The 57,671-nt window shown below is 53.6% G+C and carries 55 protein-coding genes (2 of these 55 cut by a window edge); 21 read left to right on the forward strand and 34 right to left on the reverse strand.

Annotated elements, in window-relative coordinates; genetic code table 11:
• Both tamB and tamA read right to left on the reverse strand, forming a co-directional pair.
• A protein-coding gene (gene tamB, locus KU854_RS13380) for an autotransporter assembly complex protein TamB (RefSeq protein ID WP_218359007.1) crosses the window boundary here: on the reverse strand, positions 1-349 show its beginning. 3,371 nt of this gene lie to the left of the window's left edge; 349 of the gene's 3,720 nt are visible here — the first part of the coding sequence; its start codon is at positions 347-349; the stop codon falls past the left edge of the window.
• Positions 349-2,073, reverse strand: a complete 1,725-nt coding sequence (tamA, locus tag KU854_RS13385) for an autotransporter assembly complex protein TamA (RefSeq protein ID WP_218359008.1) — start codon at positions 2,071-2,073, stop codon at positions 349-351. Before tamA ends, tamB begins: the two co-directional genes overlap by 1 nt.
• Positions 2,074-2,369: 296 nt before the next feature.
• Here tamA and msrA point away from each other — a divergent pair, with 296 nt between their 5' ends.
• Positions 2,370-3,008 carry a peptide-methionine (S)-S-oxide reductase MsrA gene (gene msrA / locus KU854_RS13390; protein ID WP_218359095.1) on the forward strand — a complete coding sequence of 213 codons (639 nt, stop codon included), beginning with the start codon at positions 2,370-2,372 and terminating at the stop codon, positions 3,006-3,008.
• Between the two features lie 62 nt (positions 3,009-3,070).
• Here the strand turns inward: msrA and KU854_RS13395 are convergent, their stop codons facing one another.
• Complete coding sequence (locus tag KU854_RS13395; RefSeq protein WP_218359009.1) at positions 3,071-3,277, reverse strand: DUF1107 domain-containing protein; 207 nt, start codon at positions 3,275-3,277, stop codon at positions 3,071-3,073.
• A gap of 395 nt (positions 3,278-3,672) precedes the next feature.
• On the opposite strand from KU854_RS13395, the gene KU854_RS13400 reads away from it, so the two are divergent.
• Positions 3,673-4,227, forward strand: a complete 555-nt coding sequence (locus KU854_RS13400; RefSeq protein WP_218359010.1) for a YtfJ family protein — start codon at positions 3,673-3,675, stop codon at positions 4,225-4,227.
• 292 nt (positions 4,228-4,519) lie between these two features.
• Positions 4,520-5,437 carry a TIGR03899 family protein gene (locus KU854_RS13405; protein ID WP_218359011.1) on the forward strand — a complete coding sequence of 306 codons (918 nt, stop codon included), beginning with the start codon at positions 4,520-4,522 and terminating at the stop codon, positions 5,435-5,437.
• Between the two features lie 54 nt (positions 5,438-5,491).
• On the opposite strand, the gene cysC is transcribed toward KU854_RS13405, so the two are convergent.
• From cysC to cysG, 5 genes are read right to left on the reverse strand one after another with little or no spacing between them, the layout of a single operon-like run.
• Entirely contained in the window at positions 5,492-6,112 is a 621-nt protein-coding gene (cysC, locus tag KU854_RS13410; protein ID WP_218359012.1) for an adenylyl-sulfate kinase, read from the reverse strand.
• Positions 6,113-6,155: 43 nt separating this feature from the next.
• Positions 6,156-7,883 carry an SLC13 family permease gene (locus tag KU854_RS13415; protein WP_218359013.1) on the reverse strand — a complete coding sequence of 576 codons (1,728 nt, stop codon included), beginning with the start codon at positions 7,881-7,883 and terminating at the stop codon, positions 6,156-6,158.
• 5 nt (positions 7,884-7,888) lie between these two features.
• Positions 7,889-9,322: a sulfate adenylyltransferase subunit CysN gene (gene cysN / locus KU854_RS13420; RefSeq protein ID WP_218359014.1), complete on the reverse strand. Its 1,434-nt coding sequence runs from the start codon at positions 9,320-9,322 to the stop codon at positions 7,889-7,891.
• Between the two features lie 10 nt (positions 9,323-9,332).
• Positions 9,333-10,241 (reverse strand): sulfate adenylyltransferase subunit CysD, encoded by a 909-nt coding sequence (gene cysD / locus KU854_RS13425; protein WP_218359015.1) that lies wholly within the window; start codon positions 10,239-10,241, stop codon positions 9,333-9,335.
• A gap of 13 nt (positions 10,242-10,254) precedes the next feature.
• Positions 10,255-11,676, reverse strand: coding sequence for a siroheme synthase CysG (cysG, locus tag KU854_RS13430; RefSeq protein WP_218359016.1), 1,422 nt, complete (start codon positions 11,674-11,676; stop codon positions 10,255-10,257).
• Positions 11,677-11,937: 261 nt separating this feature from the next.
• Here cysG and cpdB point away from each other — a divergent pair, with 261 nt between their 5' ends.
• Both cpdB and KU854_RS13440 read left to right on the forward strand, forming a co-directional pair.
• A complete protein-coding gene (gene cpdB / locus KU854_RS13435; protein ID WP_218359017.1) occupies positions 11,938-13,890 on the forward strand; it encodes a 2',3'-cyclic-nucleotide 2'-phosphodiesterase in 1,953 nt (650 codons plus the stop codon).
• 158 nt (positions 13,891-14,048) lie between these two features.
• A complete protein-coding gene (locus tag KU854_RS13440) occupies positions 14,049-14,501 on the forward strand; it encodes a GNAT family N-acetyltransferase (protein WP_218359018.1) in 453 nt (150 codons plus the stop codon).
• Between the two features lie 35 nt (positions 14,502-14,536).
• Here the strand turns inward: KU854_RS13440 and KU854_RS13445 are convergent, their stop codons facing one another.
• Positions 14,537-15,133, reverse strand: coding sequence for a LysM-like peptidoglycan-binding domain-containing protein (locus KU854_RS13445; RefSeq protein ID WP_218359019.1), 597 nt, complete (start codon positions 15,131-15,133; stop codon positions 14,537-14,539).
• Between the two features lie 278 nt (positions 15,134-15,411).
• Here KU854_RS13445 and KU854_RS13450 point away from each other — a divergent pair, with 278 nt between their 5' ends.
• Complete coding sequence (locus KU854_RS13450) at positions 15,412-16,032, forward strand: FKBP-type peptidyl-prolyl cis-trans isomerase (RefSeq protein WP_218359020.1); 621 nt, start codon at positions 15,412-15,414, stop codon at positions 16,030-16,032.
• Between the two features lie 65 nt (positions 16,033-16,097).
• Here the strand turns inward: KU854_RS13450 and KU854_RS13455 are convergent, their stop codons facing one another.
• Positions 16,098-17,036: a LysR family transcriptional regulator gene (locus KU854_RS13455; protein ID WP_054779544.1), complete on the reverse strand. Its 939-nt coding sequence runs from the start codon at positions 17,034-17,036 to the stop codon at positions 16,098-16,100.
• A 148-nt stretch (positions 17,037-17,184) separates the two neighbouring features.
• Between KU854_RS13455 and KU854_RS13460 the strand changes: the two genes are divergently transcribed.
• The 8 genes from KU854_RS13460 (at position 17,185) to KU854_RS13495 (ending at position 24,429) form a co-directional block, all read left to right on the forward strand.
• Complete coding sequence (locus KU854_RS13460; protein ID WP_218359021.1) at positions 17,185-17,733, forward strand: rhodanese-like domain-containing protein; 549 nt, start codon at positions 17,185-17,187, stop codon at positions 17,731-17,733.
• Positions 17,730-18,626 carry a quinoprotein relay system zinc metallohydrolase 2 gene (locus KU854_RS13465; protein ID WP_218359022.1) on the forward strand — a complete coding sequence of 299 codons (897 nt, stop codon included), beginning with the start codon at positions 17,730-17,732 and terminating at the stop codon, positions 18,624-18,626. The genes KU854_RS13460 and KU854_RS13465 overlap by 4 nt, the downstream gene beginning before the upstream one ends.
• 15 nt (positions 18,627-18,641) lie before the next feature.
• The gene (locus KU854_RS13470) at positions 18,642-19,427 is read left to right on the forward strand and encodes a quinoprotein dehydrogenase-associated SoxYZ-like carrier (protein WP_218359023.1); all 786 of its coding nucleotides are present in this window, start codon (positions 18,642-18,644) and stop codon (positions 19,425-19,427) included.
• A gap of 520 nt (positions 19,428-19,947) precedes the next feature.
• A complete protein-coding gene (locus KU854_RS13475) occupies positions 19,948-21,753 on the forward strand; it encodes a methanol/ethanol family PQQ-dependent dehydrogenase (protein ID WP_218359096.1) in 1,806 nt (601 codons plus the stop codon).
• Between the two features lie 383 nt (positions 21,754-22,136).
• Positions 22,137-22,598, forward strand: a complete 462-nt coding sequence (locus KU854_RS13480) for a plastocyanin/azurin family copper-binding protein (protein WP_218359024.1) — start codon at positions 22,137-22,139, stop codon at positions 22,596-22,598.
• A 15-nt stretch (positions 22,599-22,613) separates the two neighbouring features.
• Positions 22,614-22,994 (forward strand): hypothetical protein, encoded by a 381-nt coding sequence (locus tag KU854_RS13485; protein ID WP_218359025.1) that lies wholly within the window; start codon positions 22,614-22,616, stop codon positions 22,992-22,994.
• A gap of 9 nt (positions 22,995-23,003) precedes the next feature.
• Positions 23,004-23,876, forward strand: coding sequence for a quinoprotein dehydrogenase-associated putative ABC transporter substrate-binding protein (locus KU854_RS13490; protein ID WP_218359026.1), 873 nt, complete (start codon positions 23,004-23,006; stop codon positions 23,874-23,876).
• Positions 23,866-24,429 carry a DUF2380 domain-containing protein gene (locus KU854_RS13495; protein ID WP_218359027.1) on the forward strand — a complete coding sequence of 188 codons (564 nt, stop codon included), beginning with the start codon at positions 23,866-23,868 and terminating at the stop codon, positions 24,427-24,429. The genes KU854_RS13490 and KU854_RS13495 overlap by 11 nt, the downstream gene beginning before the upstream one ends.
• A gap of 49 nt (positions 24,430-24,478) precedes the next feature.
• Here KU854_RS13495 and KU854_RS13500 read toward each other — a convergent pair whose 3' ends face one another.
• The 6 genes from KU854_RS13500 to nosP all read right to left on the reverse strand — a co-directional run bounded on the left by KU854_RS13500 (position 24,479) and on the right by nosP (position 33,178).
• Complete coding sequence (locus KU854_RS13500; protein WP_218359028.1) at positions 24,479-25,237, reverse strand: phosphoadenylyl-sulfate reductase; 759 nt, start codon at positions 25,235-25,237, stop codon at positions 24,479-24,481.
• The gene (gene cysI, locus KU854_RS13505) at positions 25,230-26,948 is read right to left on the reverse strand and encodes an assimilatory sulfite reductase (NADPH) hemoprotein subunit (protein WP_218359029.1); all 1,719 of its coding nucleotides are present in this window, start codon (positions 26,946-26,948) and stop codon (positions 25,230-25,232) included. The genes KU854_RS13500 and cysI overlap by 8 nt, the downstream gene beginning before the upstream one ends.
• The gene (locus KU854_RS13510; RefSeq protein ID WP_218359030.1) at positions 26,948-28,771 is read right to left on the reverse strand and encodes an assimilatory sulfite reductase (NADPH) flavoprotein subunit; all 1,824 of its coding nucleotides are present in this window, start codon (positions 28,769-28,771) and stop codon (positions 26,948-26,950) included. Before KU854_RS13510 ends, cysI begins: the two co-directional genes overlap by 1 nt.
• A gap of 237 nt (positions 28,772-29,008) precedes the next feature.
• Positions 29,009-29,239 (reverse strand): hypothetical protein, encoded by a 231-nt coding sequence (locus tag KU854_RS13515; RefSeq protein WP_054779538.1) that lies wholly within the window; start codon positions 29,237-29,239, stop codon positions 29,009-29,011.
• A 101-nt stretch (positions 29,240-29,340) separates the two neighbouring features.
• Complete coding sequence (locus tag KU854_RS13520) at positions 29,341-31,974, reverse strand: NahK/ErcS family hybrid sensor histidine kinase/response regulator (RefSeq protein WP_218359031.1); 2,634 nt, start codon at positions 31,972-31,974, stop codon at positions 29,341-29,343.
• 1 nt (position 31,975) lies between these two features.
• On the reverse strand, positions 31,976-33,178 hold the full coding sequence (nosP, locus tag KU854_RS13525; protein ID WP_218359032.1) for a nitric oxide-sensing protein NosP: 1,203 nt from the start codon (positions 33,176-33,178) through the stop codon (positions 31,976-31,978).
• A gap of 296 nt (positions 33,179-33,474) precedes the next feature.
• Between nosP and KU854_RS13530 the strand changes: the two genes are divergently transcribed.
• A complete protein-coding gene (locus KU854_RS13530; protein ID WP_218359033.1) occupies positions 33,475-34,143 on the forward strand; it encodes a LuxR C-terminal-related transcriptional regulator in 669 nt (222 codons plus the stop codon).
• A 12-nt stretch (positions 34,144-34,155) separates the two neighbouring features.
• Here the strand turns inward: KU854_RS13530 and KU854_RS13535 are convergent, their stop codons facing one another.
• From KU854_RS13535 to pedF, 11 genes are all read right to left on the reverse strand, one after another.
• Positions 34,156-36,177 (reverse strand): insulinase family protein, encoded by a 2,022-nt coding sequence (locus KU854_RS13535; protein ID WP_218359034.1) that lies wholly within the window; start codon positions 36,175-36,177, stop codon positions 34,156-34,158.
• 23 nt (positions 36,178-36,200) lie between these two features.
• The gene (pqqE, locus tag KU854_RS13540) at positions 36,201-37,331 is read right to left on the reverse strand and encodes a pyrroloquinoline quinone biosynthesis protein PqqE (protein ID WP_218359035.1); all 1,131 of its coding nucleotides are present in this window, start codon (positions 37,329-37,331) and stop codon (positions 36,201-36,203) included.
• The gene (pqqD, locus tag KU854_RS13545) at positions 37,303-37,566 is read right to left on the reverse strand and encodes a pyrroloquinoline quinone biosynthesis peptide chaperone PqqD (protein ID WP_054779537.1); all 264 of its coding nucleotides are present in this window, start codon (positions 37,564-37,566) and stop codon (positions 37,303-37,305) included. The genes pqqE and pqqD overlap by 29 nt, the downstream gene beginning before the upstream one ends.
• 41 nt (positions 37,567-37,607) lie before the next feature.
• On the reverse strand, positions 37,608-38,366 hold the full coding sequence (pqqC, locus tag KU854_RS13550; protein ID WP_218359036.1) for a pyrroloquinoline-quinone synthase PqqC: 759 nt from the start codon (positions 38,364-38,366) through the stop codon (positions 37,608-37,610).
• A gap of 9 nt (positions 38,367-38,375) precedes the next feature.
• On the reverse strand, positions 38,376-39,293 hold the full coding sequence (pqqB, locus tag KU854_RS13555; RefSeq protein WP_218359037.1) for a pyrroloquinoline quinone biosynthesis protein PqqB: 918 nt from the start codon (positions 39,291-39,293) through the stop codon (positions 38,376-38,378).
• An 85-nt stretch (positions 39,294-39,378) separates the two neighbouring features.
• A complete protein-coding gene (gene pqqA, locus KU854_RS25155) occupies positions 39,379-39,558 on the reverse strand; it encodes a pyrroloquinoline quinone precursor peptide PqqA (protein WP_418885859.1) in 180 nt (59 codons plus the stop codon).
• Positions 39,559-39,582: 24 nt separating this feature from the next.
• Positions 39,583-41,709 carry a 4Fe-4S binding protein gene (locus tag KU854_RS13565; RefSeq protein ID WP_218359038.1) on the reverse strand — a complete coding sequence of 709 codons (2,127 nt, stop codon included), beginning with the start codon at positions 41,707-41,709 and terminating at the stop codon, positions 39,583-39,585.
• A gap of 157 nt (positions 41,710-41,866) precedes the next feature.
• Complete coding sequence (exaC, locus tag KU854_RS13570; RefSeq protein ID WP_218359039.1) at positions 41,867-43,375, reverse strand: acetaldehyde dehydrogenase ExaC; 1,509 nt, start codon at positions 43,373-43,375, stop codon at positions 41,867-41,869.
• 356 nt (positions 43,376-43,731) lie between these two features.
• Complete coding sequence (locus KU854_RS13575) at positions 43,732-45,492, reverse strand: PQQ-dependent methanol/ethanol family dehydrogenase (RefSeq protein ID WP_218359040.1); 1,761 nt, start codon at positions 45,490-45,492, stop codon at positions 43,732-43,734.
• A gap of 96 nt (positions 45,493-45,588) precedes the next feature.
• Positions 45,589-46,533, reverse strand: a complete 945-nt coding sequence (locus KU854_RS13580; RefSeq protein WP_218359041.1) for a substrate-binding periplasmic protein — start codon at positions 46,531-46,533, stop codon at positions 45,589-45,591.
• A 15-nt stretch (positions 46,534-46,548) separates the two neighbouring features.
• A complete protein-coding gene (gene pedF, locus KU854_RS13585) occupies positions 46,549-47,001 on the reverse strand; it encodes a cytochrome c-550 PedF (RefSeq protein WP_218359042.1) in 453 nt (150 codons plus the stop codon).
• Between the two features lie 188 nt (positions 47,002-47,189).
• Here pedF and KU854_RS13590 point away from each other — a divergent pair, with 188 nt between their 5' ends.
• Genes KU854_RS13590 through KU854_RS13605 form a run of 4 tightly spaced genes read left to right on the forward strand, consistent with a single transcriptional unit; the run spans position 47,190 to position 50,928 of the window.
• Positions 47,190-48,380 (forward strand): ABC transporter substrate-binding protein, encoded by a 1,191-nt coding sequence (locus tag KU854_RS13590; RefSeq protein WP_218359043.1) that lies wholly within the window; start codon positions 47,190-47,192, stop codon positions 48,378-48,380.
• 40 nt (positions 48,381-48,420) lie between these two features.
• The gene (locus KU854_RS13595; RefSeq protein ID WP_218359044.1) at positions 48,421-49,398 is read left to right on the forward strand and encodes a PQQ-dependent catabolism-associated beta-propeller protein; all 978 of its coding nucleotides are present in this window, start codon (positions 48,421-48,423) and stop codon (positions 49,396-49,398) included.
• Between the two features lie 19 nt (positions 49,399-49,417).
• Entirely contained in the window at positions 49,418-50,143 is a 726-nt protein-coding gene (locus KU854_RS13600; protein ID WP_218359045.1) for an ATP-binding cassette domain-containing protein, read from the forward strand.
• Positions 50,140-50,928, forward strand: a complete 789-nt coding sequence (locus KU854_RS13605; RefSeq protein WP_218359046.1) for an ABC transporter permease — start codon at positions 50,140-50,142, stop codon at positions 50,926-50,928. Before KU854_RS13600 ends, KU854_RS13605 begins: the two co-directional genes overlap by 4 nt.
• Positions 50,929-50,994: 66 nt before the next feature.
• Here the strand turns inward: KU854_RS13605 and KU854_RS13610 are convergent, their stop codons facing one another.
• From KU854_RS13610 to dusA, 3 genes are all read right to left on the reverse strand, one after another.
• Positions 50,995-51,633, reverse strand: a complete 639-nt coding sequence (locus KU854_RS13610) for a TIGR04219 family outer membrane beta-barrel protein (RefSeq protein ID WP_218359047.1) — start codon at positions 51,631-51,633, stop codon at positions 50,995-50,997.
• 141 nt (positions 51,634-51,774) lie between these two features.
• Positions 51,775-52,041, reverse strand: a complete 267-nt coding sequence (gene pspG, locus KU854_RS13615; protein ID WP_218359048.1) for an envelope stress response protein PspG — start codon at positions 52,039-52,041, stop codon at positions 51,775-51,777.
• Positions 52,042-52,220: 179 nt separating this feature from the next.
• Positions 52,221-53,225, reverse strand: coding sequence for a tRNA dihydrouridine(20/20a) synthase DusA (gene dusA, locus KU854_RS13620; protein WP_218359049.1), 1,005 nt, complete (start codon positions 53,223-53,225; stop codon positions 52,221-52,223).
• A gap of 107 nt (positions 53,226-53,332) precedes the next feature.
• On the opposite strand from dusA, the gene KU854_RS13625 reads away from it, so the two are divergent.
• Both KU854_RS13625 and KU854_RS13630 read left to right on the forward strand, forming a co-directional pair.
• Complete coding sequence (locus tag KU854_RS13625; RefSeq protein WP_218359050.1) at positions 53,333-54,406, forward strand: site-specific integrase; 1,074 nt, start codon at positions 53,333-53,335, stop codon at positions 54,404-54,406.
• A gap of 631 nt (positions 54,407-55,037) precedes the next feature.
• Positions 55,038-55,892, forward strand: a complete 855-nt coding sequence (locus KU854_RS13630; RefSeq protein WP_218359051.1) for an endonuclease/exonuclease/phosphatase family protein — start codon at positions 55,038-55,040, stop codon at positions 55,890-55,892.
• 279 nt (positions 55,893-56,171) lie between these two features.
• Here KU854_RS13630 and KU854_RS13635 read toward each other — a convergent pair whose 3' ends face one another.
• From KU854_RS13635 to KU854_RS13650, 4 genes are all read right to left on the reverse strand, one after another.
• A complete protein-coding gene (locus KU854_RS13635; RefSeq protein ID WP_005475908.1) occupies positions 56,172-56,324 on the reverse strand; it encodes a hypothetical protein in 153 nt (50 codons plus the stop codon).
• Positions 56,324-56,533, reverse strand: coding sequence for a hypothetical protein (locus KU854_RS13640; protein ID WP_218359052.1), 210 nt, complete (start codon positions 56,531-56,533; stop codon positions 56,324-56,326). The genes KU854_RS13635 and KU854_RS13640 overlap by 1 nt, the downstream gene beginning before the upstream one ends.
• 91 nt (positions 56,534-56,624) lie before the next feature.
• Positions 56,625-57,044 (reverse strand): structural protein, encoded by a 420-nt coding sequence (locus tag KU854_RS13645; protein WP_255555558.1) that lies wholly within the window; start codon positions 57,042-57,044, stop codon positions 56,625-56,627.
• Between the two features lie 137 nt (positions 57,045-57,181).
• Positions 57,182-57,671 carry the 3' portion of a hypothetical protein gene (locus KU854_RS13650; RefSeq protein WP_218359054.1) on the reverse strand. It continues 332 nt past the right edge of the window, so 490 of the gene's 822 nt are visible here — the last part of the coding sequence; the start codon falls outside the window, past its right edge; its stop codon occupies positions 57,182-57,184.

The following is a 57,671-nucleotide window of genomic DNA, read 5'->3' on the forward strand; positions in this document are numbered from 1 at the left end:
GCGGCGACTCTGGCGAGGGGCCGGTATCTTCCACCGTGACACGCACGCCATCACCGGTCAGAGATTCGATACACAGCGCCGGACCACTCAGGCATCGGCTGTTAATATCAAGCGACAGTGAACGCCCTTCCACCGCCACGCCGTCCATCGAAAACGCTACGCCATCCAGGGTGAATCCATTAAGCAATGCGCCGCGGCTGCCTTCAATTTTCAGCTCAGGCAGGGCTTTCTGTGCACCCCAGACTGCGATCTTCACGCCTGCGGGCGTAAGTAAAAATGTCCCCACTGCCAGAACAAGCAGTAAAGATAAAAAGATAAGGAAAAACGCAAAACGGTTGAGCCAACGCATTACAACTCGGGCCCCAGACTAAAGTGGATCATGAAATCATCAGAGGTATTTTCAAAGCCATGGGCAATGTCAAAACGGATTGGCCCTACCGGTGATTCCCAGCGGATACCCACGCCAACCGAGGTTTTCCACTCCGGTGTGCTGCTTGTCCAGGCATCGCCAGCATCGGTAAACACCGCGCCCCACCAGTTACCGGTCAGGCGGTAATTGTATTCCAGCGTTCCCGTGGTGAGATAGGCACCGCCTTCGAGTTGCCCACTGCTGTCCAGCGGTGAAATCGACTCGTAACTGTAACCCCGGATACTGTTATCACCCCCGGCAAAGAAACGCAGTGACGGCGGCACCCGCTCAAAATCGCTGGTAAATATGCCACCGGCATTCAAACGGGTGAAGAAGCGGTTATTGTCGTTAAGACTGCGGATCCACGCGGTTTGTCCCACCACACGGAAAATAGAAATATCTGACAGCAGTGCCGGATCGCCCGCTTCAAAAGTGATGGACTGTTTGTCCCCCCAGGACGGCATCGCACCGCCGCGGCTGCGCACCCGGGAGAAGTTCACACCCGGCAGGACAAGGTTGGAGATGTCGGACACATTGCCCTGGGTGTAGTCAGAATAGAGCCAGCGCACATACACAGCGCGTTGCCAGCCGGTATCGAACTTCCAGTGACGGGAAATGGACGACGTCCACTCCAGACTCTGGGTATCGTTATTGTCGAGGTTTTCCAAACCCACCTGAACCTGATAGTACTCGCGCTGAACATCTTCCAGCGGGATCTTGTAGGTCGACTCCAGCGTCTGCTTGGGCTTGGAAATATAGAGATCCGTATTGAGACTGTGCCCCCGGCTGTTGAACCAGGGCTTTTTCCAGCCGATTTTTACCCGGGGTCCCGTGTCAGTTGAATAGCCGATACCGGTTTCAAACTGGTTGCGCGCCGCCGGTTCAAGGTTCACGGAAATCGGCACCCTGCCATCACGAAGATCATCCACCCCCGCTTCCACCAGTACAGAGGAAAACCAGCCGGTATTGGACAGCGCCTGGTTAAACGCCCCCAAATCTGACACCAGATAGGGGTCGCCCTCTTTGAAAGTCAGCATGGTATTGAGCCGATCTTCATTGATCTGGCTATTGTGGTAATAAACGTCGCCGAAGTGGTAGCGCATACCGCTGTTGAAATAGAGACGGATAAAGGCTTCATTGAGCCCCGGCGCCACTTCCAGGCGGCTCAGAGTGTAGTCCGCATCAAAGTAACCGCGACGTACAGCCAGGCTCTGAATGGCAGATTTCAGCGAATCATATTGGCCTTGATTGAGGACATCCCCCACCTTAGGCGCCGTTGCCAGCAATTTCGCAAACGCTTTGTCATGCAAAGCATCGCCAGTCAGCTGGATATCAACCTGCTTGATACGCACCGGTTCGCCGGGGGTGATATCCAGCACCACGGTGGCATCATCTTTGGCTTTCTCATCTTCAATGGAATACTTGATAACAGGGGCAAAATACCCCAGCGCCTGCATTGCTTTCTCAACTTCGTCTTTGACGCGGGATTGAAACCGGAACGTGAGACGGCGATCGCTTGCGGGTATTGCAGCGAGATAAATAGCGACATTTTTCTCAAGCTCGCCGTCAATTCCCTTGATGTCAAAACTTACATCAGCAAAGGCGCCCGTGGGCAACACGACCGCAGCACAGAGCGCCCAAGGTATTAATCTTTTCGTTCTCATCAACCGTATGCTTTATCTCGCAAGGAGAATCCGTTTTCGCTTTATTCCGTGAACAGTATGACTGTCATCAGCCTCTATTGTTCTGTTGCAAATGTGCTTCAATACCTGAAAATGTGCCTTACCTTAACACAGATTTTGTCGGTGACGGCGCATGGTTCGCCATCACTTTCCCGTGAAAGTTAAAGTGTGCTTTCACGTTCTTATTGTGACGCATCTTGCTGCATAGAGGGTAATAATTGCCTTGCCTTTGCAGTCAGGTAGCCAAAATCTCAAGTACGACAAGGAGTCGCAACATGTTGACGAAAAAGCAACAATCCATCACAGCTACTGAAGCGCTGCCTGACAGAGCGACTCAAATCGTGCCGGCTGAATCCCATGCCATTTTCGGTACGCTTTTAGCGAAAGCCGCGCCTGAGGGACAGGCTCAAATCCTGTTCGGAATGGGCTGTTTTTGGGGAGCTGAGCGGCTGTTCTGGCAACTTGAAGGCGTCACCTCCACCTCCGTGGGTTACAGCGGCGGTTTTACGGTAAACCCAACCTATCAGGACGTATGTACCGCCCAAACCGGCCATGCTGAAGTGGTGCAGGTGGTCTTTGACCCAAGCCGTACCTCGCTGAATGCTATCTTGACTGAATTCTGGCAGCGCCACGACCCAACACAGGGGATGCGTCAGGGCAATGACGTCGGCACTCAGTACCGTTCTGCCATTTATTATTTCGACGAAGCGCAGAAAGAAGCAGCGATTGCGAGCCGTGATGCTTACCGGGCAGCGTTGATTGCTGCAGGAAAACCCAGTGATATCACCACGGAAATCGCCCCGGCAGGGCCTTACTATTTTGCGGAAACCTACCACCAACAGTACCTGTACAAAAATCCGAATGGCTACTGTGGGCTAGGCGGTACCGGGGTTTGCCTGCCGCCTTGGGAGCGTTAACCCCAGAAAAACAAAAACGCCCGTCATCACACGGGCGTTTTTCTTTGTTCATATCCGCCTGATCAGGCCGCGGCAGCCATGGCTTTAATTTCGTTATTTACTTCAGTCATCACGGCGAGTGCGCGCCTGTCCCTGCTTCCAGGTGGCAACAACCTTCCGCCATCAAATTCAAATGCACCGATGCCATCAATGTAAATGCGACCGCGGAAAAAGCCTTTAACGTATCGAGCGACCTGACGAGGACGGTATTGGTGAAAAATGCGCAACATTTGCTGAACTCCTTCCATGTCAAAGATAAAAGATCTGCATCGCAAACCGTCGCTTTCGCAACCGGCTGACATTTATGCAATGCAATCAAAATGCCAAGTGTTCGGAATTTGCACCATAAAATCTCAGACCATTATTGGGCGCAAAAATTCCCCTTTTCTCCTATCCCGAAACTAAGCGTAGTCAAAAATACACGCCTTACAAAACCTGCATCACGTGTCTCACCAATGAATTTTTCAGCCAGGGATTTACTGTCAAATTTGAGTGGTTGGGCCAGTTATTGATACAGAGGACACCGGCGCATCGGCTATAGTCTTAGCTGTAGCCCAGTAAAGACGATGAACTTCATTGGGTTGCGCATTAAAACAACATAATCAAGAACAGGAACCATTCACGTATGCGTCGCATTAAAACTCTTGCGCTGGCAACCGCTCTCATTTCCACCTTTGCCTCAGCGAACAACATCACCAACGGCCAGGCACTGCCTGAGGTTTCCGTTGAAAAATATGGCGAACTGATCCTTAACGGTGACAAGATTGCCTACCAGGCCTGGGACACCGACCTGTTGCCAGGTAAAGTCCGTGTCATTCAGGCCATTGCAGGCCGCAGCAGCGCGAAAGAAATGAACGCACCTTTGATGGATGCGATTCTGGCAGCCAACCCGCCACGCGATAAATACCAGACCACCACCATCATCAACCAGGATGATGCTATCTGGGGAACCGGTGGCTTCGTGAAATCCTCAGCAGAAGACAGCAAGAAAGAATTCAGCTGGTCATCTCTGGTGCTGGATGCTGACGGCCGTGCCGCCAATGCCTGGAACCTGAAAGAAGAAAGCTCGGCGATTATCGTGCTGAACAAAGACGGTAAAGCGCAGTTTGTGAAAGAAGGCGCGCTGTCACAGGACGAAATTGCTCAGGTGATTGATCTGATTAATAAGCTGACACAGTGATCTTCCTCACTGCCTGAAACACAAAAACCCGCTTCGTGCGGGTTTTTATTAAACATTCAGCGCTAACTAGCCGATAAACTGGGATAAATAGAGCAACGCTGCAATGTAAAAGGCAACAAGCAGGACATTCACAGAGTTCATTTTGAACCGCTTCATGGTGAAACCTCCCTCCTTGGCCTGCTAAATATCATTAAATGTTAACAAATTTAATCTTATTTTAACATAGCTGATTGTGTGCCAATTTCACCAAACCGTTGCGAAAACATCACGTTAACTTTTAAACGGAATGTCTATGGCCGATCCGAACAAACCCGTTGTGATTGAAGCTGGCAGCGAAGACGCGACAGCGACGAAAAAAAACAGCCATTCCGGCACACAACAGGAAAACCACATTAAATCCAGCCAACACCGCCTGGCTGCCATCGCTGCCGCGCACCATATTGATGCGAAATTGCACGATATTGAGCACGATACCCTGACCACCCGCGCCGCTTACCGGCAACTGGAAATCAAACAGCAGCAACAGGCCAACCTCGAACAGATCATCAAAATCGCCCACGATCTTTGCCGGGATGAAACCGCCAGCTCTCCGGATCCGGACTGGCTTTACCGTTTTTTCGAGATGGCGAAGAGCATCTATGGCGATGGCATGCAAAATCTATGGGCAAGGATCCTCAAGCAGGAAATCATCAAACCCGGCAGCACCTCACTCAAAGCCCTCTCCCTGCTGGAAACCATGACCCAGCGTGAAGCCCAGGCTTTGCAGCGCGCCTGTGCCCTCGCATGCGCATTTGGCGGTGATGGCAGTAACAAGCTGATCACCGGATTCCGCAAACCGGAAAGCGGGATGAAGCGCTACTTCAAACCGGATATCGCCGAGAGGCTGGCATTGGGAAGTTTTAAGCTGCCCTTTACCGATCTCATGTTGCTGATGGATTTGGGACTCATATTGAGAACGGAATTGGAGTCAGGCCTGCTGGATCCTCCTTCAGCGCTGCCGCTGACCGGCCAGGGCAAAACCTTTATGCTGACGCCATTTCGCAAAGGCACGCGGATTTACTACTACCGGTTTAGCCCGACGGGCAACGAGCTGGCTAAGCTGGTGGGACAAAAAGCGCACCCTGAATATCTCGATGCCCTGGTCGCCTTGCTGTCGCGGGCATTTGTGGTGGAAAGTGATGTTGGCTCAACCGTAAACGAAACGGTGTGACAAAACAAAAAAGGCTGGCAACCCGCTGCCAGCCTTTTTATTGGAAAGGGGTGATCAGGCAATCACACCCGCTTTTTTGAGTGCATCAAGGCACTGCCCAACCATGGCATCCACCGAGCCTTCTGCCGTGTGCAGGTGCACTTCCGGCGCTTCAGGTGCTTCATAGGCTGAGCTTATTCCGGTGAACGCTTTGATTTCCCCGGCGCGTGCTTTCTTGTACAAGCCTTTCGGATCGCGTGATTCACACACATCGAGCGGCGTATCGACAAACACTTCGAAAAACTCGCCTTCCGGCAACAGATCGCGCACCAACTGGCGCTCCTCACGAAAAGGCGAGATGAAGGCTGACAGCACAATCAGCCCTGCATCATTCATTAGTTTTGCCACTTCACCGACCCGACGGATGTTTTCGCGGCGATCCTGATCTGAAAATCCCAAATCACGGCACAGACCATGGCGCACATTGTCACCGTCGAGCAGGTAAGTGTGGTAGCCAAGACCTGACAAGGCACTTTCCAGCGCCCCGGCTACGGTTGATTTGCCAGAGCCAGACAGACCGGTAAACCACAGCAGTGCCGGACGCTGTTTTTTCTGTTCGGCACGGAACTCTTTATCGATGGCGTGGCGATGCCACACCACATTTTCATCCGGATGCGGCATATCCGCAGCACTCATAACGTCATCCTTGTGTTACCCCACCCAGCGATGGAGCAAAAAGTTAAAAAGGGAAAAACAGGGGGATAAGCCCCAATACCAGCGCGGAATAAACCACAGACAATGGCAAACCGATACGCAGGTAATCCATCAATTGATAGTTACCCACACTGTAGACCAAAAGATTGGTCTGGTAACCGTAAGGCGAAATAAAGCTCGCGCTGGCACCAAACAAGACTGCCATAATAAAGGGCATAGGATCTACGCCATAACTGAGAGCGAGGCTATATCCAAATGGAAACGCCAGTGCAGCCGCGGCATTATTGGTCACAAGCTCAGTGAGGATCAACGTCAGCAGGTAGGTCGCAATCAATGCCCCATAAACACCCCAGCCGTTGAACCACGTCATAAACAGCTCACCCATTTGCGCCGAAAGACCGGATTGGATCATCAACTGTGCCAGACTCAGGGCGCTGCCGACAATCACCACAATCTCCACCGGAAAGCGGCGCTTAAGCTCACCCAGATTCACCACGCCAGTGAGCAACAGCACCATCAGGTAGGCGGCAAGGCCATTTAACAGCGGCAGCCATTCCATCAATGCCGCGCCAATCACAGCGGCAAACCCAGCGAGCACCCAGGTACTCAGTTTACTGTCGAGACGGACGCTGGAATCCAGGCCATTGACCAGCACAAACTCGCGCTCCATGCGCTGCTGCTCCTTAGCAAACCCTTTTCCGGGCACAATCACCAGAGTGTCGCCAGCCAGCAGAGTAATGTTGCCGAGGCCGCCTTCAAGCTTTTCATGGCCGCGGCGAATAGCCACCACCACGGCGTCGAAGTTTTCACGGAACTTGGCTTCTTTGAGTGTCTTGCCCAGAATCGACGCACTATGGCTCACCACCACTTCAAGCAGGTTCTGACCATTGATATGGTGCTGACCGAACAGCTCTAGGCCGTCGATTTCCTGCAAGGTCGCCACGCTTTCCACATCGCCGCAAAACTGCAGCTTGTCCCCTTCACGCAAGACAGTGTCCGGGCAGACCGGCGCAATCAGCTCGCCGTTACGGACAATTTCCGCAAGAAACAGGCGGCGCAGCGCCCGCAGGCCATTTTCCGACACGGAATTTCCGGCCAGTGGCGAGCCACGTTTCACTTCAGCTTCCAGTACGTATGGCAGGTCATCAACACTGTCATCATCGTAGTTGGGCAACAGGTAGCAAAACGGGATCAACACCAGAAGGCCACCGGCCAGTACAGCCAGGCCAATGGTGGATGGCGCGAAGAAACTCAGTGCAGGCAGACCCGCACTTTCGACAAAACTATTGATGATAAGGTTTGTCGAGGTGCCAATCAGGGTCAGGGTACCACCCAGAATCGCAGCGTAAGAAAGTGGGATAAGCAAACGCGAAGGTGCATGGCGGCGGTTACGTTTCACCGCGCCAATCAGGGAAACCACCACCGCCGTGTTGTTGGTGAACGAACTGAGAAACGCGGTAGAAAGACCAAGCTTTGCCACCACAGTGCCCAGGCGTCCGCTGGCAAGCTGACCACTGACAAAACTGACCAGGCGGGTTTTCTCAAGGGCAGCGGAAGCCAGTACCAGCAATACCAGCGTCAGCAGGGAGCTGTTGGTGAAATTCCCTGCCATCACCTCGACCGAGATAAGTCCAGACTGGAATGCAATGAACGCTGCACCGGCGAAAAGCACGACAGGTTTGATTTTGGTAAACACCAAACCTGCCACGACTGCCAGCAGCAACCCCAAGACCAGAGACTGATCCCAGCTCATGGGTGTTACCCCAGCAGCTTACTGATGTCGCGCGCATTCCAGTGTGGGAAATGCTTGCGAACCAGCGCGTTGAGTTCAAGCTCAAACGCAGAGATATCCGTCCCGGCAGATTGCACCGCGGTTTCTTCCAACAACTCGCTGATCATCCCTGCCCCAACAGTGACATTGGTCAAGCGGTCAATCAGGATAAAACCACCGGTATCCGGGCAGTCGGTGTACACATCCAGCGGCACCGATTCAATCAGTTCCACTTCACACTCGGCAATACCGTTCAGGGGCAGGTTATCTGTCTCAAACGCAGCCAGTGAGTTGATATCCACCTGATGGCGGATCTTGCTAACTGCACCGACGGTTTTCTTGCCCGCCACTTTAATGTCGTACTGGCGCCCTACTTCCAGCGGCTGCTCTGCCATCCACACAATGCGCGCTGCCAGTTTGCTGGTCGCCTTTTGTGTGTCTTGTGCCGGGACAATCAGATCGCCACGGCTGATATCGATCTCGTCAGTCAGGGTAATCGTCACAGCCTGACCGGCGTGGGCATAGTCCAGATCGCCGTCAAAGGTCACAATGCGTGCCACTTTGGAGGTCTTGCCGGATGGCAGCACCTTGATAGCATCCCCTGGACGCACTTCGCCACCTGCGATGGTGCCGGCAAAGCCACGGAAATCGAGATTTGGGCGATTCACATACTGCACCGGGAAGCGGAAGGCACGCTTATCTTTCTCCGCGGTGACATTCACATCCTCCAGCAGGGTCAGAAGGGTTTCACCTTCATACCAAGGGGTGTGTGCACTGCGATCCACCACGTTGTCGCCTTCCAGCGCAGAGAGCGGCACCAGCTTGATGTCGATGTCAGCATTAAGCTTTTCGGCAAACGCCAGATACTCATCACGGATCGCTTCAAACCGCGATTGCTCAAAACCGACCAGATCCATCTTGTTCACCGCGACCAAGAAATGGCGGATTCCCAAAGAACTGGCGATAAACGAGTGGCGACGGGTCTGATCCAGTACGCCTTTACGCGCATCAATCAGGATCACCGCCAGATCACAGGTCGACGCACCGGTGGCCATGTTGCGGGTGTACTGCTCGTGTCCTGGCGTGTCCGCAATGATGAACTTACGCTTTTTGGTCGAGAAATAGCGGTACGCCACATCAATGGTGATTCCCTGCTCACGCTCGGCCTGAAGACCATCAACCAGCAGGGCCAAATCCGGTTTTTCGCCGGTGGTGCCCACTTTCTGGCTGTCCGCGTGGATCGCGGCCAATTGATCTTCATAAATTTGTTTTGAATCATGCAGCAGACGGCCGATCAGGGTACTTTTCCCGTCATCCACCGAGCCACAGGTCAGGAAACGCAGCAGGGATTTGTTCTGGTGCTGCTCCAGATAAGCTTCAATGCCAAGCTCAGCAACTTGTTGTTCAATCACACTGTTCATCATTAATCCCTTAGAAATAGCCCTGACGTTTCTTCAATTCCATGGAGCCGGACTGATCGTGGTCGATCGCTCTTCCCTGACGCTCACTCGACGTCGCCACCAGCATCTCTTCGATGATGCCGGTCAGGGTGTTGGCTTCCGACTCCACCGCGCCGGTTAGTGGGTAACAGCCCAGAGTGCGGAAACGCACGCTCTTGTGCTCGATTTTCTCGCCTTCGCGCAGTTTCATGCGGTCGTCGTCGACCATGATCAGCATGCCGTCACGTTCCACTACTGGACGCACGTCTGACAAGTACAGCGGTACGATATCGATGCCTTCGAGGTAGATGTATTGCCAGATATCCAGCTCCGTCCAGTTCGACAGCGGGAAAACACGGATGCTTTCACCCTTATTCACCTGGCCGTTGTAGGTGTGCCAAAGCTCAGGGCGCTGGTTCTTTGGATCCCACACATGGTTCTTGTCACGGAAGCTGTAGACACGCTCTTTGGCGCGGCTTTTTTCTTCGTCACGGCGGGCACCGCCAAACGCGGCGTCAAAACCGTATTTGTTCAGCGCCTGCTTCAAGCCCTGGGTTTTCATGATATCGGTATGCTTGGACGAACCGTGGTCAAACGGGTTGATACCTGCTGCCAGCCCTTCCGGGTTTTTGTGAACCAGCAGCTCAAAGCCGTATTTTTTGGCGGTTTCGTCGCGGAACTTGATCATTTCCTTGAACTTCCAGTCGGTGTCGACATGCAGAAGCGGAAACGGAATTTTGCCCGGATAAAAGGCTTTTCGTGCCAGATGCAGCATCACGGAGCTGTCTTTCCCGATGGAATACATCATCACCGGGTTATCGAATTCCGCCGCCACTTCACGAATGATGTGGATACTTTCTGCCTCAAGCTGTTTGAGGTGGGTCAGGGTTTTGGCTTCCATTCTTTTACTTTCCTTAGCCTAAATTAACCACGGAAGGTGTGTGAGCTTCACCTACCGTTTCGAATGATTGCTTTCCAAACCAGCTCAGCTGGTCTGCGAGTTGCACCACTTCGCCGACCACGATCAGTGCAGGAGAACCTACACCCTCGGCCAGTGATTCCAGCTCATTGAGTTTGCCTTTGTAGATTTTCTGATCAGCACGTGTGCCGTTTTCTATGATGGCGACCGGCGTTTGAGGGTCACGTCCGTGCTGGATTAATTGCTGCTGGATATGACCGCTTTTCATCAGTCCCATGTAAATCACCAGCGTCTGGCGGCCACGTGCCAGCGTCGCCCAGCGGAAACTGTCGTCTTCCTTCTTAAGGTGTCCGGTAATGAACATCGCCGTTTGCGCGTAGTCGCGGTGGGTCAGTGGAATACCGGCATACGCTGTTGCACCGGCGGCCGCCGTAATACCCGGCACGACCTGAAAGGGTACGCCTGCTTCGTGCAACACCTGCAGCTCTTCACCGCCACGACCAAACATGAATGGGTCACCGCCTTTAAGACGCACCACACGTTTACCCTTAAGAGCGTGCTCCACCAGCATGGCGTTGGTTTCTTCCTGCGAGACGCTGTGAAAGCTTGCGCGTTTGCCGACGCAAATCAGCTCGGCATCACGGCGGCACAGCTCCATGATCTCGTCAGAGACCAGATAGTCGTAAAGCACCACGTCGGCCTGCTGCATCAACTGCAACGCGCGCAGGGTCAAAAGACCCGGGTCACCGGGGCCTGCGCCAATCAATGCCACTTCGCCTTGCAGCGATACACCGGAAGTCAGCTTTTCCAGCTCATCCTTTGCGCCTTTTTCATCGCCTGCCGCGACCAGCGAGGCGAAACGGCCGTCAAACGCCATTTCCCAAAATTTGCGGCGTCCGGTCAGGGTGGTGACTTTTTCTTTCAGGGTGTCGCGGAATTCCCCTGCCAATGTCGCCATTCGGCCAACATGGGAAGGAACAAGGGATTCGAGTTTTTCACGCAGCAGACGCGCCAGCACCGGCGCTTTTCCGGCCGAAGAAATGGCAATCACAATCGGGCTGCGGTCAACGATTGAGGGAACAATAAAGCTGCACTTCGGGGTGTCATCCACCACGTTTGCCAGCACACGACGCGCATCCGCGGCTTTCGAAACCAGCTCATTGACCAGTGGGTTGTCCGTCGCCGCAATCGCCAAAAACACGCTGTCGAGGTGTTCAGGCCTGAAGCTTTCTTTCAGCCACACCAGCTCACGGTTATCCGCAGCTTCCTGCACGTCTTTGTCTGCTTCGGGAGAGACCAGAGTGACAGACGCACCGGCTTTCATCAGCATGCGCGCTTTGCGCCATGCAACTTCACCGCCGCCGACAACCAGACAGGCACGTCCTTCCAGCTTTGCGAAAATTGGCAAGTAATCCATAGTGAGAGCCCTTTCAATCCATTGAGGGTCACTATAGAGAGTCGATGTTATTACTTGAAATTCTAAAATTTCATTTTTTATAACTTTATGGATATGAGAGTGTTCTGCGTTGTCTGTTTATCTTGTGAACACCTTTCGTGACGGGGCATCCGTTGCGAACCGCAACAATCAGCTAAAGATCACACTTATCGATGAAATGTCATCTTTTGCAGCTATGAATATGCAAAATAGGCAGACATTACGCCCTTTCCGGAGAGACTCATGACACTTTCAGCCCGTCCACTATCACTTGCTGTGCTTGCAGGTATGCTGACCATGGCAGGCCCTGCGATGGCCGACACCATCAAGCTGCGTATTATCGAAACCACTGACATTCACACCAATGTGATGGATTACGATTACTACAAAGACAAGCCGAGCGAGAAAATCGGTCTGGTGCGCACAGCAACCCTGGTAAAAGCCGCACAGGATGAAGTGGAAAACAGCGTGCTGGTCGACAACGGCGACCTGATCCAGGGCAGCCCAATGGGTGACTACATGGCTGACCGTGGTATTGAGGAAGGGGAAGTTCACCCTGTTTACAAAGCCATGAACCTGCTCGATTACGACGTGGGTAACATCGGTAACCACGAATTCAACTACGGCCTGGATTTTCTGGATATCACCCTGGAAGGGGCAAAATTCCCGTATATCTCAGCCAACGTGCTGGATGCCAACACCGGCGAGCATTACTTCCAGCCATACATCATCAAAGAGCACACGTTCACGGACACCGATGGTAAAGCGCACCTGGTAAAAGTCGGTTATATCGGTTTCGTACCGCCTCAAATCTTGGTGTGGGACAAGAAGAACCTCGACGGCAAAGTGATCGCCGAAGACATCAAGGCAGCGGCTGAAAAGCTGGTACCGGAAATGAAAGCCAAAGGCGCTGACGTGATTGTTGCGGTTCCACACTCCGGCCTGTCGCAAGACGAGTACAAGGCCATGGCTGAAAACTCGGTCTACTACCTTGCGGATGTAGAAGGCATTGATGCGATTGCTTTCGGCCACTCTCACGCGGTCTTCCCAGGTAAGGGCTTTGACAACATCCAAGGCGTCGACAACGAGAAAGGCACCATCAAAGGCGTTGCGGCTGTGATGCCAGGCCGCTGGGGCAGCCATGTGGGTGTGATGGATCTGCAACTCGACAAACAAGGTGACGAGTGGGTCGTGACTCCGGTTCAAAGTGAAGCGCGCCCAATCTTTGACGGCAAATCGCTGGCCGAGCCGGACGCAGAAATGCGCAAAGCACTGGAAGACGACCACCACGCCACCCGCGAGTTCGTGAACCAGCCAATCGGTAAAGCCAATGATGTCATGTACAGCTTCCTGTCACTGGTTCAGGACGACCCGACGGTACAAATCGTCAACCTGGCGCAGAAAGACTATGTTGAGCGCTTCATCCAGGGCGATCCGGATCTGGAAGGCATTCCTGTCCTGTCTGCAGCTGCGCCATTCAAAGCCGGTGGCCGTAAAAACGACCCGGCAAACTTCACCGAAGTGGAATCCGGCGAGCTGACTTTCCGCAACGCCGCAGATTTATACCTGTACCCGAACACCCTGGTAACACTGAAAGTGACCGGTAAGGAAGTGAAAGAGTGGCTGGAATGTAGCGCAGGTCAGTTCAACCAAATCGATCCGATTTCTGACGCACCGCAGTCCCTCATTAACTGGGACGGTTTCCGCACCTACAACTTCGACGTGATTGACGGTGTGAATTACCAGGTAGACGTGACCCAACCAGCCCGTTACGACGGCGACTGTAACCTGGTCAACGACGGTGCAGAGCGTATTAAAAACCTGACCTTCAACGGCAAGCCGGTTGATATGGCGCAGCCGTTCCTGGTTGCTACCAACAACTACCGCGCGTATCTGGGTAAATTCCCGGGCACCGGCAACGACTTCATCGCGTTTGCATCCCCGGATGAAAACCGCACTGTGGTTGCCAACTACATCAGTGCAGTGACCAAGGAAAAAGGCGTGGTAACCCCAACCGCCGATAACAACTGGTCATTTGCCCCGATTAAGACCAATGCAGATCTGAAGGTGGTTTTTGAAACGTCACCAAGCGAGAAAGCGGCGGCATTTATCAAAGCTAAAGGCCAGTATCCAATGGCGCGCAGTGGCACTGATGATGTCGGCTTCGCGCTTTACGAAATTGATTTAACAAAATGATTAACAATAAGTTAATGCATTGTTGAATTAGTGGAAATAACCAAATTTGATACAAAAAAACCGCGGCCTGGGTCGCGGTTTTTTTATATCTTATCGGACTGGTTTGGATCTATTGCGCTATTAACAGAGATAGCCCAAGAAAATTCAGGAACAACATCATGCAATGGATAACCCTGACTTTCGGTCAGCTGTCCACAAGGCAGCTCTATGACCTGTTACGGTTGCGCACCAACGTTTTCGTTGTGGAGCAAAACTGCCCTTACCCCGAACTGGATGGTCACGATACCCATCCGGAAACCCGCCATTTGCTGGGTTACCGCGATGACAAAATGACCGCCTACGCCCGCATTCTGCCTGCCGGTCTCACTTACCCGGAGATCAGCATCGGCCGTGTGGTCACTGCCAGCACTGAGCGTGGCAATGGCTGCGGAAACGCGCTGGTGCGCCAGGCCATTATTCAGGCGTATAACATCTGGCCGCAGGCGCCAATCACCATCGGGGCGCAATATCACCTGCGTGAATTTTACCGACGCCATGGCTTTGAAGAGATTTCAGAGCAGTATCTGGAAGATGGGATCCCGCATATCGATATGCGAAAAACGGCTGCCTAAGCAGCCGGTTTGCTCTTTTCAGAAACGGAAGGCGATTATTCGCGGCGGGCAAAACTGCCGTCAGACAAGCGGAAGAAGATCACCGATGCACTGCCGGTAGTCTCGATTTGCAACATATCCAATTCACCGGCAGGACTGCGCTTAAAGCGTAACAGTTGCCCCGGCTGAATGCGGCTCAGTGGTTTGTCTTTGCCTTCAATGGCAGAGATAGCGTACAGATCCGGCAGCGGAAGATTCTGGTCGCGGAAAATATTGGACAGGGTATCGCCGCGTTTCACTTCATAGTTGACCCACTCGGTATCCACCGTCTGGTTCTGGATAATCTTATTGTTGTTGTCCTCAAACGCGGTGTCTTCCTGGACGTCTGCTGTGACGTTCAGCGGCACGGTCACACGCTCATTGCTGACGCTCACGGGCGCTTTGTCGCTGGCAGGCCACAACAGCAGGATCACCAGCAACACACCAAGAACGGTAACGCCGGTGCGGTGAAGCTTGGGCAATGATAGCCAGTACGGTTTGATGCGCGCGGCCAAAGGTGCGAGTGATGCGTTGATTTTGCCCCAAACGCGCTTGATAACCTCGCCCACAGGCGGCGTGGCAGATACTTTCTCGCGCTTTCCTTTCAAGGTCATGACCTCTCCCAATTTCCTCATGGGGTATATGCCCAAACAGCCGGTGAACTGCGCCGCCAGACGGTTTGGATATCTCCAGTATCTCAATGATTTTAATAACCTTGAATACTAGACCTGCAATATCAGCAAAATGTCAGACTTATTCCGATCGCCTGACATTTGTACTTTCCAGTATTTCGGACACATATTCAACCGTCAGACTGTAAACCGATTTGTCCCACCCTGCCGGTAACTGTTATCCTTGCCGCCTTACAAACCCGCAACGAAAGAGAGACGACATGTCTGATGTAAAACTGGAAACCGTAGAGCAGAAAGCTAGCTACGGCATCGGTCTGCAAATGGGTCAGCAACTGGCAGGTTCTGGTCTGGAAGGTCTGAATGTAGATGCAATCGCGAAGGGTATCGCAACCGCACTGGCGGGTAACATGCCTGAAATCGAAATCGACGAAATCAACAACGCACTGCGCGAACTGCACATGAAAGCAGAAGAAGTTCGCATGGCAGCAGCGAAAGAAGCGGCAGCAGAAGGCGAAGCTTTCCTGGCTGAAAACGCAAAACGCGCTGAAGTGACTGTGACTGACTCAGGCCTGCAGTACGAAATCCTGGTTGAAGGCAACGGCGAAATCCCAACTGCTGACAAACAAGTACGTGTTCACTACCACGGCACCCTGACTGACGGCACTAAATTCGACAGCTCTGTTGAGCGCGGCCAGCCAGCTGAATTCCCGGTAACCGGCGTGATCAAAGGTTGGGTTGAAGCACTGCAAATGATGCCTGTTGGCTCTAAGTGGAAACTGTACATCCCACAAGATCTGGCTTACGGCGAGCGCGGTGCGGGTGCAGCGATCCCTCCTTTCGCAGCACTGGTATTCGAAGTAGAACTGCTGGATATCCTGTAAGTTCTGCCAAAAAAGAGCCAGCAAATCTGCTGGCTTTTTTTATGTCCGTATGCCGGGCAAACGGCCTACCTGCCCGCGGCCTCCTGATGGTCATCATCTTCCAGCGGCTCATCCTCATGCTCCCATGGCAAATGATGGGAAAAACGCTCAGTCAGGAAATCGACGAACAAACGCACTTTGGCGGACAGGTTTCGGTTAAACGGATACACCGCCCACACCGAAGAATCCGGCGAACGGTAGTCGGGTAACACTTCTACCAAATCCCCTGAAAGCAGCTTCCGGCTCACGTAATAATCAGGCAACTGCGCCAAACCCAGCCCCTGCAAGGTCGCATCCAGCACTGCGCTGCCGCTGTTGCCGTGCCAGCGTCCTTTGGGCTTGTATTGCACTGGCGTACCGTTTTCCTCAAACGCCCAGGTATCCACCAGCCCCACCAGACAATTGTGAGACTGCAAATCCTCGAGGTGTTTAGGATAACCATGCTCTTTGAGGTAACGCGGCGATGCACACACGTATAAACGCCTGGGCGCCAGTTTCCGCGCCATCAGGGTACTGTCTTTCAACTCCCCGGTGCGGATCGCCAAATCGTAGCCGTCATGCACAATGTCGACCACATCATTAGTGAAATGAAATTCCACGCTGAGCTTGGTATGCACCTGCATGAAATCATTGGCCAGCGGCGCAATGTATTTCTCACCAAACACAGAGGGCGCCGTGATTTTCAGCGTCCCCACAGGCTCGGTCTGCATCTGAGTAACCAGTGCTTCAACGTCTGCAAATTGTTCTATCAGATTGTTACAGTGTTCAAAGTACATCCGGCCTACTTCCGTCAGGGTTATCTGACGGGTTGTCCGGTATAGCAAACGGGTGGTGAGCCGGTTTTCCAATGCGTCTATACGACGACTGACATGGGAGGTCGACACCCCCAGTTTGCGTGCGGCGGCGGTAAAGCTACCACTGTTGACCACTTCAACAAATTCTTCAACACCACTCCAACGGTTCATCTTTGCCCCACTGAAAAGAAGTTTATTGATGGCTGCAACAATAAAAGCCGCCCAAGGGCGGTCTGCTTGTTATCCTAAGACTAATCCATAATGGATTACTCTCCGCCTGTCTCCTACCAAGGTAGGAGTATTATCAGTAGAAAGTAGTATGCTTAACCACAAAAACAGCAGGGAAATCAGTGTCATAGCTGCGATTTTGTTTTGTTTTTGCGCCTTTAAAATCAATGCTGAGACAACACCAGAGCCAGAAAACTATCGCACCAGCGACTATCGTGGTTCCGTTCCCGACACCGTTTCAGGTGCGCAGGTTATCGATAGCCCCGCGACGCTGAAATCAATGATCGACACGGAAGATCCGGTGCTGATCGATGTGTATCCGGCGCCGAACAAGCCTGACGATCTTGCCCCTGGGACGCTTTGGATCGAACCGAGTCGTGACACCCTGCCCGGCGCACTGTGGTTGGCCAATACCGGTCACGGTATCCTGCCGGATAACCTTATAACCCTGCTGCAAACCTATCTCCCGGACGATCGTCCCGTGGTGATTTTCTGTGAACCCCGTTGCTGGCATTCGTGGAATGCCGCCAAGCGTGCGGTTGAATTAGGCGCAAAAAACGTCTACTGGTATCGCAATGGGGTGACGGGTTGGAACGAGGCCGGTTACCCGCTCGAAACCCACACACCGGTGCGACAATGAAATCCCTGTGCGCATTCTTGTTCTTGCTGACAGCAAGCGCCTTTTCTGCCGAAACCTTGCCCTTTGAGGAGGTGGCGCCCGGGGTGTATGTCCATGAGGGCAAAATTGCGGATCTGTTTGAAACCGACCGAGATCCCGTCTCCAACATCACCTTTATAGTCGGCGGAGACGCTGTCGCCGTGATCGACACCGGTGGCAGCCGCCGGGCAGGAGAAGCCGTTCTGGCGTCCATTAGGGAAGTCACGCCGCTGCCGGTTCGTTATGTCATCAACACCCATGTGCATGCCGACCATAACTTTGGTAACCAGGCCTTTTTAGGCGAAAACCCTGAATTTATTGCCCACCATCTCTACCCCGGTGATTTCGCCGCCAAATCCGGTTATTACCTGAACCGGCTTACCCAACCCTGGTTTGAAGGCACCCAGCCTGTCGCAGCAACCCGTACCGTCGAAAGTGAAACGGTGATCGATCTTGGTAACCGCCGCCTGGTTTTGACTGCGCAGCCACGGGCGCACACCCGCCACGATCTGACCGTGTTCGATCCCCAAACCGGCACCCTGATCACCGGCGATCTGCTGTTTGTGGATCATCTGCCCACACTCGATGGCAGCCTGCTCGGTTGGCTTACTGTCACCGATACCCTGAAAGCCTTGCCGCTGAAACACATTGTGCCTGGCCACGGGGCTGTGCAGTCCTCCACCGCAGCGTTTGATAAACAAACGCGCTATCTCTCATCACTGGCACAGGCTGTTCGTGCCGCCATTAACGACAACATTGATATCAACACCGCCAGCACCACAGTCCTCGCGTCACCAACAGAATCGTGGCAGCTCTATACGACCTACCACCCCCGTAACGTGATCCAGGCCTACACGGAGTTGGAGTGGGAATGACGAGAGGGAAATACCATGAAACTGAAGATACTTATCCTGTCAGGCCTGTTGGCAACAATGCCCGCAGCCGCCCTTGCTGACAACAGTGCCAACTGGCCACTGATCCGCGACAGCCTGTTTCCCGGATCACCGGAAATCGTAGAAAGCGATGATGTCGTGACACTCGAAGCCCCCACCCGCGCACTGGATGCCGCCTTAGTACCTATCGCGGTGAAAGTGAAAGAGAGGCAGGATGCCCCCAACCCGATCGAAAAAATCTACCTGATCATCGACAACAACCCTTCCCCGATCGTCGGCACGTTTGATATGACCCCCAACATCGGTATTGCGGATCTGTCCACCCGGGTCAGGATCAATGCCTATAGCCCGGTGCGGGTCATTGCCCAGACTCAGGACGGCAAGCTTCATATGAACAGCCGCTTTGTCAAAGCGTCCGGTGGTTGCTCCGCCCCTGCCGGAGCGGACGATATTCTTGCCCGCCAGCGCATGGGGCAGATGAAACTCAAACAACGTGAAGATGGCGAAGACAATGCCCTTCAACTTCTAATCAGCCACCCCAATTACAGCGGCCTGCAAATCGACCAGCTGACCCGCCACTGGATCCCGTCTGATTATGTCAGCGACATAAACATTACCCTGGACGGCGAGCCTGTGATGAGCTTTAACGGCGGTATCTCCATCAGCGAAAACCCCGCTTTCACCTTTCATATGGACAAGGACAAAAGTGGTACGCTCAAGGCCGACGTGAAAGATTCCACCGGCCGCGAATTTTCCAGCCAATGGGACATATCATCCCAATAGCGGGAATTCCCATTCACTGGACGAGATTGTTACCGGCGCCGTATCCCGTTGAATAAGCAATGTATGGCGCCGTTTCCCCGCTTTTTCACTCTTGCCACAACGGGTAGGAACAAGACTCAGTCGCTGCAATTTTTCGTTTAATAACAATCCCTTACTCTGACCTTAGTATTATTGCGGGAAAACAAAAGTGTTGTGTTCGCCACTTCCTCCCACAACCGCAAAAGCTGCCATAAACTCAAATGCACCGACGTTTTGTCATCAACGGGCGGCAAGGTTTGCCGCAAATTTCCGTTTGTGAGGTAACGAAACGGTGGTCAGAACTCATTACAGAAAACACGCGAAACCGCCTACGTTGTAGATCGCTGCTGTCGCCAAACATCTGTTTTCCGGCAAAAACCGAGCGAGTATGGCCCGGAGAGCGTCCCACAACTCCGCGGATTGCGCCCACGACATCGAGAACAGGCTGAGTGTTGGCTGGCAATGGTTGCCGACAGCACCCGCAGTCACGGAGGAAGTAAACATGATAGATGCAGCAAGGCTACGTAACGGCTTGTGTACCGCTGCCACCCTCTCTCTTACCCTGCTGTTCCCGGCGGCTTCACAGGCCAACGACGAACTGATCAAACTGCAGGATGACCCAAATCAATGGGTCATGTGGGGGGCAAACTATGCAGGCACACGTTACAGCCCGCTCGATCAGATCAATGCGAAAAACGCCAAGGATCTTCAGGTTGCCTGGACATTCTCAACCGGCGTACTGCGTGGTCATGAAGGCGGCCCTCTTGTTTTGGGCGACACCATGTACGTCCACACTCCCTTTCCAAACAAAGTCTTCGCCATTGATCTCAATACCAAGGCCCTGAAGTGGGAATATGTGCCGAAGCAGGATTCATCTGTTATTGCAGTGATGTGCTGTGACACGGTAAACCGTGGTCTGGCCTATGCAGATGGCAAGATCTTCCTGCAACAGGCAGATACCACCCTGGTCGCTCTGGATCAAAATACCGGTGAAGTGATTTGGAAAACCGCCAACGGCGATCCTAAAGTCGGTGCCACCAACACCAATGCCCCACTGGTCGTAAAAGACAAGATCCTGACCGGTATCAGTGGCGGTGAATTCGGTGTCCGCGGCTACCTGACTGCCTACAACATCAAAGACGGCAGCTTGGCCTGGCGTGCATACAGCACCGGGCCTGACGAAGAGATGCTGGTCGATGAAAACACCACCGCCATGCTCAAACCGATTGGCAAAGATTCCAGCCTTAAAACCTGGGAAGGGGATCAGTGGAAAATCGGTGGCGGTACCACTTGGGGCTGGTACAGCTACGATCCTGAGCTGAACCTTATCTACTACGGAACCGGTAACCCAAGTACCTGGAACCCATCCCAACGTCCGGGCGACAACAAGTATTCCATGACCATCATGGCGCGTGATGCCGATACCGGTATGGCGAAATGGATGTACCAGATGACGCCGCATGATGAGTGGGATTACGACGGCGTGAATGAGATGATCCTGGTCGACAAGAAATTCGACGGCAAGGATCGCAAACTGCTGGTTCACTTCGACCGCAACGGCTTTGCCTACACCCTCGACCGTGTGACCGGCGAACTTCTGGTCGCGCAGAAATACGACCCTGCGGTGAATTGGGCAACCCATGTGGACATGGAAACCGGTATTCCTCAGGTTGTAGCGAAATATTCTACCGGCCAAAACGGTGAGGATGTGGACACCAAAGGCATCTGTCCTGCTGCGCTGGGTACCAAAGACCAACAACCGGCAACCTACAGCCCACGTACCGGTCTGTTTTATGTACCGACCAACCATGTGTGCATGAACTACGAACCGTTTGAAGTCTCCTACACCGCAGGCCAGCCTTATGTGGGTGCCACCCTGTCCATGTTCCCTGCCCCAGACAGTCATGGCGGCATGGGTAACTTTATCGCCTGGGACGCGGAGAAAGGCGAAATCGTCTGGTCACTGCCTGAGCCATTCTCTGTATGGAGTGGTGCACTGGCAACCGGCGGTGGTGTGGTGTTCTACGGTACGCTGGAAGGCTACCTGAAAGCCGTGGATGAAAAGACAGGTAAAGAGCTTTACCGCTTCAAAACGCCATCCGGCATTATCGGTAACGTGAACACTTACGTGCACAACGGCAAACAATACATCGCTGTGCTGTCCGGTGTCGGTGGCTGGGCCGGTATCGGTATGGCTGCAGGCCTTGAAGGTGACACCGATGGCCTGGGTGCGGTAGGGGCTTACCGCAGGCTGTCTGACTACACCCAACTGGGCGGTGTGCTGACAGTCTTCGCCTTGCCGAATTAATAATAATTATACCCATACGACCTGAAGATGCGCGCATTCAGAGGTCATCAATGCGTTCAATTCAAGGCAAATTTTACGTGGAATAGTCGTTCTATTTCCGTGGAATTTAACGAAGAAGTGGGCGCATTGATGGCCTCCCTTCGGGCGAGTTTACTGACGCAGTGCTCTTTGTTGTTCCTTTTTGATGGAGGTGACTACACCTACAAAGGAACGCCGCGATCACAACGCCAGTCAATCTCGCTGAATCCTGCATCTTCAGGTTGTGTGGGTATAAAAACTAAAAGGGGAGTATTTGCTCCCCTTTCTCAGCTCTGATGCACAGCAATGGGTTGTGCAAATTTCGGGGCATCTACACTCAACGGACAGCAAGAGAAGGAACGCACATGGCAAGACGTTTTATCAAGTCATTCTGTTTGTTTTTAGGCCTTATCGGGGGATGGACAACCAATGCCTTTGCTGAGGAATTTATCGTTACCGCAGTGGGGGTAAAGTTCGACCCCATGGTGGTGATCATGCAACCCGGCGACAGGGTGAGCTGGACCAATATGCCCGCCCACAACGTGGAAACCATTGATGCCATGGTGCCGGAAGGCACTGAGAAAATTAACTCAGAGCTGGGGATGGAGTACAGCCAGGTTTTCGAGAACGAAGGGGTTTACGTCTACAAATGTGCACCACACTGGGGTGCGCGTATGGGCGGTGTGATCCTGGTTGGCACCCCCAGTGACATCGAAGGCGTCATCGACGCTTATCTGGCCGAGATTGAAAAAGACAAGTCGCTGCTTCCTGCCAAAGGATTGCTGAAAAAATTCAAAAAACAGCTGCAACAGGAAGGCATTCTGTAGTGGCAGGAGGAACTTATGAAAAAAGCCGTATCGAAAATAAGTTCATTGTTGGCGGTGATGGCACTCGCTTATTCAGCGTCTGCCACAGCCAATGATTTCCCAACCGTTGAGCGGGTCAAGTTTGTCCAGGAGTGCATGGCGCTCAAAGGGGGGCCTTCTTACGTCAACATGTATGGCTGCAGCTGTGTGATAGACAAAATTGCCGACAAGATGACGTTTGAACAATTCGCCTACGACGATGCCTTTGTGCGCCTGCGCAATATGCGCGGTGAACGCGGGGGGTATTTCCGCTCATCCAAAGACAGCCGACAGGCACGCAGCGAGCTGCTTGGGTTGCGTGAAGAGGCGGAAAAACAGTGTTTTGTCGCTGAAACCATCACCACAGCCAGTCAGTAGGAGGCCATGATGAAGTTATTCAATACAAGCATTGCCCTGATCCTGACCGGACTGTTGTCCCTGTCTTCCGTGGCAGCCGCAGAGAAAGCGTTTCCGTCGCCGCTGCCGGACAAGCTGCGGGTATGTGCCGACCCCAATAACCTGCCTTACTCCAACAAAGCGCAGGAAGGGTTTGAAAACAAAATTGCCGAGCAACTGGGGGAATACTTCGGGCTGGATGTTGAGTATGTCTGGTTTCCCCAGCGTATGGGCTTTATCCGCAATACCTTGAAAAACTGGTCCGATATTGAAGGGCGCTTTGCCTGTGATTTGGTCATCGGCGTTCCGGCCCAGTTTGATATTGCCGCCACCACCAAACCTTACTACCGCTCTGCCTACTCCCTGCTGCTGAAAAAAGACGGGGCTTTGGCAAACGTCAACAACCAGCAGGACTTTCTCGCCTTGCCGGATGCAGTGAAGAAAGCGATCAAGGTTGCCGCGTTCAGCCCTTCCCCTGCTGTAAGTTGGCTGCGGGAAAATGGCTTTAAAGACAGCACCGAGTATTTCCGCATCATGAATGGCGATCCGGAAGACTATCCAGGCAAGATGGTTGGCCGCGTTGCCGACGGTGAATTCGACGCTTTGGTGATTTGGGGCCCCATCGCTGGTTACTTTGCCAAAGCCTATCCGGATCTGGCCGTGATCCCCCTGACATCCGGCAATGGCAATGTGTTCGATTTTTCCATCTCCATGGGAGTCCGATACGGCGAGAAGCCGTGGAAAGAGACCGTTGAAATGGCCATGGATGCCAATGCACCGCAAATTGCCATGATCCTCAACGATTTCGGTGTGCCCGTTGTCGAAGCTTCTTCGAAACCACCACGTGACGATGATGACGACTGATCCCCTAAAAACGGGCAGACTGACTGCCCGTTTTTCATTGCCTTCGACATTGTGCCGGCTCGCCGCCGGCCTGTTGTTTGTGGCTTTTCTGCTCCCATTGCCCGCCAAAAGCACCGACATGCTGGTGCTCGACTTTGAACTCAATGACCTTACCTTTGTGACCGACAACAGCGAAGAAGTGGCGCGCACAGCCATGCTCGGAGACATGCTCAGGCAAACCCTGCAAGAAAAGCATGGTTTTCGCGTGGTCGCCGTGTCGCCAGAACAGTATGCCAATGCCAATCAGGGCTTTGGTTACCTGTTGTCACATCCGGAGGCCGCTGCCGAACTAGGGCGTGAGCACGATGCCAGATGGGTCGTGATCACACAGCTTCATAAACCCAGTTTCCTGTTTGCCTATCTGATCGCGCAGGTGGTTCATGTTCCGACTGACAGTGCCTACCCGGAAGTGATTGTGGAAATCAAAGGGCAACAGGATGTCATCAACCAACGGGGTATCAACAAGCTCTCGGGCAAAATCGCCCGCCAGATTGCGGCTATCTCCCGACCGTGAGTAACAAAAAAGCGATGCCGGGGCATCGCTTTTCAGATTCTACGTCAGGTTAAATACCGGCGCCGTCGCTCACATCATCTTCATGCAAACCACATTCGCGCTTTAGGCCAAAGAAGCGGGTTTCCTCTTCTGTCATGCCTGCTTCAAGCTTACGGGTGGTGTGCACATCCCCAACAGAAACATAACCCTGATCCCACAGCGGGTGATACGGCAGATCGTGATCTTTCAGATAGTAGTGCACGTCTTTATTCGTCCAGTCGATCACTGGCAAGAACTTAAACACCCCGTTCTGGATCCCGAGAATAGGTAAGGTCTTGCGTGATCCGGACTGATCGCGGCGAAGGCCGGAAAACCAGGTCCCGACATTCAGCTCATCCAGTGCACGGCGCATCGGCTCCACCTTGTTCAGGCGGTTATACAGCTCAATGCCCTCAACACCCTGCTCCCACAGCTTGCCATAGTGCGCTTCCTGCCAGGCTGCGCTCTGCTCAGCGCGGTAAACCCGCAGATCCAGCGACAGGCGCTTGGTCAGATCATTGATGAACTGGTAGGTTTCAGGAAACAGGTAACCGGTATCGGTCAGGATCACCGGCGTATCCGGTTTTTCCTGCGTCACCAGGTGCAACATCACTGCCGCCTGAATACCAAAGCTTGAAGAGAGGGCGAATTCGCCCTGCAGGTTTTCCAACGCCCACCGAACCCGCTCCTGCGCTGACAGGCTTTCCAGCTCAGCGTTAATGGGCGCCAGCTCCATTATCTGTTGTGCCTTGGTCAGGCCCAGCAGATCGGACAGTTGAAATTTAGGCATAGAAATCCCTCTTAGAGACTTTCACTTCCGCGATGATACCGGCGCGGATAACAAAATCACCGAAGCCTTCGCCGTCGTTGCGCTCTGTCGCCCAGCGCCCGACCAGTGCGTCGATCTCTTCCAGGATCTGCGCATCGGTGATGTTCTCTTTGTACATTTTAGGCACACGTGTCCCTTCGCGGTTTCCGCCAAGGTGCAGGTTGTAACGGCCAGGCGCTTTACCCACCAGCCCGATTTCCGCCAACATTGCGCGGCCACAGCCGTTCGGACAGCCAGTAACACGGAAGATGATGTGCTCATCACCCACAGCGTGTTTTTCCAGTACCCCTTCCAGCTCGGTCACAAAGCCCGGCAGGAAACGCTCAGCTTCCGCCATCGCCAGCGGACAGGTTGGGAATGCCACACACGCCATGGAGTTTTTGCGTTGTTCACTGACGCCATCATCCATCAGTCCATGCTCGCGGGCAATCTTCTCTATCTTGGCTTTGTTGGATTTCGACACGCCCGCCACAATCAGGTTCTGGTTGGCGGTCATGCGAAAATCCCCTTTGTGGATTTTGGCAATCTCGGCCACGCCGGTTTTCAGTGGCTTGCCCGGGTAATCCAGCAAACGACCATTTTCGATAAACAGGGTCAGGTGATGTTTTCCATCAATGCCTTCTACCCAACCGATACGATCACCGCGGCCGGTAAACTCATACGGACGGCTCACCTCAAACGTCACACCTGCACGTTTTTCCACTTCGGCCTTGAACACATCAGTCCCGACGCGATCCAGGGTGTACTTGGTCTTGGCATTCTTACGGTTTGAACGGTTACCCCAATCGCGCTGGGTAGACACCACTGCCGCCGCCACGTCCAGCGTTTTCGCCAGCGGGATATACCCCAGGTCGTCAGCCTTACGCGGATAGGTTGCCGTGTCGCCGTGGGTCATGGCCAGGCCGCCACCCACCAGCACGTTAAAGCCAACCAGTTTGCCGTTGTCGGCAATCGCCACAAAGTTCAGGTCATTGGCGTGCACATCCACATCATTTTGCGGTGGGATCACGACAGTGGTTTTAAATTTACGTGGCAGATAGTTGGAACCCAGGATTGGCTCTTCATCCTGATGCCCTTCCACCTTCTCACCGTTTAGCCAGATTTCGGCATAGGCACGGGTTTTCGGCAGCAGGTGTTCACTGATCTTCTTCGCCCACTCGTAGGCTTCCTGATGCAGTTCAGACTCTACAGGGTTCGAGGTACACAGCACGTTACGGTTAACGTCACCCGCCGTGGCAATCGAGTCGATACCAATCTTGTTCAGGGTCTGGTGCATCAGCTTGATGTTTGGCTTCAACACACCGTGAAACTGGAACGTCTGGCGCGTGGTCAGGCGGATACTGCCGTACATGGTGTGGTCGGTTGCAAACTCGTCAATCGCCAGCCACTGCTTGGGTGTAATAATCCCGCCCGGCATACGTGCACGCAGCATCACATTGTGCAACGGCTCCAGTTTCTGTTTCTGGCGCTCAGCACGGATATCGCGATCATCTTGCTGATACATGCCGTGAAAACGGATCAACTGGAAGTTGTCGGCGGTAAAGCCACCGGTGACCGGATCAGCCAGATCCTGCTCGATGGTGCCGCGTAAAAAATTACTTTCCCGCTTAAGACGCTCGTTGTCTGACAATGGGCCCAGCTCTTCGCCCAACACAATTTGCTTGTCGCTCATTAATACACATCCTTTTGATAGCGCTTGGCTTTACGCAGCTCGTTCAAATAGTTTTCTGCGTCTTCTCGGCTCTTGCCGCCATGTTGTTCAATCACAGTGATCAGGGCTTCGTGCACATCTTTGGCCATACGGGTTGCGTCACCACAAATGTAAAGGTACGCGCCGTCCTGCAGCCATTGCCAAACTGCCTGACCTTTGGCGAGGAGCTTGTCCTGAACGTACACTTTTTCTGCCTGATCACGGCTGAAAGCCAGATCAATCTCAGTCAGCACACCGTCTTTGAGGTATTTCTGCCACTCCACCTGATACAGGAAGTCCTGGGTGAAGGTACGGTCACCGAAGAAAAGCCAGTTTTTCCCTTCTGCACCGCGTGCATCACGCTCCTGAAGAAAAGCGCGGAATGGTGCGATACCGGTACCTGGCCCCACCATGATAACCGGCGCATCGTCGTCAGCAGGCAGTTTGAAGTTGTCGTTATGCTCGATAAAGACCTTCACTTCACCAGACTCTTCAGCGCGCTGTGCCAGGAAACCGGACGCGCCGCCAACACGGGTGTTGTCACCGTTTTTAAACTCCACCAGACCGACAGTCAGGTGCACTTCTTCGCCGACTTCTTCCTGGCTTGAAGCGATGGAATACAAGCGCGGCGTCAGTTTGCGCAGCAAGCCAACCAGTTGCTCGGCAGTCAGCTTTGTTTTCTTCTCGCCCAGTACATCAGCCACCTGAGTGTTGTTGGCATACTGGCGCAGCTTGTCTTTGTCTTCAGCCAACTTTTGCAGCTTCTTGCTGCCGGAAAGCTCGGCAAAGGCCGCGACCTGCTGCGGGTTGGACGCGGTGATTTCAAACTTCTCAATCAATGCCTGACGCAAAGTGAGGGATTCACCGGCCACTTCCACCGTCTCATCGCCAGTCAGTCCGGCTTTCGCCAGTATCTCGTCCGCCAGCGCAGGGCTGTTGGTGTAGTAAACACCCAGGGCATCACCCGGCTGGTAAGTCAGGCCAGACTCGCCCAAATCTATTTCGATATGGCGCACGTCTTTGCCCGAATCACGCCCGGTAATTTTCTGGTTAGCCACCAGTTCTGCGGTGTACGGGTTTTGCTTACTGTAGGCTGATGCCGTGCCCACCGAGGTGGCGGCATGCAGCGGTACGACCACTTCGCTGGCACCACCACCGATGGTTTCTTTTACCTTGCCCAGCACATCTGAACGCCAGCGCTCTGCATCGCCTTCATAGTCAACATCACAGTCGATACGTGGCGTGATCGCTTTGGCACCCAGTTTGGACAGGAAGGTGTCGAAGTCTTTACCGGTCTGACAGAAAAACTCGTAGCTGGAATCACCCAGTCCCAGTACCGCGTATTGCAGCTTGTCGAGCTTGGGCGCTTTTTTCGATTGCAGGAATTCGTGCAGGGAAATGGCGTTATCAGGTGGCTCGCCTTCACCGTTGGTGGAGGCAACGATCACCAAATGGGTTTCCTTTGCCAGATCGCGTGGCTTGTAATCGTCAGCTGAATAGAGGGAAACCTCGATGCCGTCTGCCTGCGCTGCCGCTTCCAAAGACTTTGCCACACCTTTGGCATTGCCGGTTTGGGAGGCATAAATAATGGTCAGCTTACCGGCGGGTTTTGCCGCCGTTGCCACGGCTGCAGCCAGCGGTTGTGGGGTTGCTCCTGCCGCGGCCGGAGTTTGGCTTAAGCCCCAGAAATAGCCACTGATCCAGGCCAGCTGTTGTGGTGACAAATCTGCCACCGTCTTTTGCAGTTGACCAATCTGCTGATCATTGAGCGGACTGGCCAGCGCAGAAAGTTCCTTGAGTAACATGACACGACATCCCTTTATTATTGCGTGAGCATAGATTAGCCACTCACCGTAATAACTAGAAAGAATAGAAACGCATGTTTTATAACCAAGGGTTTGATGGGGATATTCAGGGTTCCGCGGTGCGCTATCAGGATAGAGCCCGCAACAGCACTGGTTTCAGTGCCGCTGCATCAGGGCGGGATAGACGTAAAAAGTTAAAAGGAGGTGACGCAAAAGTGTGTTGTGGCAAGGCAATAGTCAGCTGTCGATAATCCGCACCTGCTGAAAGCCAACATCCAGCGCATTTTCAGTGGCCATGTCCACATCGCCAAAACACTGTTCAATACCGTTGCCATCAGTCAATGGCACCAGACCGCCACGGGCATGGCGGAACTCAACAATCCAGCCATCACTGGACAGCGAGGGTTCAACCAGCGCCTCAACCAACATACGCTGACCGTACAGCGAGCGAAGTTCCGTTTTTGTCATAGTACGTACCTGCTTCAGCCCAAAACATCGGGGCACAATTTTCCCAATGGTTTCGTATCAAAAAGCATAGTCTGGCGCTTACTGGTCTGCCAGAAAGCCCATTACCGATGTTGAGACGCCGCCAGCACCGTCGGCGGCAGATCCTGGGGATCGCCGCTGAGCAGATGCACCATGGTCATTTTCAGCCGCATAGGCGAAACCGGCTTATGCAGTACCAGGTAGCCGTTTTCCCGCGCCTGATGCTGCAACTCTTCACTGCGGTTGGCGGTGACAATCACGGTCGGGATCGGCTGCATACGATGTGCGTTAATTGACTGCGCCAGCGCAATCCCGGTGACATCGTTGTCGAGGTGGTAATCGGCAATCAACAGCTCTACCGGCGTCTGCACCGTATCACACTGGATTTGCAGCTCTTCCAGCGAAGCGGCGCACAGCACCTCACAACCCCAACGCTGCAGCAGCTCCTGCATGGCATTGCAAATATTCTGGTCGTTGTCGATGACCCATACCCGCGCCCCCTGAAGCATCATGCTGGTATCGGTGACCAGGGATTCAATGTTGTTGCGAAGCGTTGGCGTCTGCGCCGAACCGTAAGGCACCAGCACAGAAAAACGCGACCCGACGCCGGGTTGGGAGTCCACCGAAACCGTGTGCCCCAACACTCCGGCAATCTTGTCCACTATCGCCAGCCCAAGGCCAAGCTGGGTGTGGTTCTTATCCTGATTGGATGTCAGGCGTTTGAACTCCTGGAAGATTTCGTTCTTTTTGTCTTCCGGGATACCGACACCGGTATCCACCACTTCAATACGCAAACCGTCACGGCAGCGGCGGCAACCCAGCAGGATTTTCCCGGAAGGCGTGTAACGCAGCGCATTGGTCATCAGGTTGCGCACAATCCGCGCCAGTAACTGGGAATCGGTAAAGACATTGGCGGAGCTGTGCACGTAGCGCACTTCAACCCGGCCATTTTCGGCGGCATGGCTGAAATCATCGGCGATGTTGTCGAGTAAATCGCTGATGGGGAACGACTGTTTGTCCGCCCGCACCACCCCGGCATCCAGCTTGGAGATATCAACCAGGGTCGTGATAAGCGATTCCACATCTGCCAGTGAGTGCGCCAGTGATGCCACCAGTTTGCGCGCCGACGGCGACATCCGGTGGCTGAGCAGTGAGCCAAGGTACAATTGCGCCGCATTGAGCGGTTGCAGTAAATCATGACTGATGGCCGCCAGGAATTTGGTTTTGGACAGGTTGGCACGCTCGGCTTCTTTTTTGGTTTCCAGCAAACGCTCCTGAATGGTGCGGCGCTCTTCCACTTCTTCCTGAAGCTGGTCATTAAGGGTCTGCAACTGGGCGGTGCGTTCCTGCACCCGAAGCTCCAGGGTCTGGTATGCCTGTTCCAGCTTCTGGGCGCTCTGTTTGCGTTCGGTAATGTCCCAGTTAAGCACGAACAAGCCGGTTGTCTTGCCGTTGGTTCCCTGGTTGGGCACGTAGCTTTTAACCACATAGCGCGCTTCACCGAAGGCGTTGTATTCCTCCAGCTCAAACACCACCGACTCACCGGCCAACGCCCGCTCCACGTAGGGTCGCAACGCTTCAAAGGTCGACATGCTGCGCGAGACAGAAATGTGCTGGCCAATCAGGGCGCCGCGCGGATAGCCATACCACTCGTCGTAAGCACGGTTGGTGAACTGGTAGCGAAGGTCATCGCCCACGTAAGCGATAAGCGCCGGAACATTGTCCGTGATCAGCCGGAGCCACTGCTCGGTTTCCCGCAACTCCTTGGCATCCAGATAACGCTGGGTGATGTCGGTGTAGGTGTTAACGTAACCGCCATCGTCCATGGCGTGGCTGCGCACCTCAATCACGCGGCCATCCGGCAAGGTCTGCACCCGGATCCCTTCAGGCGGACGGATACCGCTGCGCCCGATCCGCCACAATGTCACCGGGCAATCCCTCATCAATTCATCCACCAGCGCACCGTTAAGCGTGTTCTGATCCAGTCCGCTCATGTCGATAAAGCGGTGGTTGAACACCTGAACTTCTCCACCGGTGCTGACCATCAACACCCCTTGAGACAGGTTATCCACCATGTTTTGCAGGATGCGGCTTTTCTCCGCCATCGCCGCCTCAAAGCGTGCGGTTTCCGCCCGCTTCAGCTGGGTGATATCGGCATAAAGCATCACCAGGCCACCGTTGCTGGTCTGGCGCTCCTTGATCTGCAGCCAGCGTCCGTTTTGCAGCCTGAGGGTATGACCGTTGCGTCCATGCCCCTGCTCCCGCACGATAAGGCCGTGGTCTTCCGCCAGTGCGCGCAGTTTTTCCGGCGTCAGGGAGGGTGACTCCAGCGACACGTCGTTATCACGCCAGTAACGCTGAAAACGGCTGTTGGAATACACCAGCTCGCGGTCTGCGTTAAACAGGGCAAAGCCGTCAGTAATGGATTCAATGGCATCAATAAAGCGTTGGTGCGCCTGCTCGGCCTGCTGTTTGGCGAGCATCAATTCGCGGTTGGCCGACTCAATCGAATGGAGCGCCTGATTCAGCTCCTCGGTTTTCTCCCGCACCTGATCGGCAAGCACCACGGAATGCTGAAAGGCGCCCCATGCATCAACCTGACCACACCCGCCCTGCTCGGCGCGACGCACCAAGGCATCAATGATCTTTTTCTGGCGGCTGTTTTCCGCTTCCAGCTCAGCAATTCGCGCCTGCAACGCTGCTTTCGATTCACTCAAGCTAACCTGCCTTACGCGCAATATCGAGCGCTGCCGGCGGTGATTCAAGCGGCGGACGGCCAATCATCACCCCGGTCAGTGTCTGGTTCATATGGATGCCGTTCAACTGTTCTCCGTAGGTATTGAAACCCACCAGGTTGAAGCGGCTGAAAATCTGTTTGGCCGTATCGCGCATCATGTGTTGTTCAATCTCAAGGCGACGCAGGAAACAGTCGCAGGCAAAAGTCAGCTCAGGCTCTCCAATGCGTGCTTCGATGGCTTTCAGCTTGGCTTCCATATCAGCAAACAGATCGCCCGGGCGCATCGCCGTCACCACAATGCCGTCATCCACGGCACAGTAAAAATCCAGGCTCAGATCTTCGTTTACTTTCTGGATCGAACGGACGTAGTACTGATCGCCAATCAGCACCGCGAGCGGATGCAGGGCGTAGATCTCCGGTCTCAGATCTTCGAGGGTGATCCCCGCTTCACGGGCATAGACCTCCGCCGCCGGTTCTGCATTGAATTCATAGACCCGCCTCGCTGTGCTGTCAGCCTGAGTCACCACCAGTTTGCTGTCGAGGCTCTCGATATGGTGAGTGGTGAACACCTCAAACGGGCAGTGGGTGTTGAACATCACCACGATTGCCGATTCGGCGTGGAAGGCACCGTCGCTGTAGACATGGGTGTTGGCTAGGTTGACGTCATCCCCTGCCGAGCCGCCGAAATGGGGAAGGCGTCCGAGGGCCGTATCCAGGGTCACCAGAAAGCGTTCTTCATTCGGGGAGAGGCCATCAATCAGGGTAAGGACAAAAGTATTGCCGTTGATCGGGGCCTTCAGGCCGCTCTGGCATTGCTCAATCAGGGAGCTGACACACAGCTGCGCCGCCTGGAGATCAAAACCTTCCAATGGAACACGCCTGCCGCTGACCTTGAAGTCCCGGCGGGAGAAACCCAGCGCACTGATACTACTTTTGGCGTAGCCCGAGGGGGTGATCTCCCCGGCAGTGGTGCAACCCATCACTTCACAGCGGGTAAAAGCGTGGCGCATTTCACGCCCCAGCGCATCAAGATCGTACGCCGACGAACAAAAGAAGATGACAAAGCCTATCTCCTCCCGATCTAGCTGCAACGCAAGTTCTCTGGCTGCCTTGGTAGCATCCAGTTGGTACGTTGCAGCACTGAAGATGGCGCGTTGAGGCGCCAGCGGTTGAAGCGCGGCCATGTGCTCTCCTGCTCATATCCTTTTATCCATCTTTAGTTTAATCGCTTAGCCCGCGTATTCGCGTCATACTTAGGAAGGAAATTTACATTTTTGCAAACTTCCCATATCAAAAGTTTCAAAAACGTGACAGCCACTGGGTCACAAATGGAATCAGGGTCACTACACTGATTATCGGGAGACGATTCTGATTTGCGCTCAGGCGAACTGACGGCTGGAGAGACCGTTTCGCCGCTGTCGCATGTTGAATTACCGCTGTCGCCGGGAAGGCGTCGGCGTGACTAATAAGGGATGAAGTTATGTTCAAGTTTCTCGTTGCCGATGATCATCCGCTGTTTCGTGATGCGTTAATAGCGGTGATCCGTGATGGCTATGACGACAGCGAGATTTTGCAGTCAGAGGACATAGAACACACACTGTCACTGGCTAGCACCCACCCTGATCTCGACCTGATCCTGCTCGATCTCAATATGCCGGGCATGGCGGGACTTAAAGGGCTTTTGGAGCTGAGAAACCAGTTCCCCACCATTCCCGTCGCTATCATTTCTGCCGAAACCAACAAACAAATTATCCTGCAAACCATCGCCTACGGTGCGGTGGGGTTTATCGCTAAAAGCGCGCCAAGGGAGAAAATGCGCGAAGCCTTCGAGCAGATCCTGGAGGGTCATGTGTATCTGCCCGCCGACATTATCCGCGCCGAAAGCGATGGCGACGCCAGCCCACGGCGCAAGGACGAGCCTCAGTTTTCCCCGGAAATGCTCCATACCCTGACCCGCCGCCAGTTGCTGGTGCTGAAATCCATGGCACAGGGCGCAGCCAACAAGCAGATCGCCTACGATCTCAATATTTCCGAGACCACGGTGAAGTCCCACGTTTCGGCGATATTGAAAAAGCTGGGGGTGCATAACCGCATCCAGGCGGTGGTCGGCGTGACCAATATCGACTTCGACCGTTACCTCAAACGCTGAACCACGTCGCGGTCAATGCAGGGTGGGGTGTTTCAGTGCTTTGAGCACGTGACAGGCCAGCTCTGACAGACTGGCCGGCGTGACCTGTGAAAAATCCACCGCCGGGGATTGTCCTGCCAGCGCCAGCAAGGCTTTGAGAAAGCGGGCGCAATGCTTGTTATACCGCGCTGATACCAACCCCAGCCCACCTTGGCAGCGGGTTTCCAGTTCACTCTGGGTGAGTGGCTCGGTCAGGGATTCAATGGCATGAAGCAGCGCAATAAAGGTGACAGCCGGGTCACTGTCCGCCACTGACTCAAACGTCAGTTCATAACTGAGCAAATCCAGCGCCACCGTCAGGCTGTAGCAGCGACCGCCAAGGCGGCGTTTTTTCATCATGGATGTCGCCATCACCGCCTGCCCGAAAACAGCAATATCCCCCGCATCAATAGTATGGGGGAATGACAGAGTGACATGCATGGCATCGGCGTCATCTTTGTGGCTGACCATAATGGTACCGGCACGGAACACCGGAATACTGCCCCGCACGCTGAGGGAAATGCCGTGCGCCGCATGCTCCCACTCCCCGTCCACAGCACTGACTTCATCCGCCCCCAGTTGGTGATGCCAGAAATGGCGCAACGCAGCAGCTTCATCCTCCGGCACATCCACGGTGTAACCGAGTAACCTGATATTGGCGCTCTGCCATTCTCCCAACCCGCCTATCACAGGCTTCCCCTGCATCCATGCCCATCGCAAGGTGCGTTGCTGGCAAAGAACCAGCCATCGCTCAATGGCTTCGCGGGTGGTGGTGTCACGGGCACTAAGCCGTACCAGTATCGCCAATCGGGTAAGCGGTGGACAGGACGGACACCACTCCCCTTGCCCGCCTTCCCTTTCTTTGGCCGTCAGCAGCGGGTCGTCCTTATCCGCCGCCAGAAACGGCGGCGCAAATGGGGTCTGGGCAAAACCATGGTAAAGGCGCTGCAGGCCATCCCCCCAGCGCCGCGCCATATCCTGTCCGGTTTTCAGCGCCTGATAACGGCTTTGCCAGCTCACCCTACGTGATGGCATTCGCCGAGCGCTGTCCTCCACAAAGCGCGTAAGCGTTTCGGTATCGGCATCGTCCGCCAGGGAAAAGTGAAGCTGTGGCGTTGGCTGGAAATCACTGCTCAATGGCAGAAGCGTCGCGCCGAGCTGGCGAAGCTGTTGCTGGCAGCGCGGTGCGCTCAGAGTCGGATGCAGGGCCGCTGCCCACTGCGGCGCATACGGCAGAGTCACCAGACGCATCGCTGGGGCTTTCGAAGCGGCGAACAGGGAACCGGCTGGCGGGGTTGTTAACCCGACGCCGCCGACATCCTTCAGGGTTTTGGACACCTGGTGCCACAGCGCGACCATGGGCCAGGTACCGGCGGTCAGCAACAACGCATGTTGCGGCCGGTAGTAACGGTGGTGATAACGGCGCAGCGCGGTGATATCAAGCTGTTTGACCGTTTCCGGCATGCCGCCATAAAGCGGCGCGCGCGGGGTGCTTTGCATGGCAAGCGCTGTTGCTTCCCGGAAAGCCGCAAGCTTCATGTAGGCCGTCAGTTCACGGTAAAGCGCCCCGTTTTCGCCCTTTTCATCCACCACCTCCTGCGCGAAATCTTCTTCCAGCAACAGGGGCTGGAACACGCAGTCGGTCATAAAACCCAGACCACGCAGGGCCGATGTAGGGTCGTAGCCACTGAGGTGAAAACGGGTGCTCTCTTTTTGGGTGGTGGCGTTGAACTCCAGCAAAGCCAGCTCAGCGCGAAGGTTGAGGAAGGTTTCCGGATCGGTATAGCGGGAAGAGCCGCGCAGCACCATGTGTTCCAAGGCGTGGGTAATACCGCTGTCATCCTCTACCGGCGTGGGCAGCACCAGGGCGGCACTTAATCTGTTTTCATCGGCAGCGGCATAGTGCCAGTGAACCATTCCCGTGACATGACGATATCCCACCCAGCCAGTCTCAAGCTGTTGCTCACCCGGAGGCAACAACATCCAATCAGATGCGGCGGGGTTGCGTATCGCCATCGCGTCTCCTGTTTGTCATTTCATCATGGCTTAACCGACAAAATGATCTGGCTGTTTTTCACTGTCCGGGACAGGGCTTCACTGTGACAGCCCTGATTGGCCTTAGTCACCGCCGCCTCAATCACAGAGTGATGGGGCGATTTGCTGCACACCGGATCGGCATTGGCGGCATTGCCGGTCAGGAGCAGAGCCTGACAGCGGCAACCACCAAAATCGTTTTCTTTCTCATTACAGCTTCGGCAAGGTTCCCGCATCCAGTCAAATCCGCGGAAGTGATTAAAGCTTTCAGAGTCGCGCCAGATGTACGCAAGCCCATGATCTTTCACGTTGGGATGGGGTAAATCGAGGAGCGCGGCGCTGTGGCATGGCAGCGCCTTTCCATCCGGCGCGATATTGATAAACACATTGCCCCAGCCGCTCATGCAGGGTTTGGGGCGAGTTTCGTGGTAATCCGGGGTGACAAATATAAACTTGGGCCCCTGCCCATTCTGACTTTCCCGTAATGCGTTGACCTTGGCCTCGGCCGTGGCAATCTGGTCGTGGGATGGCAAGAGCGCATCGCGGTTATGCAGTGCCCAGCCGTAATATTGCGATGTGGCAAGCTCGACGAAATCCGCCTCGAGTTCAATGGCGAGCGCCATGATAGCCTCGATGGACTCGATGTTCTGGCGGGTGATCACCACATTCATCACCATAGGAAAGCCGTTGGCCTTCACCGCCTTGAACATGGCCTTCTTGTGTTCAAAGGCATGGCGTTTTCCGGCAATGGCATCACTGAGATCCGGATCGGCAGACTGGAAACTGATCTGGATATGATCCAGCCCCGCCGCTTTCAGCGCTTCAATGCGTTTTTCATTCAGGCCGACCGCCGAGGTAATGAGGTTGGTGTAGTAACCCAGACCATGCGCGTGTTCGACAAGCTGTTCCAGATCGCGCCGCATCAGCGGTTCGCCGCCGGAAAAACCGAGCTGCACCGCGCCAAGCTCTCGCCCTTCCTCCAGCACCCGGCACCACTCCTCGGTGGAAAGTTCGTCCTCTGGGTCGCCAAGGTTAATGGGATTGGCGCAGTAGCTGCAGTGAAGCGGACAGCGATAGGTCAGCTCTGCTAACAGCCAAAGCGGGGGATTAACAGGCTTCGAGCCATTTTTTGTCACGGGCGACCTCCACAAATTCATTCACATCACCGGCCAGGTCAACGCCGGGGAATTTTTCTTCCAGACGGCCAATCACTTCCGCTACCGAGCTCGGCCTCTCAAACTGCCTCAGGATTTCTGCAGCGCTGTCACTGAGTTTCACCATGCCTTCAGGATAGAGCAGCACATGGCAGTCCTGTGCTTTTTCAAACTGCATGCGAAACATGGCATTGCGTTGGTATTGTGCGTCGCTCACGTGACTTCTCCCTTTGTGATTGTCCGTTGTTAAGGCTGCCGTTAACGCTCCAGCGAATGGTGCCACACCGGCTGGTCGGTGATGCCGACATACGGCGGACGGTTGAACTCGTAGGCCATGCTGATGGCGTCGAGCATCGACCACAGGATATCGAGTTTGAACTGCAGGATATTGAGCGCCCGCGCCTGCCCTTCCACAGAGGTGAAATGATCCAGGGTGATCGCCAGACCATGTTCGACATCGCGCCGAGCCTGACTCAGACGCTGACGGAAATAGGTCAGCCCTTCGGTATCAATCCAGGGGTAATGGGTCGGCCAAGAATCGAGGCGTGACTGGTGGATTTGCGGCGCAAACAGTTCGGTCAGGGAGGAGCAGGCGGCCTCCTGCCAGGTGGCGCGGCGGGCAAAATTCACATAGGCATCTACCGCAAAGCGCACCCCCGGAAGTACCCATTTTTCGTCAATCACATCCTGACGGTTCAGCCCCACCGCTTCGGCCAGTTGCAGCCAGGCTTCAATGCCGCCCCACTTGCAGTCGAGGCTTTTGTGGCCGTCGTGGTCAAGAATGCGCTGCACCCAGTCGCGGCGGATATCCGGATCGCGGCAATTGGCCATAATGGCGGCGTCTTTCACCGGGATGGATGTCTGGTAGTAAAAGCGGTTTGCCACCCAGGCGCGGATTTGCTCCTTGGTACATTTACCCGCATACATAGCGATGTGGAAAGGATGGTGAATGTGATAGTACTGCCCTTTATCCAGCAGCGCCTGCTGGAAATCTTCACGACTCATTGCCTTGGTCATACCGCCTCCCTAAATCTGGATTTCCATGCCATCAAACGCGATTTCCACCCCGGACTCGCGCACCGCATGGTGCTCCGGTGAGTCGGGGTCGAGAATGGGGTTGGTGTTATTGATATGGATAAGCACTTTGCGCGGATTATCAAACTGGCTTAACAGCGCCAACATGCCATCGTCGCCGGACACAGAAAGGTGCCCCATCTCGGAACCAAGTGAGGTGCCAAGTCCGGCGCGGATCATCTCATCGTCTGTCCACAGTGTGCCGTCCATCATCACGCAGTCAGCGTCTTTCATCGCCTCTAATACTGACGGCTCCGGCGCGCCCAGCCCCGGCGCATAAAACAGGGTTGCCCCACTTCGGGTGTCCACAATCTTGAGACCGATATTGTCCCCCGGTCTTGGCCGGTTACGGTAAGGGGAAAATGGCGGGGCATTGGATGAAAGTGAAATCGGGTAAAACGCCAGATGCGGCACCGCAGGAATACGCCAGCCATCCGGGCTCTCGATATCGACGGTGTGGGTCTGATATCCCCCTTCCCAGTGCTGCATCATGGATAAAATCGGGTAGGTTGTACTGAGTTCTTGTGCCACTTCTGGCGTGCAGTAAAGCTCCAGCGGCAGGCCTTCGCGCAGGATCAGCAGGCCGGTGGTGTGGTCAATCTGGGCATCGGTAACAATCACGGCGCGGATACTGGAACCGCGGGTGCCTTCAGTACGGGCAAGGCGGGGAGAGGCATTGATTTGCTGGCGGATATCGGGGGAAGCGTTTATCACCACCCAGTTGTCACCATCATCACTGACCGCAATGGAAGACTGGGTTCTCGGCTCAGCCCGGCTGGTGCCGTCGCGCACTGACTGGCACATGCGGCAGTGGCAGTTCCACTGCGGAAAACCGCCCCCTGCGGAAGATCCCAATACCTCTATTCGCATCCGTTATCCCTTTCGTTTCTATGGGTAAAAGAAAACAAAAACGGGATGTCACTATCGCCAGTAGACATCCCGCTTTAAACGCGACTCAGCGGTTGCTGATGTAGAGAGTTACTTCGAAACCAAGTCTCATTTCAGTGTAGCTAGGTTTTTTCCACATAAAATTCGCTCCTTGTATCGATACTTCGGGGCAGACTTTTACCCCACAACTGAGCCTAAGTGGTGGCTCCCAATCTACCAATCCTACTTTGTGATGAATTCTCTCCATCAAGACACTGAGTTAGCAGCTTTCTTAATCCCGCATCTTGTTTACCGCCGGTGAGACGGTCACCGGGATCGCCTCGCCACTACGACGGCTGTTTCGGCGGCGTTTGCCATATTTGTCCGCCACGCAGCGGTCTGTGTCATGCAAAATCGCCACACAGGCCAGACACTGCACGCACTCGTTGTAGTCAATGGCACCATCTTTGTGGATGGCGTTGATGCCACAGTGTTTTTCACACAGCCTGCACGGGCTGCCACATTCGCTGCGCCGGGTCAGCCAGCTGAATAGCCGAAAACGCCCCAGCACCGCCAGCCCTGCTCCCAGCGGGCAAAGGTAACGGCAATAGGCCTTGTGCACTTTGGCGCTGATAGCCAGCAGCAGCGCCGCATACACCACAAACGGCAGGCTGCGCACAAACATCAGGGTGACCGCGGTTTTAAACGGCTCGACTTCAGCCAGGGTTTCCGCCAGCGTCAGGCTGTAAAACGCCGTCGCAACCAAGCCCACCAACACAAGGTATTTCAGCCCAATCAGCCTGCCGTGGAGGGATTCGCTCACTTTCCACTGGCGGATCCGCAGCTTTTCTGCTGCCGCCGCCACCAGTTCCTGCAGGGCACCAAACGGGCACAGCCAACCGCAGTAAAGTCCACGCCCCCACAAAAACAGGCTGACAAACACATAGCTCCAGAGCACAAACAGGATGGGATCGAGCAGGAAAACGGTGATATCAAACCCGTTCCAGAGCGACAACAGCAGGGTGTAAATATTGACCACAGAAAGCTGTCCCTGTGCATAAAAGCCGATAAACAGGATGACAAAACTCAGGGAAACCAGACGCACCGGCGTCAAGTAGCGGGCAAAACGTCCCAGACGGTGCTGGAAGACAAACACGGCAGTTAGCAGCACAAGGTAGAGACCCAGCACCAGCACCTCGCCCAGCCGGTCATCCCAAATCCTAAGCCACAGCGGGCGCGGTTTTTCCGGCGGTGCGACCGGGATTTGCACCATGTCAGGCAGGGTAAAATCGGTGTGCACTGAAAAGCTTTCAGACTCCAGGAAGTTCTTTTTCAGCTGTACGGTCATGCCAACGGTGATCGGGAAGGCAGGGTCGAAGCCGCTTTGCGCCGAAAACGTGAAAATATGGGTGCGGTCAAACGGGACAACAGGCTGCGCAAACACTGGCGGCTGAGCATGATATAAGTCCGCATCACGAAGTGGCAGCGGGCTCCCTTCCTGGCGGAGCGTCAGGCGAGCAGGCGTGGTTCCGGCCACAAAGTCTTGCGCCACATGGTGGTACGCGCCGCGGGAACCCACGAGTACCGCAATCTCGCCCGGGGAAAGAGCGTCCATAATGCGCCGGTATTCCTCTTCGCCCAGCAGGTTTTTTCCCACCAATGGCGGGTTGAGAATGGCGAGGTTCAGGTTAATAAACGGGGCATCTTCGAATGCACTGGGGTTACGGGCAGCGGTAAGACGCTCTGTCGCCACACCCATGGCGCTCGCGGCAGCGTCCTCATCCATTTCCCAGTGAAACAGCAGGCCATCGGCGTCCATTTCGGGTAAGGATTTTTCGCTGAAGCTTTCCATATCGAGCCTGGCTTTGGTCACAGAGCCAAAGCCTGACAGGCGGGATTGCGCCACTTTGCGTGCGGCGGCGAGAATGGTGTCGTGCACCACCATCACAGACACAGTGGCTTTGGTGACACCGTCAAAATAGACAATATCGTCACTGACGATATGTTGCTGATTGCTCCCCACCAGCACCTGCTGCTTGAGCGACAACCCGCGGTACTGGTTGATAAAATCAACCAGCGGTTCTTCGCCCAAGCCATGGAGGAAAATGGGTTCATGGTGATTGATCAGCATCAGGCCGACTATCCGCCCGTCCACATCCAGCCCCATACGCAGGTTGATACTCTGGCCGGAAAAACCGGGAAAATCGGTTAAATCATCGGTTTCAAACAGGTAGCCGAGCGGTTGGTCGAGTTGGTAGATTTCGGTGACGGGCAAGGCATCATCGGAGGCTTTCATCCGGGTGGCACTGGGAAACAGCGCCGCCGCTTCCTCACTGACTTCCAGCCAGGGCGATGCCATGACAAAAAAAGGCAATAACATGAGAAGCAGCCACAAAATCAGGGCACTACGCCAACGCATGATCAACCTCAATATCCTTATGCTTTGATGTTCTGCCGGCAGGAAAACCAGGGCAGAAAAAAGCGGGGCATCACACCCCGCAGCATTAAGGCCTCGGGCAGCACGGGAGGATGCGCTGCCGTCGACCACCAGACAAGGACTCGAACAATAAAACGGTTTAGAAGAAGCCCAACGGGTTGATGTCGTAGCTCACCAGCAGGTTTTTGGTTTGCTGGTAGTGGTTGAGCATCATCTTATGGTTCTCACGGCCAATACCGGATTTCTTGTAACCACCAAACGCGGCGTGCGCCGGGTAGAGGTGGTAACAGTTGGTCCATACACGGCCGGCTTCAATCGCACGTCCCATGCGGTATGCACGGTTCATGTCGCGCGTCCACAGACCGGCACCCAGGCCATATTCGGTGTCGTTGGCAATCGCCAGTGCTTCTGCTTCATCTTTAAAGGTCACCACGCTGACCACAGGACCGAAGATCTCTTCCTGGAACACGCGCATGTGGTTTTCACCTTTGAAAATGGTTGGCTGGATGTAGTAACCGCCACCGAAGTCTGCCGCAGAACCACCCAACAGTACTTCTGCACCTTCTGCACGGCCGATATCAAAGTAGCCTTTAATTTTCTCGAATTGTTCATTCGATGCCTGTGCACCCACTTGGGTTTCAGTATCGAGTGGGTTGCCGTGTTTGATCGCCTTGGCGCGCTCAATCACACGGGCAATGAACTCGTCGTAAATGCTTTCCTGAACCAGCAGGCGTGACGGACAGGTACACACCTCGCCTTGGTTAAAGAACGCCAGCACACAACCTTCGATAGCTTTGCTGATGTACTCATCTTCTTGATCCATCACATCTTCAAAGTAGATGTTTGGCGACTTGCCGCCCAGCTCTACAGTAGATGGGATCAGGTTGTCAGCGGCGCAGCGCAGGACATGGTTACCAATCGCTGTTGAACCGGTAAACGCGATTTTCGCGATACGGTTGGAGGTTGCCAGTGCCTGACCCGCTTCAGGGCCCATACCGTTAACCACGTTCAGTACGCCCGGTGGAAGCAGATCACCAATCAATTCCACCAGCAGCAGGATGGTGGTCGGTGTCTGCTCAGCCGGTTTCAGGACAATACAGTTACCCGCAGCCAGTGCTGGCGCCAGTTTCCATGCTGCCATCAACAGCGGGAAGTTCCATGGAATGATCTGGCCGACTACGCCGAGTGGCTCATGAATGTGGTAGGCCACGGTATTGGCATCAATCTCAGCCGCAGAACCCTCTTGCGCGCGAATCGCACCGGCGAAGTAACGGAAGTGATCGACACAAAGCGGAATATCAGCGGCGAGCGTCTCACGCACAGCCTTACCATTTTCCCAGGTTTCCGCCACCGCCAGATATTCAATGTTGGCTTCGATGCGGTCAGCAATCTTGAGCAGGATGTTGGAGCGCTCAGTGGCCGAAGTTGCACCCCAGCTTGCTTTTGCCTGGTGGGCGGCGTCCAGCGCCAGCTCGATGTCTTCGGCTGTTGAGCGTGGGATCTCAGCGATGGGATCACCTGTGCAAGGCGAGGTGTCCGTAAAATACTGACCTTTGACTGGCGGAATCCAATCACCACCGATGTAGTTTGCATAACGCGCCTTAAAGTTAACGACAGCTCCGTCGGTATTTGGTTTTGCGTATATCATTGTCCACCCCTGTGTATTGGTGATTTCCCTGTGTCGTCCCTGACAAGGCCCCAAAGACCATTGTCAGGCGTTGTACATAGAGTATGGAATCACCCCCAGATCCCACCATCGCCCCTTGGTTGGCAAAATCTCATACTTTGGAGTGAGATGACGGGGAGGAGTCTCGGTCTGGGCAGACAACAAACCCGCCTCCAGTATCGCGTGGGCACCCTGAAAATTGGCGTCTCACGGCTGAAACCGACACGCATTAGTTTGCACCATAGCGTTGCACCATTTGGTGGCAATACGGCGGAAAAAGCAGACAAAAAAGCCGGACGAATGTCCGGCTTTGAAAGGTTTCGGGCAAAGACTGTGAGTTAGCCTTTTTTAGGCAGTTTGAACGTCCAGACCATGCCGCCCTGGTTGAAGCTTTTAACCCGTTTGGCCACGTCGCCACCCCACAGTGGCACTGCGCCACCCCAGCCGGAGAGCACAGAAATATATTGCTCGCCGTCCATATCCCAGGTGACCGGGCTGCCGACAATACCGGAACCAGTATTGAACTTGTAAAGCAGCTCACCGGTTTTGTCGTCAAACGCCAACAGATAGCCTTCAGGGTTACCGGTGAAGACCAGACCGCCCGCCGTGGTCAGCACCCCGCCCCACAGCGGCGCGTAGTTTTTGTATTCCCATACCCGCTCACCGGTCTTCGGATCGTAAGCACGCAGCACGCCGATGTAATCGTCATTCAGCGCCTTGATGGTAAAGCCTGCACCGAGGTACGCCGCCCCTTTTTTATAGCCCACCGGTTCGTTCCAGATATCCATTTGCCACTCATTGGCAGGCACATAGAACAGACCGGTCTTCTGGCTGTAAGCCATTGGCATCCAGTTTTTACCGCCGAGGAAAGATGGCGCTGCCACCACTGTTTCACCCTGCTTGGCATCACCTGGATTACCCGGACGGTTGCTGGCGATATATTTCGGACGGCCGTTCTCATCCAGCCCTTCTGCCCAGGTAATTTTGTCCACGAACGGGAAGCCGCGGATAAAGTCGCCGTTGGTACGGTCAAGCACGTAGAAGAAACCGTTACGGTCAGCGGTAGCCGCCGCTTTTACCGGTTTGCCGTTTTCGGTGTAATCAAACGAAATCAGCTCGTTCACACCATCGAAATCCCAGCCATCGTGCGGGGTAGTCTGGAAGTTCCAGACGATTTTGCCGTCGTCCGGGTCAATCGCAAGACGGGAGGAAGAAAAGAGGTTGTCGCCCGGACGCATGTGGGAGTTCCACGGTGCGGGGTTACCGGTACCAAAGAACAGAAGGTCAGTGTCGGCATCATAAGTACCGCCGAGCCATGGCGCCGCGCCGCCACTTTTCCACAAATCCGCTGGCCAGGTTTTACCCGGTGCACCACCGGAAATACCGTTCTCCAGTTTCTTGCCGTCTTTCCACACGTAACCCATGTGGCCTTCCACGGTAGGACGCTCCCACACCAGCTTGCCAGTCTTGGCATCATAGGCACGCACTTTACCGACGATACCGAATTCACCACCGGAGACGCCGGTGATCACATTGCCTTTCACCACAATTGGTGCGGCGGTGATGGAGTAACCGTCCTGATAGTTTTCTACGGTTTTCTTCCAGCGTACCTTGCCGGTTTTGGCATCCAAGGCCACCAGTTTGGCATCCAGGGTACCGAAGATAACCAGATCGTCATACAGCGCCACGCCGCGGTTTATCACGTCACAGCAAGGCATGATGCCATCAGGCAGACGGGCGTCGTATTGCCACAGCTCGTCACCGGTTTTAGCGTCAATCGCGTAGACGCGCGAGTAAGAGCCGGTCACATACATGACACCGTCTTTGATCAACGGCTGACTTTCCTGACCACGCTGCTTCTCACCACCGAGAGAAAAGGCCCAGACCGGACGGATTTCTTCCACCGTTTCCTTGTTCACCATTTCCAGTGGACTGTAGCGCTGACCACGAAGTCCCATGCCGTAAGTCACCACATCCTCTGTGGTCTGCTGATCGGCGAGGATGTCTTGGTCCGTGACGCCCGCAAAAGACGGTGTGGCCGTCATTGCGAGCAAGAGCGCGGCTGAAAGACCGCAGCGTTTGAATGACTTCGTTGTCATAAGGATACCTCTTTGATGGCGCATGCTTTCGCAAGCACGTTCTGTCGTTGCTGTTCTGCCCACCGGCGACGGCAGGCGCCAAGTTTTACGTAGGGTTTACTGTGTTCCTGTCATTATTTCTGGATCGGTTTGCGCCGAGAGAAAGCGCTCCGGGAGCTGGTAATCGACCCCGTACTTCTCTCCCCAGCGGATAAAATCGCCGTTGTTGATGTGTTCCATCACAATGTCTTCCAGCGCATAGGCAAGCTGGCGGTAGTTGGCATGTACCGCCATTCCCAGCTCCCAGTCGCTGCGGCCAAGCAGGGGAAAGGCCAGCTCGGTCAGTTGTTCGGTTGGTGCTTTTTTCCCTTCCCCGCCTGGCTTTTGGTGCAGCCACTCAAGCTGGGAAGCCATGCCCATCACCATGGCAACATCGCCGCTTCGCAGGGCTCTGAAAGCCTCGGGTACGCTGGGGAAGGTGTGGGTGTTGTCACGGAAACGACCGCCCATGGCGGTAGTGAGATAAAACTGGGGAACGGTGTCGACTTCCACGCCGACGGGGTAATACATAAACCGGGCTGCGGTTTGCGGTTTGTCCATCTGCGCAGCATCGTAGGCCATAGCCCAGCGCTCGCGCTGGTAAGGGGCGAACATGTGCACTAACTCATGGGCGGGCAGCCCCAAATCATCACGCTTAAACGCAAACTCCCTGTCGTAAGGTACCCGCAGCATCACATCAGCCTTGACCCGCTGGCCGTCTTCACTGGTGAGGTTCATCCCTTTCCAGAGGTAATTGCGCATGTCGTCATCGACCGTTTCGTCCGGTGTCATCCAGCGAAGGTCGAGTTTAACGCCGAGCCCCTGCGCCAATGCCTTGGCAAGCTCAATGTCTATCCCGGCCGGTTCGCCGTTTTCATCGGTAAAGGAATAGGGCGGAAAATCGCGATACACCGCAATGGCAATCTCCCCACGCGCCTGGATGTCATCGTAGGAGAGCGCCTGTAATGGCTGTGACAGGCTCAATACCAGCATCAAACAGAGGGTGACCATCAGTTTTCGCATCTTCCGCCCTCCCTGTTAGCCGTTTTCCGGTGCCACGGATTCCAGCCAGGTGCGGATAGCCCACAGCGCTTCCTGGTTGAGGTGCTCGGTCATTTTAGGCATGTAAACCGCACCGTTACGCACTGCGCCATTCTGGACACGGTAGATGTACCACTCGTCACCGTCGTAATCCGGCGCCAGCATTCTGAGATCCGGAGCGATGCCGCCGGAAATACCTTCCAGGCCATGGCATCGTGCACAGTTCTGGTTGTAGGCAGAGGCGCCGATGCGCTCGACTTCCACCCGCACCTCCCCTTCCACTTCACGGTAGGGATTGGTGTCTGACCACTCTTCGCCAAGGGTGGGAATGGTGGACGTATCGATAGATTGCGGGGTGACGTTGCCGTGGGCGAATGCCATTTGCGTGCCGAAAAAGCCCAGCAGTGCAACAGCGGTAATAACGCAGATGTTTCGTTCAACCTTTTCCATGTTTCTCTGGCTCCTAATTTGCGGTGCTGGAAAAAGTGTAGGAGCGGCAGTGCGTTGAGAACATGGTACAAAAGCGGGGATATTCCTCATTCTTTGGGATGAATTTTGCCAAAGTCTCGTCCCTGCTTTTGGCAAACAGCATGGCAGCCGCATACAGTATTAACGTGATTAAAAAGCGGGCTGTGTAAATGAAGAAACGGGAATCAAGCACCGGAAAAACAGGGAATTACCTCGCCATCATCAGTGTCTTGCTTATGCTGACTGGCGCAGTAAAAGCCTATGCCGTAGAGGTGGCATTTGGCCTGTTAAGGCAGCCGGTGGAAACCACCACCGCGGTGCCGGAGTATCTGGCTGAACCGGAAAATAACGGTGAATCAGGGGCAGAGCTTGCAGTCAGTGATGCTAATGGCACTGGCAAATTTCTTGGCCAAAAGTACAGCATCCATACCCAAACCAGTGACGACCCGGCGGCAATCAATGCTGCGGCCAAGGCATGGTATGACACCGGCATGCGCTTTTTCCTCGCCGACCTCGACACTCCGCTGCTACAAGGCCTGCGAAAGGCATTGCCGGACGACGCCCTGATTTTCAATGTCGGCAATCAGGATGACGCTCGGCGTACCACGGTATGCCTGCCCAATACCCTGCATACTGCGCTGAGCTATGGTATGCGCGCTGATGCCCTCGGCCAGTGGCTTCGTGTCCGTCGGTTGACGGAGGTGTTTCTGGTTTCAGGTATCACCGATGCTGATGCCAAGTTTCTCGCTGCGACCAAATCATCACTCAGGAAGTTCAACCAGAAAATAATCAAAGAGAAGGTGTGGAATTTTGATACCGACCTTCGCCGCACCGCTTCCGCCGAGCTGCCCCTTTTCACCCAGGCGAGTGATTACGACGCGGTATGGGTGATTGATGAAAGCAACCTTTTCGGCCAGCACCTCCCCTACAACACCTGGCTGCCCCGCCCTGTTATTGGCACTCATGGCCTGCGTGCTGATGGCTGGAGCTATGTGATTGAACAGTGGGGTGCGGTTCAGCTTCAAAACCGCTTCACCAAAAAATTCGACCGCCCAATGACAACCAAAGACTTCGCCGCTTGGGTGGCAGTACGTTCCGTCAATGAGGCAGTCACTGTACTCAACAGTGGTGATGTGAACACGGTTTTGCCTTTTATCATGAGCGATAAATTCCAGCTTGCGGCCTATAAAGGGCGCAAGCTCACCTTCCGGCCATGGAACGGTCAACTGCGTCAAACCGTGCCCTTGTTCGATGCCCAGGCGCTGGTGGCCAGTGCTCCGTTTGATGGTTTCTTGCATCCGCGCAACGAACTCGATTCCCTCGGTGTCGATGAAGCGCAAAGCGAGTGCCGCCAGTTTTGAACCCTGTTGGAAACCTGACAGTTAACAGAAGGACATCACCATGAACTTTCCCAAACCCTTGCTTGCCATGACCCTTGCGGCGCTGCTCGCGTCACCTGCCATTGCCAAGGAAGTGGCCTATGTTGCCAATGAAAAGGATGACACCATCAGCGTGATCGACATGGACACCATGGAAGTGACGGACACCATTGAGGTCGGGGATCGTCCCCGGGGAATTGAGCTCAGCAAAGACGGTACCCAGCTCTATATCTGTGCCAGTGAATCTGACACTGTGCAAGTGATGGATTTGGCCACTAATACCATTGTCGGTGAGCTGCCGTCCGGTGAAGATCCGGAACTGTTTGCCCTGAGCCCGGATGGCAAGCGCCTCTATATCGCAAACGAAGATGATGCCCTGATGACGGTAGTCGATATTCCAACCACCAGTGTGGTGGCGCAGGTAGAAGTCGGGGTTGAGCCTGAGGGCGTGGCGGTCAGCCCGGACGGGAAAATGGCGATCATCACGTCAGAAACCTCCAACATGGCGCACTGGATTGATACCGAAACCAACCAGATGGTGCACAACACCCTGGTGGATGCCCGCCCGCGCTACGCCACTTTCACACCGGACGGCAAGCAGCTTTGGGTCAGCGCAGAGATTGGCGGCACCGTGTCGGTGATTGATACCGATAGTAAGGAAATCATCAAGAAAATTGGCTTTGCCCCCAAAGGGGTACACAAGGACAAAGTGCAGCCGGTGGGCGTAAAAATCACCGCTGACGGCAAAACCGCTTTTGTTGCACTTGGGCCTGCAAACCATGTCGCTGTGGTCAATACTGACACCTTGGAAGTGGAAGATTACCTGCTGGTCGGCCGCCGCGTGTGGCAGATGGCATTTAATGAAGCGCAGGACAGACTGCTGGCCACCAACGGAGTCAGCGGCGATGTTTCCATCATTGATGTGCCCAACCGCGAGGTGATCAAAACGGTGAAAGTCGGCCGCTACCCTTGGGGCGTGGCGGTACGCCAGGTTGAATAGGAGACGGTGATCCCGGCGCATGATTGATGTTTCTGCTCTTACTCACCACTACGGCCCGCGCTGCGCGTTGGATGGAGTTTCATTCTCCCTTGGGCGCGGCCTGCATATGTTACTTGGCCCCAACGGCGCCGGAAAAAGCACCCTGTTTTCACTCCTGACCCGGCTGACCCCAGTGCAACAGGGTGAAATTCATCTTTTGGGTCAAAAGCCTGATCGGAACACCATGGCAAAGCTTGGCATGGTGTTCCAGCAAAATACCTTGGATCTGGACTTAACCGTGGGGCAAAACCTCAGTTACTACGGGGCGCTGCACGGTTTCAGCAAAGCGCAAAGCCTGAAGAAAGCCGCGCCATTGCTGGAACATTTTTCCCTGACGGACAGGCTCAATGACAAAGTTCGCAGCCTTAACGGTGGTCACCGCCGCCGTACCGAGCTGGTGCGTTCATTGATGCACGCACCGTCCATTTTGCTGTTGGACGAACCGACCAGTGGCCTCGATCCCAAGGCGCGATCTTCGCTGTCTGACGCGGTACGTTCGCTCTGCGACCAGCAACCGCTTTGCGTGCTGTGGGCCACTCACCTGATTGAAGAGGTGGACGACAAAGACGATGTGGTGATCCTCCACAAAGGCAAGCTTCGGGCACACAATACCGCTCAGGAGTTACGCACGCTCCACCAGCACCCGACCCTCGCCAAAGTGTTTGCTACCCTGACAGCCGATGACGGCACGGAGCGTGGTGCATGAAATACTGGTACGCCTTTGTCGGCATTTGCTACCGCGAGTGGTTGCGCTTTTTTTCCCAGCGGGCACGTTTCGCGGCCAGTCTGGTGCGCCCTTTGCTCTGGCTGGTGGTGTTTGCCGCCGGTTTCCGCGCCGCGCTCGGCATCGCTATCATGGAGCCCTACAGCACCTACATCAATTACGAGGAATATATCCTGCCCGGCCTGTGCGCCATGATTTTGCTGTTCAACGGCATGCAAAGCTCCCTGTCGATTGTGTATGACCGCGAGATGGGCAGTATCAAGGTGCTGCTGACCAGCCCGCTTCCCCGGCCATTTCTGCTGCTGTCCAAGCAGATCGCGAGCGCCCTGGTGAGCGTGTTGCAGGTGGGGGCATTTTTAGTGATTGCCGCCCTGTATGACAGGCCGCTTTCCCCCATGGGGTATCTGATGGTGATCCCCGCCCTTTTCCTGGTTGCCCTGATGCTGAGTGCTCTCGGGATTGTGATTGCTTCGCGCATCAAACAGCTGGAAAACTTCGCCGGGGTGATGAACTTTGTCATCTTCCCGATGTTCTTTCTCTCCTCCGCTCTCTATCCGCTGTGGAAAATGCAGGAAGCCAGTTTGTGGCTGTATGACATTTGCCGTTTTAACCCCTTCACCTTCGGGGTCGAACTGATCCGCTTTGCCCTCTACCAACAGCTCAACCTCAATGCGCTTTTGGTGGTGGCGGGTTGTACCTTTGCCTTCGTGGTACTGGCAGTAATTGGCTTCCAGCCCGTCAAAGAAACCGGAAAGAAAGGCGGCTGATTTCACCAGATTGCAGGCACAAAAAAACCGCGCCGGAGCGCGGTTTTTGTCTTTCTAACCGGGAGATTAGAAGTTCAGCTCTACACCACCGAAGAAACCGTCGTTTTGGAACGATTGCTTGGTCGCGAAGTAGTTGAAATCGTAGTCCTGAATGCGGTAGCCCGCTTTGAAGTTCAGGTCTGCAGCCACCAGGCCCACAGTGAACAGAATACCTGCTTCACCATCTACGGTGTTGTTTTCGTCGTAGCTACCAAAGCTGAAGCTACCGAACAGTGATACTGGCGTTGCAGGAATGCCCAGGCGCACGTCTGAGTATACGTTTGGCTGCCACTCGTCAAACTGCTGACCATCAAAACGGCCAGTGAAGTTTTGCAGGTTCAGACCGATGTCGAAAGACAGCAGGTCATTGTCCAGGATTTCGTAGTACGCAATGAAGTCATACTGGGAGAAATCGGTGTTGAACTTTGCAGATTCCACGCCGGTGTAACGCACTTTCGCGTTAGGGATCAGCGGGATGAAGTGTTCAAAAGCGGCGTAGTAAGATGGCTGAACACTTGCGTCATCGGCACGAACGTCGTTGATTTTCGCATCCGCGTACCACGCATCTGCGCCCACTTTCGCCCCAAGAAGCACTGCTGACTGAGCCGGCATTGAAAATGCGCCTGCCACTGCCAGCGCAGCAAGAGAAAGGTTTAGTTTTTTCATTTGAAAGGGCTCCGCCTTACATTTTTGAGTTTATGTTTGCGAGCACTATAGCAAAACCAAGACAAATATTCCGCACATCCTGCCGGATTTTTATGCGGAATAGGTCAATAACGCTGTCTGCCCCTGCAAGGCGGGCGCCGGTCAGTACCGGCGCGCATTGTGGTAACGGCGGGAGCGTTTGTAACAATAGTCACGGCACTGGTGTGCGGTTTTATCCCGGCCTTTAAGCAGCCATACAATCACCGCAATCAACACAATCCATGGCAGCAACTTAAACATCAGGCCGACCATACCGGCCAGTGCCATCACGATAAACCCTACCGCCATTGCAGCGATGATGCCGATGAAGCTCAAACCTGTCGCCAACAGCGCAATGGTAAAACCAACCAGAAACAGAAACTCAATCATCTGACCCTCCTAAGGTACGTGACGTTCCATTGATGTAGACGTCACTGCACGAAGCAGGCCAACTTTACAAAAACCAAAATAATCAGACAGATAGCAAAAAGGCGTCACAACTGCCTGTGACGCCTTCTAAAAGATTTAGCAATTTACACCACATAAAGTGGCTTTTTTAACCAGTGTGGTTACACATCCAGATGTTCTGGAATTTTCGCCAGCGCGGCTTCCAGCACTTCAATGCCCGATCCCGGTTTGTGGGCATTTTCACTGATGTAGCGGCGCCACTGGCGTGCGCCCGGCATGTTCTGGAACAGACCCAGCATGTGACGGCTGATGTGGTTCAGGTAAGTGCCTTTACTTAGCTCCGCCTCAATGTAAGGGAACATCGCCTTTACGGCATCGCTGCGCTTGATGATTGGTGCATTGCTGCCAAACAGGCGGCTGTCAACTTCCGCCAGCATGTATGGGCTTTGGTATGCTTCACGGCCAACCATCACGCCATCCATGAACTGCAGGTGTTCTTCGCACTGATCCAGCGAGGTGATGCCGCCGTTAATCCCCATAGTCAGGTGCGGAAAGTCTTTTTTCAGCTGATATACGCGCGGGTAATCCAGTGGCGGAATTTCACGGTTTTCTTTCGGGCTCAGGCCAGACAGCCAGGCTTTACGGGCATGGATAGTGAAATCGGTGCAACCGCCTTTTTCGCTGACAGTGCGTACGAAGTCCACCAGAAAGTCGTAGCTGTCCTGATCGTCGATACCGATACGTGTTTTCACCGTTACCGGCACGTCCACCACCTCTTTCATGGCCGCAACACAATGGGCAACCAGTTCGGCTTCACCCATCAGGCAGGCACCAAAACGGCCGTTCTGAACGCGGTCAGACGGACAACCTACGTTGAGGTTGATTTCATCATAGCCACGTTCCACCGCCAGCTTGGCACAATGCGCCAGATCGACCGGGTTGGAACCACCCAGTTGCAACGCCAGCGGATGCTCTTCCTCGTTATAAGCCAGAAAGTCGCCTTTACCGTGAATGATCGCACCGGTCGTCACCATCTCGGTGTACAGCAGTGCATTCTTGGAAAGGATACGGTGGAAGTAGCGGCAATGGCGGTCAGTCCAATCGAGCATGGGCGCTATAGAAAAACGATTCGCGGCGTATTTATTGGCTTTATCAGTGTTTTGCATGATTTAGTCTCAAATCAACACTGTACAAATATACAGTGAATTACCTAGAATCTGATGGAAAATCCTCTTCCAGTCCCCCTATAGTCCCCCTCAAGGAGTAGGACAAAATGGCAAGCTACAGCATAGAAACTCGAAAGCTAAAAAGCGGTGAACTTAGGTTCAAGGTAACAGTAGTCGTAAAAAAAGATTCGCGCATTATACACAGGGAAAGCAAAACTCTAAAAAAGAAAGCACTCGCTAAATCATATGGAATGCGCAGAGTGGCTGAACTGGAGTCAGAAGGGGTACTGAACAGGCCCAAGTCAGTCCCCCTTGCGGTACTCCTCGATTCTTTTATGGCCGAACCCGAATTGTGGAACAGAACCGGACGAACTAAGCGCTATGTGATTAAGTTACTTAGAGATTGTGACATTGCAAAAGTTGAGAGCAATGAACTGAAAACCAGTGACCTGATCCAGCACTGCAAAAATCGCAAGGGTGCGGGAGCTGGCGGCGCTACCATCTATCACGATATTGCTTACCTACGTTCGGTGATGAAGAAAGCCAAACCTGTTTTCAATATTGCTGCCAACTTTCAGATTTTTGATGAAGCGGTCCCCGTTCTGACTGATATGGGCTTAATCGGTAAAAGCCAGAAGCGCACTCGCCGCCCTACTTCCGAAGAATTGAAATTATTGAAAGAAGGTTTGGAGAAAAGGGAGTCCTTTAGGCCGAATGGGAAAACACGAATCCCATTTACCGATATTCTTGAGTTCAGCATCCTTACCTGTATGCGCATTGGTGAAGTCTGCTCGATTCGATGGGAAGATCTCGACCAAGAAAACAAAACAGTGGTGGTAAGAGACCGAAAAGACCCGCGCAAAAAGACCGGCAACCACATGCTTGTTCCTTTGCTTGGGGAGTCTTTTGATATTGCTCTTAGACAACCAAAGAAAGGTGATCGCATATTTCCCTACAACCCGCGAAGCGTGAGCGCAGGATTTCAAAGAGTGCGTAACGAACTAGGCATTGAAGATTTGAGGTATCACGACTTGCGAAGAGAGGGAGCAAGCCGATTGTTTGAAAAGGGCTACTCAATTGAGGAAGTAGCACAAGTCACAGGACATAGGAGTTTGGATGTACTTTGGCAGGTTTATACTCAGCTATTCCCCTCCAATCTACATAAAAAGGCTCAGCAATGAGCCTTTTTTATTAATCTAAACAACTGAAATAAAACAAATTTCAAAAAAACACAACCACAAAACGCCCACACGGTAAGATTTATAGGCTATATCGTAGCGTTGCGAATCTGCCTTAGTCTCTTGTTAGCACACAGCACTTTCCTGATTCAGCGAATCTTCATATTGCTTTCTGCGTTTAGACGACTCTGCGCAAAGCGGCTTTACAATGTAATCATATGACGCACTGTTAAAGCCTTGTTTTTCTAACGCTAACAAGCATTTGCTTTCGCTTTAGATTCTAATTTATGGGCAATCACTTTATCTATAACTGGTCTAAAACGATTCTTACTACGGTAAGACATTCAATCATTCTCTTATTAATAAATCCACTGAATATTGCAGATTCTACCTTTTAAGTTCAATTGCTTATGTTTAATAACGCCGCGTTAAGTGGTGAACAACGCTACCACCAAACCTAAACCATTGCGCCATAAACACGAAACCCAACCCTGAACTGAAAATGCCAAGCGTTGGGAATCACTCTCAAATTTATTGTTAGCTGTCAATTGTACACTTTGTGACCACACGCATAGAAAAACATATAAAAGACTATTATTTTACATACTAAATTATCAACAAAAAGAAAGTTATTATGAAAAAACTTACCCTCCTTGCTACAACAATACTTCTTTCCACAACTTCTTTTGCTGCAACTAGACTAAATGTTGATGGAGCTGTACAAACCGAAACAATACGCATTGCTTCATATAACATTATGGCATCTCGAATGGGTGACACTGTGGCCATTCGTGATGCTATAAAAGAAATAAATGCAGATATTATCGGACTGCAAGAGGTCGATAACAAAACAGGACGCTCTGGTAAAAACTTCAGTTCTAAAGGTGTAGAACCAATAAACCAAGCTGAATACTTTGCTAAAGAACTGAACATGCACTTCGCATTTTGTCAGGCTATCGAGTTTGATGGTGGCTCATATGGACATGCCATTCTTTCAAAATACCCTGTAAAAACAATTAAGACCGTACAACTACCAAATAAAGACAACAAAGAGCAACGAGTGGCTTGTGCCGTTGAAGTTGATGTACCTAACTACCCTGCGCCTATCATTGCGGTGACAGCACACCTTGACCATACTGACACCGACTTGAGACTTGCCCAAGTTCGCGCTCTAAATGGAAACTTTTCAGCTTGGGACTTTGAACATGGTACTCCAGTAGTCATTGGCGACTTAAACCTACCAACACAATCCAATGAATACTTTGAGTTACAACAATGGTTCAAAGAAACAGATAAAGACCTTCAACTTACAGCCCCCGCTTGGAATCCAGATCGAAAAATTGACTACATTATGACGAGTACAGCGCAAGAATGGGATATCGAGAATGTTGAGATTCCAAAGCCAACAGCAACTGTTTCTGGTAAAGCGTGGTATGAAATTTCGGATCACTTGCCAGTAATTGTAGATATGAAACTTACAGAAAAATAATAACTCCATATGCGCCGTTGTTGATTCAGCGGCGTATAGCTAACGCTTATTAGCTAGCTTCCACCCACCTAACTCAACTCACTTTGTGAATGGCTAATTTTAACCGGACAACAATACCACTTATTTATCAAACAGCTAGGCATATGAACAATCAAACCTTATGCAAACTGTGTCCCATATCATTAATCAGTATGCCTTCCTTACTACAATCGCAAAAAAGCCCACTTCAAAGAGTGGGCTAACACAATCAAACGTCATATGACGAAGACAATGACGTTTTTAATGACGTTCTTCTAGACGAACAATCCGCTCTTCCATTTTTTCCATCGTTCGACGGATCCACTTGAGGTCGGTTTTAATCGCTACGCCAACACCAATACCACTAGAGATTGCGCTCACCGCAGCTATTATTAGGGTTTGGTATTCCGCCATTACTTACTCTCGTTACGTAGGGTTTCCCATAGACCAAGCGCCATCGGTACAAGCGTACCAATGAGACCACCGTAACTTGCACCGGACTCACTTACCGAGACCGTCAGCAGCTCAGGATGCCCTGACGCCGCCGCGACACCCGCCGCAATGAGCGCCGCTCCTTTGTAGGTGGACGGCTGTTTGATAAGATTTTCTAGATACTTCTTCATAGCAATTTGTTCTCCTTGAGAAACTTAAGCGCGTAGGCACTGATAATTGCCCCTAGCACCACAACAATGATTTTCTTTACGTCTTGCTTGTTCATGCCATTTGCACCCCTTGCTGAGCTTGCTCTAGGGTGTAATGGCGGCCTACTTCCATAATGGACATGGCATGAATCATTCGCGCTAACGTGCCATCGCTTTGCAGGTTAATTGGCGCATCTGGGCTCATGTTCAATTGCTTGGCCACGAAGTTGGCGTAATTGTCCGAGTCATTCTCATGGCTCGGTGCAAACTTATGGATAAGCTCACGGATACTCTCTAGGCCGTAGCGACCTTGATAGGTATTACGCAGCAAAATAGCCCCCGCTCGGAATCCATATTCCGGCGCTTGGAAGGTTTCAAAACGCTTATCAACGGATGGCGAGACTTTACCCACCCAGTTGTTATTCGCATTGCTCTCGATGTTGAGCGGGTTATTCGCTCGAACGCCGCGAGGCTTGATAACGGAATTGACCACGCTATCTACTCCTTGTTTTATGTCTTGAAGGACATCACCACCTGCGTCGAACGCTTCTTGAATGGCGGCGCTCTTATTCCGGTTCACGTAAAGAACGCCGCCCATGACAAGCGTGATGATGACCACCGCTACCCCTCTCACTGTGGGATGTCCTCTTCTTCGATGACGTCGACGATATTCATATCAAGCACACTCACGCAAAACGGTTCAGCGTAGAGCTCATGGATGTAAAGCGGGTTAAGCTCAATCGCTTTCTCTTTCCACATCACTTTTTCTGAATACTCTTCAAAGGTGAAACCCGCACGGTTCCAATCCAACTGACAAGCAAGGCGCAAGTTGTTGAACGTGTAAGTGAGCTGCTCAAGCGTCAGCTCTCGCGCTTGGTCGGGGCGATAGTGGCCGAACGGCAAGCGAATCACCTTGGTGTAGTTCGCAGACATCACCACGATATTGCCGTGGTCACGAGTCACCGAGACAGGCACACGGCCAATGAGGTCACTGAGCTCTGGCTCTGAATCGACATCAAAGCCCACATCCATCACAAGGCCGCCCCACTTATCGAGGTTGTCAAAGCCCACTTCATTGATGGCGATTTGGTAACGAATGCTGATGTTCACCACCAATTCG

Source organism: Enterovibrio paralichthyis (assembly GCF_019209835.1).
GTDB lineage: Bacteria > Pseudomonadota > Gammaproteobacteria > Enterobacterales > Vibrionaceae > Enterovibrio > Enterovibrio paralichthyis.

Coding starts and splice junctions, on each gene's coding strand:
- tamA (WP_218359008.1), bottom strand. CDS start 2,073: ATGAGAACGAAAAGATTAATACCTTGGGCGCTCTGTGCTGCGGTCGTG.
- KU854_RS13395 (WP_218359009.1), bottom strand. CDS start 3,277: ATGTTGCGCATTTTTCACCAATACCGTCCTCGTCAGGTCGCTCGATAC.
- KU854_RS13400 (WP_218359010.1), top strand. CDS start 3,673: ATGCGTCGCATTAAAACTCTTGCGCTGGCAACCGCTCTCATTTCCACC.
- KU854_RS13405 (WP_218359011.1), top strand. CDS start 4,520: ATGGCCGATCCGAACAAACCCGTTGTGATTGAAGCTGGCAGCGAAGAC.
- cysC (WP_218359012.1), bottom strand. CDS start 6,112: ATGAGTGCTGCGGATATGCCGCATCCGGATGAAAATGTGGTGTGGCAT.
- KU854_RS13415 (WP_218359013.1), bottom strand. CDS start 7,883: ATGAGCTGGGATCAGTCTCTGGTCTTGGGGTTGCTGCTGGCAGTCGTG.
- cysN (WP_218359014.1), bottom strand. CDS start 9,322: ATGAACAGTGTGATTGAACAACAAGTTGCTGAGCTTGGCATTGAAGCT.
- cysD (WP_218359015.1), bottom strand. CDS start 10,241: ATGGAAGCCAAAACCCTGACCCACCTCAAACAGCTTGAGGCAGAAAGT.
- cysG (WP_218359016.1), bottom strand. CDS start 11,676: ATGGATTACTTGCCAATTTTCGCAAAGCTGGAAGGACGTGCCTGTCTG.
- cpdB (WP_218359017.1), top strand. CDS start 11,938: ATGACACTTTCAGCCCGTCCACTATCACTTGCTGTGCTTGCAGGTATG.
- KU854_RS13440 (WP_218359018.1), top strand. CDS start 14,049: ATGCAATGGATAACCCTGACTTTCGGTCAGCTGTCCACAAGGCAGCTC.
- KU854_RS13445 (WP_218359019.1), bottom strand. CDS start 15,133: ATGACCTTGAAAGGAAAGCGCGAGAAAGTATCTGCCACGCCGCCTGTG.
- KU854_RS13450 (WP_218359020.1), top strand. CDS start 15,412: ATGTCTGATGTAAAACTGGAAACCGTAGAGCAGAAAGCTAGCTACGGC.
- KU854_RS13455 (WP_054779544.1), bottom strand. CDS start 17,036: ATGAACCGTTGGAGTGGTGTTGAAGAATTTGTTGAAGTGGTCAACAGT.
- KU854_RS13460 (WP_218359021.1), top strand. CDS start 17,185: ATGCTTAACCACAAAAACAGCAGGGAAATCAGTGTCATAGCTGCGATT.
- KU854_RS13465 (WP_218359022.1), top strand. CDS start 17,730: ATGAAATCCCTGTGCGCATTCTTGTTCTTGCTGACAGCAAGCGCCTTT.
- KU854_RS13470 (WP_218359023.1), top strand. CDS start 18,642: ATGAAACTGAAGATACTTATCCTGTCAGGCCTGTTGGCAACAATGCCC.
- KU854_RS13475 (WP_218359096.1), top strand. CDS start 19,948: ATGATAGATGCAGCAAGGCTACGTAACGGCTTGTGTACCGCTGCCACC.
- KU854_RS13480 (WP_218359024.1), top strand. CDS start 22,137: ATGGCAAGACGTTTTATCAAGTCATTCTGTTTGTTTTTAGGCCTTATC.
- KU854_RS13485 (WP_218359025.1), top strand. CDS start 22,614: ATGAAAAAAGCCGTATCGAAAATAAGTTCATTGTTGGCGGTGATGGCA.
- KU854_RS13490 (WP_218359026.1), top strand. CDS start 23,004: ATGAAGTTATTCAATACAAGCATTGCCCTGATCCTGACCGGACTGTTG.
- KU854_RS13495 (WP_218359027.1), top strand. CDS start 23,866: ATGACGACTGATCCCCTAAAAACGGGCAGACTGACTGCCCGTTTTTCA.
- KU854_RS13500 (WP_218359028.1), bottom strand. CDS start 25,237: ATGCCTAAATTTCAACTGTCCGATCTGCTGGGCCTGACCAAGGCACAA.
- cysI (WP_218359029.1), bottom strand. CDS start 26,948: ATGAGCGACAAGCAAATTGTGTTGGGCGAAGAGCTGGGCCCATTGTCA.
- KU854_RS13510 (WP_218359030.1), bottom strand. CDS start 28,771: ATGTTACTCAAGGAACTTTCTGCGCTGGCCAGTCCGCTCAATGATCAG.
- KU854_RS13515 (WP_054779538.1), bottom strand. CDS start 29,239: ATGACAAAAACGGAACTTCGCTCGCTGTACGGTCAGCGTATGTTGGTT.
- nosP (WP_218359032.1), bottom strand. CDS start 33,178: ATGGCCGCGCTTCAACCGCTGGCGCCTCAACGCGCCATCTTCAGTGCT.
- KU854_RS13530 (WP_218359033.1), top strand. CDS start 33,475: ATGTTCAAGTTTCTCGTTGCCGATGATCATCCGCTGTTTCGTGATGCG.
- KU854_RS13535 (WP_218359034.1), bottom strand. CDS start 36,177: ATGGCGATACGCAACCCCGCCGCATCTGATTGGATGTTGTTGCCTCCG.
- pqqC (WP_218359036.1), bottom strand. CDS start 38,366: ATGACCAAGGCAATGAGTCGTGAAGATTTCCAGCAGGCGCTGCTGGAT.
- pqqB (WP_218359037.1), bottom strand. CDS start 39,293: ATGCGAATAGAGGTATTGGGATCTTCCGCAGGGGGCGGTTTTCCGCAG.
- pqqA (WP_418885859.1), bottom strand. CDS start 39,558: ATGGAGAGAATTCATCACAAAGTAGGATTGGTAGATTGGGAGCCACCA.
- KU854_RS13565 (WP_218359038.1), bottom strand. CDS start 41,709: ATGCGTTGGCGTAGTGCCCTGATTTTGTGGCTGCTTCTCATGTTATTG.
- exaC (WP_218359039.1), bottom strand. CDS start 43,375: ATGATATACGCAAAACCAAATACCGACGGAGCTGTCGTTAACTTTAAG.
- KU854_RS13575 (WP_218359040.1), bottom strand. CDS start 45,492: ATGACAACGAAGTCATTCAAACGCTGCGGTCTTTCAGCCGCGCTCTTG.
- KU854_RS13580 (WP_218359041.1), bottom strand. CDS start 46,533: ATGCGAAAACTGATGGTCACCCTCTGTTTGATGCTGGTATTGAGCCTG.
- pedF (WP_218359042.1), bottom strand. CDS start 47,001: ATGGAAAAGGTTGAACGAAACATCTGCGTTATTACCGCTGTTGCACTG.
- KU854_RS13590 (WP_218359043.1), top strand. CDS start 47,190: ATGAAGAAACGGGAATCAAGCACCGGAAAAACAGGGAATTACCTCGCC.
- KU854_RS13595 (WP_218359044.1), top strand. CDS start 48,421: ATGAACTTTCCCAAACCCTTGCTTGCCATGACCCTTGCGGCGCTGCTC.
- KU854_RS13600 (WP_218359045.1), top strand. CDS start 49,418: ATGATTGATGTTTCTGCTCTTACTCACCACTACGGCCCGCGCTGCGCG.
- KU854_RS13605 (WP_218359046.1), top strand. CDS start 50,140: ATGAAATACTGGTACGCCTTTGTCGGCATTTGCTACCGCGAGTGGTTG.
- KU854_RS13610 (WP_218359047.1), bottom strand. CDS start 51,633: ATGAAAAAACTAAACCTTTCTCTTGCTGCGCTGGCAGTGGCAGGCGCA.
- pspG (WP_218359048.1), bottom strand. CDS start 52,041: ATGATTGAGTTTCTGTTTCTGGTTGGTTTTACCATTGCGCTGTTGGCG.
- dusA (WP_218359049.1), bottom strand. CDS start 53,225: ATGCAAAACACTGATAAAGCCAATAAATACGCCGCGAATCGTTTTTCT.
- KU854_RS13625 (WP_218359050.1), top strand. CDS start 53,333: ATGGCAAGCTACAGCATAGAAACTCGAAAGCTAAAAAGCGGTGAACTT.
- KU854_RS13630 (WP_218359051.1), top strand. CDS start 55,038: ATGAAAAAACTTACCCTCCTTGCTACAACAATACTTCTTTCCACAACT.
- KU854_RS13635 (WP_005475908.1), bottom strand. CDS start 56,324: ATGGCGGAATACCAAACCCTAATAATAGCTGCGGTGAGCGCAATCTCT.
- KU854_RS13640 (WP_218359052.1), bottom strand. CDS start 56,533: ATGAAGAAGTATCTAGAAAATCTTATCAAACAGCCGTCCACCTACAAA.